This window comes from Pseudomonas sp. KK4, assembly GCF_001984065.1.
Taxonomy (GTDB): domain Bacteria; phylum Pseudomonadota; class Gammaproteobacteria; order Pseudomonadales; family Pseudomonadaceae; genus Aquipseudomonas.
Map to the genome: position 1 here is coordinate 1 of NZ_LYVP01000031.1, position 53332 is coordinate 53332.

A 53332-nucleotide genomic window follows, 5' to 3' on the forward strand; every position below is an offset into this window, starting at 1 on the left:
GTTCGACTGCGTCGAACGGCGCTGCGCGCCAATCCCCGGATAAACGCCTGCGCTCAGCCTTCCGAAAGGGGCGGGTGGATCAAGATCAAGAGCTGCAGGCGAGCTAACGCTCGGCCTGATGAGTGGTGAGGGGCGTGTACGGCGCGCTTTTGTAGGCGCTGGCGAAGGCTGCGATCTTTTGATTTTGCCGTTGCTTTTATCTTGGCCTCATCGCATCCGATGACAGGTCATGTGAGCCACTATTGTGCTGCTACTCTTGATCATCGTGCTGAACCGCTCCCGGTTGCAAGCACGAAACCATGCTCATGTGTTGACCCGCGAAGGGACCGGGCAGGGAGCAGGATCGATCACGGGAATCCACATGCCTTCAGGCTATCTTCCTTCTGAAGAGGTTCCCATGAGACTTCAGTCGCTCACCGTTGCATTGATCTTTGCCGGCATCGCCACCACAGGTGCAGCTATCGCTGGCGAGACACCCTTCCTCCGCCGACAAGGCGTCGACCAGCAAAGCGGTCAAGCAGGAAATCAAGCTCACGCGGGTCACGCCTGAGTACTGGCGGGTGACGTTTCACAACCCGCCTTACAACATCTACGGTCCGGAAACCATGCCGCAGTTGAACGAGGTCATCACGGCCATCGAATCCGATCCGAAGTTGGTGGTCGTGGTGTTCGACAGTGATGTGCCGGATTTCTTTTTGACCCACTACGACTTCGTGCCGGCGCTGAGCGACACCACCAGCCTGCCCAATGGCCCGACCGGCCTGCCGCCGCTGCCCGATATGCTGGTGCGGTTGAGCAAGGCGCCGGTGGTGTCGATCGTGTCGATTCGCGGCCGCGCCACGGGTGTGGGCAGCGAACTGTCGCTGGCCAGTGACATGCGTTTTGCCAGTCGTGAAAAAGCCATTCTGTCGCAATGGGAAATCGGTGCCGCCCTGGTGCCTGGCGGCGGACCAATGGCGCGTCTGCCACGCCTGATGGGGCGCGGCCGGGCGCTGGAAGTGCTGCTGACGGGCAACGATATCAACGGTGAACTGGCCGAGCGTTATGGCTACGTCAACCGCGCGCTACCCGACGCCGAACTCGACAAGTTCGTCGACACCATGGCCTGGCGCATCGCGCGCTTCGACAAACAGTCGATTGCCGACATCAAGAAACTGGTGGACGCCGCCAGCCTGCCGCCCAACGAAGCCATCGCCAGCGAATGGGAGGGGTTCATCGGCTCGGTGCAACGGCCGGCGGCCCAGGCGCGGATCAAGCAGTTGATGGAGCTTGGCTTGCAGAAGAAAGCGGACGTCGAGAAACGCCTGGCGCACTACACCGGCATGCTGGGTGAGCCATCGAAGTGAATTAGCCCCCTGTAGGAGCGAGCCCGCTCGCGATGGACTCAAGAACACTGCGGGGCACCTGACTCCCCACGCTATCGTTGACCACCATCGCGAGCATGCTCGCTCCCGTACAAATCAATTCCCCCGTCCATCGAGGTACGCATCATGATCGAATGCTGGGATGAAGGGGTTCAGTGTCAGTAAGATCGCGCCCTTGGCAGGGAGGCGGGGAGGCATGTTTTGCTGAATCGCAGGCACAAAAAAAGACGTCCGAAGACGTCTTTTTCAATTGGTGGAGCCGGGGGGATTTGAACCCCCGTCCGCCAGTACTCCGCTGTCGGTACTACATGCGTAGCCGTGTCTATTAAGTTAACCCTCAGCGACCCGACGGGCAGGGTGCTTTGGGCGAGTTGTGTAAGTTTTAGCCGCTTCGTCCACAACGTACTGCACGGCGATTCTGTTCTATATGACAATCACTTTGGGTTTACAGACATCCCCTGGTGATTGCTGGACCCGAAGGTACCAGAAGCTCAGGATCTAAGGCTGCTTACGCAGCGATAGCGAATTCCTGGCCGTAGGTTTCGTCATTGGCAACTATAAGAAGTTGCAACAGTGGATTTACGAGTTCTGTTACCAACTCGGCATGCACCTAAAGTTTCGCGACCGGCGTCGAATCCTAAACGGCCCCGTGCTCATTGCTCGGTGAATCGATGAGCAACAAGCCTGTGTAGTCTACGGCAAAGTGGCCCGGAAGGCCAACCCGAAGGTTGGCCTTCCCTGGCATCAGTTTCGAGCGGGATCCCGGATTTGCATTTTTGTGATCAGACCGCTGGTGATTTCGACGCAATCCTTGTCGTTGCCCGCTGCCTGGGACTTTTTGGCTTTCTCTTGCGCTGCCTTTATGTTGTCCAGGGAGTTTTCAGGCAGGGAGGGCGCGCTCGCCGCGAAGTCGTCGATTTTTTGAAGATTGGCGGCACAAAGATCCTTGTCCGCCGCAAACGCGGGCGATGCCAGCAGTGCAGCAGTGATGAACAATCCAGCAATTGCAGAGTGCTTCATGGGTATCTCCTTGCGCATGAGGGCTCGGTGCTGCCGGTGACGACTGGGGCTGCTGGCCGAGGCAGTTATAAGCCTTTGTGAAGGGCTTAGCTAAATGACTATAGCTGCGCGCAGGAATTCGGTATTTCTTTGCGATTGAAAGATTTCGACACAATCCTGCTGTAGGAGCGAGTTCGCGATGGACGACAGGGCGCTGCGGGGTGTCAGGCTGCCCGCGTTATCGTTCACGTCCATCGCGAGCGAGCTCGCTCCTACAGGGGTTAGTGGCGGGGTTGGGTTACGCGGTCTACCAGGTAGACGAGTCCGTGGTAGTCGATTCCACTGTGCTGGCTGAGGCCGATTTCGCAGGTGCGGCTGGTGGAGATGCCTTCCTCGCAATACTGCACGGCATCTTTCAAGGTGCGCAGGGAGTGGGCGTTGAGTTCCGGTGTGGTGAAGCCTTTGTCGCCGGCGAACCCGCAGCAGTGGATGCCTTCGGGGATGACCACTTGGGTGCTGCACTTGCGTACCAGGTCGATCAGCGCCTGGCTCTCGCCCAGGTGCTGGGTGCTGCAGGTGACGTGCACCGCGATCGGTGTGTCCTGGGGCGTGAAGTCCAGCCGATCCATCAGATGGGTGCGGATGAATCGCACCGGGTCATAAAGGTCCAGGCGCACGTCGCCCAGGTCCTGGGCCAGACGCAGCGTGCAAGGGCTGGTGTCGCAGTAGATCGGGTCGAGCCCGCCGCGGCTGGCGTGGAGCAGGGCGCCGATCAGTTCCTGGCGTTTGTGCTCGGCCTGTTCGGCATAGCCCTTGGACGCGAAAGGCTGGCCGCAGCAGAGGTTGTCCAGGTTCTCCGGAAACACAACTTGGTAGCCGGCTTTTTCCAGCAGGCCACGGGTCTTGTCGTACAGCGACATTTGTTCTTTGTCGCCGGCCGCCGGCCCCATGGCACGGGAAACGCACGCCGCCAGGTACACCACGCGCGGGCGCTCGTCCGACACTGTCGGGCTGAAGCGAATCGCCCGTTCGGGCTGCGGCATGGCGTTGGTCCACTGCGGGATCTGCCCCTTGGACAGGCGCGTCACCGTCGCCGAAAGCCTGGCCAGTCGCGGTGCCCCCAACAACATTCGCGCACCGTTGGCCACGTGCAGGGTGAGGCGCGCACCCTGCAATGCCGTGGCGAAATTTCCTTCCAGCCAATTAGCCGTTTTCGTATGGGTGGCGTGTAGGCCGCGAAGCTTTTTCACCAGGTCGCCGGTATTGATGCCTACCGGGCAACGCTGAGCGCACAGGCCGGTCGCTGCGCAGGTGTCGATGCCCTGGTATTCATACGCGGCTTCGAGTTCGGAGGTGTCGACGCCTGCGCGCTTCTTCGCCTGGATGTCACGCCAGATCACGATGCGTTGACGCGGGCTCAAGGTCAGGCCTTTCGAGGGGCAAACCGGTTCGCAGAAGCCGCACTCGATGCACTTGTCCACGATCTCGTCGGCGGCCGGCAGAGGCTTGAGGTTTTTGAGGTGAATCTGCGGGTCTTCGCTGAGCACTACGTCCGGGTTAAGAATCCCGTTGGGATCGAGCAGGCGCTTGAGCTGCCACATCAACTGGTAGGCGTCGCTGCCCCATTCCAGTTCGACAAAGGGCGCCATGTTGCGCCCGGTGCCGTGTTCGGCCTTGAGCGAACCGCCGAACTCCACCGCGACCAGTTGCGCCACGTCGTCCATGAACGCCTGGTAGCGTGCGATTTCTTCCGGGTTGTTGAAGCCTTGGGTGAAGACGAAGTGCAGATTGCCTTCCAGCGCGTGTCCGAAAAGGATCGCTTCGTCGTAGTGATGTTTGTCGAACAGCTCGATCAGGCGGTTCACGCCGATGGCCAGTTGTTCCACCGGAAAGGTCACGTCCTCGATGATCACCGTGGTGCCGGTTTTGCGCACCGCGCCGACGGCGGGGAAGGTGTCTTTGCGGATCGCCCAGAGGCGGGCGTTTTCCAGCGGGTCTTGGGTGAAGTCGACTTGCTTCTCCACCGGGAACGACGCCAGCGACGCCATGATCTGCGCCAGTTGTTCCTGCAACAATGTGGATGAGGCGGCGCGGGATTCGATCAGCAGCGCACAGGCATTGTTCGACAGGTGCTGTACGAAAGCCGGCATGCCGGGTTTGTTCTGCACCGAACGCAGGCTGCGCCGGTCGAGCAGTTCCACAGCCGATACCGGTTGGCTTTTGAGCACGGTCACCGCGTTGCAGCAGGTTTCCACGTTCGGGAAGACGATCAGCGCCGAGGCTTTGTTCGGGTGATCGATCACTGTGTCGTAGGTCACGGCGCTGATGAAGCCCAGGGTGCCTTCGGAGCCCACCAGCAAGTGGCTCAAGATATCCACAGGCTCGTCGTAATCCACCAGGGCGTTGAGTGACAGGCCAGTGGTATTTTTCAGACGGTATTTGTGGCGAATTCTGGCGGCCAGTTCAGGGTTGGCGCGGGTCTCGCGACCCAGGGTTGCCAGGCGCTCGAGTAACGGACCGTGGCTTGCACGAAACGCCGCGACACTCGCCGCATCTTCGGTATCGAGACGGCTGCCATCGGCCAGCACCAGACGAATGCCGGCCAGGGTGTGATAGGTATTTTGCGCAGTACCGCAGCACATGCCGCTGGCGTTGTTGGCGACGATGCCGCCGATTTTGCAGGCGTTGATCGACGCCGGGTCCGGGCCGATCTTGCGCCCGTACGGCGCCAGCCAGGCATTGGCCTGGGCGCCGATCACTCCAGGTTGCAAACGGATCTGCGTGCCCTGGCCACGGATCTCGCGGCCGTTCCAGTTATCCCCCAACACGATCAAGACCGAGTCGCTGATGGCCTGGCCGGACAGGCTGGTGCCGGCGGCGCGGAAGGTCACCGGGACCTGGTCGCGCTGCGCCAGTTTCAGCAGCGCCACCACTTCATCTTCGGATTCGACGCGGATCACCAGTTGCGGAATCAGCCGATAGAAACTGGCGTCGGTGCCGAATGCCAGGGTCGACAACGGATCGTCGAAGCGACGCTCCAGGGGGATCAGTTGCTGCGCATCACGCAGGAAAGCGGCCGGTAGACTCATTGGTCCTCCAGAATCAACACCACCAGATCTTTCGGACCGTGGGCGCCATAGGCCAGCACCTGTTCGATGTCGGCGGTCTTCGACGGGCCGGAGACCAGCAACGCGTTGGTCGGCATGCCCTGGGCCCATTCGAACTCTTGCTGCACCTGATAGAAGTTGTCACGGATTTCACTGGCCTTGAGCAGGGCGAAATGCACCGGTGGCGCCAGGCTCATCAAGCGCGGCTCTTCCCGGGTCGGCCACAGAATCAGGCTGCCGGTGGCGGCAATGGCGCCGAGGGTGCCGGTCAGGCTTGCCGGCGTGTCGTTGAACAGTTCGGCTTTCCATTCCTCCACCGGGCGGTTGTAGGCCTTGAGTGTAGGCAGGTGCGGATTATTCGCCCAATGTTGTGAGATACGTTGCCCGTGGGGCGTAGTCGGCGCGATCAACAGGCTGGGCAACTGGCGATCCAGCAGCAGTTTGCCCAGCAAGGCTGGCCAGTCTTCACCCGACGTCAGGTGGATTTCCGTGTGCACCGCTTCCATCAGTTTGCGCAGTTGCGGGATGCGTTGCTCCGCAGTGTAAGTGTAAGGCGCGGTCACCAGTTCGACGTCGAAGTTGTCAGGCACCGGTGTGGTGCCTGTCAGACTTTTGCGCAATTTGCCGAGGATATTTTGCTTGGCACTCATCAACGATCTCCCTGGTTGGCCAGATGCTCGCGAGCCATGTCGTGCAGTGTACGAGCGGCGGGTTTCGGCGCACTGTGGTTCTGCGTCCACGGGCCGACATTGCTTGGCGTGAGGGCGCGCAGGCGCGTGGCGAAGAAGCCGAACAGGCGATACAGCGTCGGCGAACTGTTGAGCCGCGCCCAGGCATTCCAGATCAAGCGTTCCTTGCGCGAGTACTTGCGACCCTGGTCACGCATCACGCGGTTCGGGCTGTCGGGCGCCTTGACGTTCTCTTCACGCAGGCGACGCAGTAGCGACGGGATTGGAATCTTCACCGGGCACACTTCACCACAGGCACCGCACAATGAGGATGCACTCGGGTGGTCCGGGACTTTCGCCAGGCCGACCATGTGCGGGGTGATGATTTTGCCGATCGGGCCGGGATACACCTCGCCGTAGGCATGGCCGCCGATCCGGGTGTAGACCGGGCAATGATTCATGCACGCGCCGCAGCGGATGCAGTTCAGGGTCTGGCGCAATTCGCTGTCGGCAAAGGCCTGGCTGCGACCGTTGTCCAGCAGCACCAGATGCACCTCCTGCGGGCCGTCGAGCTCATGCGCCTTGCGCGGACCGGAGATCATGTTGACGTAGGTGGTGATCGGGATGCCCAGGGCCGAGCGGGTCAGCAGCGACAGCAGCGGCACCACGTCGCGCAGGTTTTCCACCACTTTCTCGATGCCAGTGACGGCGATGTGCACCGGCGGGACCGTGGTGGTCATGCGGCCGTTGCCTTCGTTTTCCACCAGTAGCAGGGTGCCGGTTTCGGCCACGGCGAAGTTGACGCCGGAGACGCCGATGTCCGCTTCGAAGAATTTCTGCCGCAGGACCCTGCGACCGATCTGAATGAGTTGGTCAACGTCCTTGGTGTATTCAACGCCAAGTTTGTCGTGGAACAAGGACGCGACCTGACCGGCATTCTTGTGGATCGCCGGCATAATAATGTGTGAAGGCTTCTCGTGGTCGAGCTGGACGATGTACTCGCCCATGTCCGATTCCAGGCATTCAATGCCCTGTTCAGCGAGGACATGGTTCATCTCCATCTCTTCGCTGACCATCGATTTGCCCTTGATCACTTGCCGCCCCTCGTGAGCGCGGATGATCGACAGGACGATGCCATTGGCCTCGTCCACCGTTTCCGCCCAGTGCACTGTCACACCGTTGCGGGTCAGGTTTCGTTCAAGTTGCTCGAGCAGGTCGGGCAACTTCGATAAAGCGCGGGCGCGGACGGCATTGCCCAGCGCTCGCAGGTGTTCTCTTTCATGGGCATCGCTGAAAGCGGCTGCCCGTTTGGCCATCAGTGAATCCATCGCCGTGCGAAAGTTGCTTCGCAGTTGCTTGTCACCCAAGGCTCCATGAGCCCGTGTGCGGAAATCTTCTTCCACGGCGACCGTAGGAATAATCGCGGAAGCGTTCATTGCGCGCCTCCGGTGCGTTGCCACAGGAAACTGGCCAGGTGTTGGCCGCGCAACGCTTGCTGCTGTTTCTCCAGGGAGCCGTTGATGTTCATCAGGCAACCGCAATCGGCACTCAGTACCTGGTGCGCGCCGGATTCCTTCAGCGACCGGGTCTTGTCGGCCACCATGGCCCCGGAAATGTCCGGCATACGGACGCTGAAAGTCCCACCGAAGCCACAGCATTCGCTTTCGTGGTCGTGATCGACCCGCTCCACGTTGCTCAACTGTGACAACAACTCGCGCCCGTGCAGGTGGGTGTTCATTTCCCGGCGTGCCGAGCACGAGGTGTGCAGCGCCACTTTGACCGGTTCGCCGCTGTCCTTGAGCTGCACCTTGCAGACGAACAACAGGAATTCGGCCAATTCGTAGGTTCGGGCGGCCAGCGCCTGAACCTGCTTCAAGGTGTCCGGCTCGTCCTTGAACAGGTCGGCATAGTGCTCGCGCAACATGCCGGCGCAGGAACCTGACGGCACCACTACCGGATAATCCCCGGCGAACAGCGCCAACTGCGAGCGCGCCACGGTGCGGGCCTGCTCGGTGTAACCGGAGGTGTAGGCCGGTTGTCCGCAGCAGCTTTGCCCTTGCGGGTACTCGACTCGGATGCCTTCGCGTTCCAGCAGGTGGATCGCGTCCATTCCGGCTTGCGGGTAGAACAGATCCACCACGCAGGTTCCGAACAGGTACACCCGTTGCGGTTTCTCGCTGGGGTATTGCCGAGGCTCGGGCAGGGGCGGGGCGACGCGGGTCGCATTCGGCACAGCGTTGTAAAAAAGCTCGCTCATCAGGCGTGTCTCCGGGTCGTCCCGGTTATCCGTCCGTTGCGGCCGCTGAATATAGAGAGGGATTCTTTCAGCAGCCTTACAGACCGGGTGGTGAATAGCTGACGCCGGAATCGTGGTCCGGCGTCGGTTTTTTCATGTTGGCTGTAGGACTCAGTGCACCAGCATGCCGGTGAACCAGTAGGCCTGGGCCAGGGTGATCAGGCCGACGATTGTGGCGAAGAACAGACTGTGCTTGAGGGTGAAGCGGAACAGATCCGATTCCTTGCCCACCAGGCCGGTCGCGGCGCAGGCCACGGCGATTGATTGGGGCGAGATCATCTTGCCGGTCACGCCGCCGCTGGTGTTGGCCGCCACCAGCAAGGTGTCGTTGACACCGATCTGGTGTGCAGTGGTGGCTTGAAGCGAGCTGAACAGGGCGTTGGACGAGGTATCGGAACCGGTCAGGAACACGCCCAGCCAACCGAGGAACGGCGAGAAGAACGGGAAGGCAGCGCCGGTGCCCGCCAATACCAGGGCCATGGTCGAAGACATGCCCGAGTAGTTGGTGACGAAAGCGAAGGCCAGCACCATGCCGATCGACAGAATCGGCCAGCGCAGTTCGTAGAAGGTTTCGCGCAAAGTGGTCAGACCAGTTTTGACGTTGATCTTAAGGATCAGCATCGAAATCAGTGCCGAGAAGAAAATCGCGGTGCCGGTCGCGGAAATCGGGTCGAGCTTGAACACGGCCGGAATCGCGGTCGGCGCGGCCACGATCGGTGCGGTCTTGATCACCAGTTGATCCAGGTGCGGGATCGCGAAGTTGAACACCCAGCTGTACATCGAGCCGCCGGCGGCAAACATCGCCTTGAACGGTTTGAGGGTCCAGATGGTGACGAGCACGGTGAGGATCAGGAACGGCGACCAGGCCTTGAAGATTTCACCCAGGCTGTAAGGCGAAGCGACGGTGGTGCGCTTCTGGCCGAACCCACCGGCGCTGGCGGTGACCACGGAAGCCGAGACGGCGCCGGCGATGTGTTGACCGGCGGCGCGTTTCGGCTGCCAGACTTTCAGGAACAGGGTCAGGCAAATCAGGCTGGCCAGGGCCGAGGTGATATCCGGCAGTTCCGGGCCGATGAAGTTCGAGGTGAAGTACTGGGTGACGGCGAAGCTCAAGCCGGCCACCAGTGCTGCCGGCCAGGTTTCCCGTACACCGCGCAGGCCATCCATCATGAACACCAGCCAGAACGGTACGAACATCGACAGCAGCGGCAGTTGACGGCCGGTCATGGCGCCGATCTTGAAGGCGTCGATCCCGGTCACTTGCCCGGCAACGATGATCGGGATGCCCAGCGCGCCGAACGCCACGGGGGCGGTGTTGGCGATCAGGCACAGGCCGGCGGCGTACAGCGGGTTGAAGCCCAGTCCTACCAGCAGCGCCGCGGTAATCGCTACCGGCGCGCCGAAACCGGCGGCACCTTCGAGGAAGGCGCCGAAGCAAAAGCCGATCAGCAGCACTTGCAGGCGCTGGTCGTCGGTGATCGACAGTACCGAGCTGCGGATCACCTCAAACTGACCGCTCTTGACCGTCAGTTTGTAGAGGAAAACCGCTGCGACGATGATCCAGGCAATCGGCCACAGACCATAGGCGAAACCGTAGCCGGCGGCAGCCAATGCCATGTCGACCGGCATGTGGAAGGCTAAGATCGCCACCAGAATAGACAACGCCAAGGTGATGCTGCCCGCCACGTGCCCTTTGAGTCGGAACACGGCCAGGGCCAGGAAGAAAAATACGATGGGAATCACGGCGGCGAGCGCGGATAGGCCGAGGCTGCCGAGAGGGCTGTAGAGCTGTTGCCAGGTTTGCATATGGGGTGGCCCCTAATTGTTGTTGGTCAGGCACTGATGAGCGTACTTGGCTAATTGGTAATACCAATTTACAATCGCTGTTGGCTAGGGTAAAAGGCTCGTAGGCAGTGTGTCAATTTGCCGCCCTAAAACTTTTGTCGAATGCGCTCATCCGATACGCCGGAGAACGCGCTGACTTGCAGGTGCCGACACCGCACGGATAGGCCAGAATAGAGGCCCGGCGAGTCGTCGGATCGTGGAGAAATCGAGTTATGGGGTTTGATCAGATTCGTCAGCGCCGTTTGTCTGACGATATTGTCGAGCAGCTGGAAGGGATGATTCTCGAAGGCACGCTCAAGGCCGGTGAGCGGCTGCCTGCGGAGCGTGCGTTGGCCGAGCAGTTCGGCGTGTCGCGGCCCTCGTTGCGCGAAGCCATTCAAAAGCTGGTCGCCAAGGGCTTGCTGGTCAGTCGTCAGGGCGGCGGTAATTACGTGGTGGAGTCCCTGGGCACGACCTTCAGTGATCCGTTGCTGCTACTGCTGGAAAGCAATCCCGAGGCTCAGCGCGATCTGTTGGAGTTTCGTCATACGCTGGAAGCCTCTTGCGCGTATTACGCCGCCTTGCGCGCCACCGATGTCGATCGTGAGCGGCTGACAGCGGCGTTCAATGAATTGCAGGATTGCTATTCGCGGCACGATGAAGTCAGTCGGGCCGAGGAGGGCGCGGCGGATGCGAGGTTTCATCTGGCGATTGCCGAGGCCAGTCACAACGCGGTGTTGCTGCACACCATTCGTGGCTTGTTCGATCTGCTCAAGCGCAACGTGGTGACCAACATTGGCGGCATGTACAAGCAGCGTACAGAAACCCGCGACATGCTGATTACACAGCACCGGGAATTGTATCTGGCGATTCTGGAAGGCAGGGCTGAGCAGGCGCGGGAAGTGTCCAGCCGACACATTCTGTATGTGCAGGAAGTGCTGGAAGAGGTGCGTCAGGAAGTGCAGCGCATGGCGCGGGCGGAGCGGCGCAAGGGGATGTGATCAGTTCCTTGTGATGAGGGGCAAGCTCCCTCACCACGAAGGCGCGATCAGGCCGGAAGATTAATCTTCCTTGCCCTTGTTCCGCACGGCACGCTGCAGCTCACGCCCGGCGTCGCGTTCGCGCTCGGTATCGCGCTTGTCGTATTCCTTCTTGCCCTTGCCCAGCGCGATTTCGCACTTGACCATGTGCTTGCTCCAATACCAGGAGAGGCACACGCAGGCGTAACCCTTTTGCTGCACGGAGGCGGCCAGCTTGTCCAGCTCGCGCCGGTTGAGCAGCAGCTTGCGCGTGCGGGTCGGGTCAGCAATGACGTGGGTGCTGGCGGTCGTCAGGGGCGTGATATGACTGCCGAGCAGCCATGCCTCCCCATCCTTGAGCAGCACATAACTGTCAACCAGTTGCAGCTTGCTCGCCCGCAAACTCTTTACTTCCCAGCCGGCCAGGACCAGACCAGCCTCGAACCGATGTTCGATGAAGTAATCGTGTCGCGCCTTTTTATTTTGCGCGATGGTCCCTGTGGGGTGTTTCTTCTGTTTAGCCATAGGGCCGGCATTATAGGGAGTTGCACGCGAGTCGGCTACGGTGATGCAGCGTGCTTGAGCAGGTTGATTGAATCCCGGACAATGCGCGCTCTTCTCACGGATCATGTTGCCACTCGGTGGTTTGTGTTTCGTGGTGTTTGCAGGCTGGGTAATGGGTCGGGAAGTGGTGCGCGACGAACTGTCGATACACCGCCCGGCATTGTTCGCCCCGTCTTTGTTCTTGATGCGCTATGTGGCGCCCCTCGGCATTCTCGTAGTGTTTGCCGCCCAGCTGTGGAAGTGACGCTGACATGACGACACACATTGCACGTTCGGCCTTGCTGCCGTATCCAGCACAGGCTCTTTATGACCTGGTCAACGACGTGGCGCGGTACCCGGAGTTCCTGCCCTGGTGTTCCTCCGCTGAAGTCCTGGAAAGCTCACCTGAGCATATGCGCGCCAGCGTCGGTGTGGCCAAGGGTGGGCTCAGCCAGCATTTCGTGACGCGCAACACACTGGTTCCCGGCCAATCGATCGAGATGAACCTTGAAGAAGGGCCGTTTACGCAGCTGCATGGCATCTGGGTGTTCAAGGCGTTGACCGACAAGGCTTGCAAGATCAGCCTGGATCTTTCCTTCGATTACGCCGGGCCTATCGTTCGCGCGACCTTGGGGCCTTTGTTCAATCAGGCGGCCAATACGCTGGTGGATGCGTTTTGCCAGCGGGCTAAACAAATCCATGGGTGAGGCGACGGTTGAGGTCGAGGTGGTGTATGCCGCCATCGATCGACAGGCGCTTAGATCGGTAACGGTTGCCCCCGGGACGACCATTCGCGCGGCGTTGCTGGCTTCGGGTATCGGTCAGGTGTTTCCGGAGGTGGATTTGGCCGAGTGTCCCGTGGGGATTTTCGGCAAGGTCATCGCCGATCCCGACACTCGCCCGGTTCAGCCCGGAGATCGCATCGAGATTTACCGGCCGTTGCTGGCCGATCCGAAAGAAGTTCGCCGGTTGCGTGCGGCCAAGGCAGCCGAGGCCAAAGCCCGGAAACAGTGAAGCGCCAAACGCCAGACAATAAAAAACCCGGAAATTCCGGGTTTTTTATTGCGTCGCAAATTATTGCGGCGAGGTGTCCAGCGGTTCTGGCGTCGGAACGGGAACAGTTTCTACACCGTCCACTTCCTTCTGGATCTGGTCCAGCAACGAGCCTGGCTTGGCCGGCTTTTCCGGTTTTGGCTTCTCGACGTTTTCCGCAGGGGCGGTCACTGTCGTGGCGCTGTCCTTGCCGAGAATGGCCTCGTCGCGACTTACGCCTGGCATGAAGTCACCAGACAGGCTGACAAGTTGATCATTTGGGTTGAAGATAACGCTAATGCGTTCCTGTTGGCGTTCACCGCCCCCTGGCTGCAGGCTGTACAGATAATCCCAGCGATCGGCATGGAACGTGTCGGTCAACAGAGGGTTGCCCATGATAAACCTTACTTGCTTACGGGTCATTCCCGGGCGTAACTGGTCTATCATGTCCTGCGTGACGACATTGCCCTGCTGGATGTCGATTTTGTAAACCCCGGGGAATGAACAACCGGCGAGTGCGAGCAGTCCCACAAGGGTGAAACTGGTTAGCAAGAGCTTGGTGTTTTGCATCGGTGGGCGACTTCCACTATCTTGGCTGGGACAACGTAAACGCCGATCATACCCGCATTAAGAGAAGCTGCGAAGCAGCATCGCGAGAAAGCTGACCATGGTTGAAAATAGCGAACTACGCAAAGCCGGCCTCAAAGTGACCCTGCCACGGGTCAAGATTCTGCAAATGCTCGATTCCGCCGAGCAGCGCCACATGAGTGCCGAGGATGTCTACAAGGCACTGATGGAGGCTGGCGAGGACGTCGGTCTGGCCACGGTATATCGTGTCCTGACTCAGTTCGAGGCAGCTGGCCTTGTGGTGCGACACAACTTTGACGGAGGCCATGCGGTCTTCGAGCTGGACGACGGCAAGCATCACGACCACATGGTCAACGTCGAGACCAGCGAAGTGATCGAGTTCTTCGACGAAGAAATCGAGCGCCTGCAGAAAGCAATCGTCGACAAGTATGGCTTCGAGATGGTTGATCACAACTTGGTGCTGTACGTGCGCAAGAAAAAGTAAGCAGTCGCGCGAGCGCAAGGTTCGCGAAACGAACGAAGGCGGCCTCAGGGTCGCCTTCGTGCTTTCTGCCTGCCTCAAGCTTTTGCGGTGACGACCATTTTCTTGGCGTGAGCCAGGGATTCCTTGGTGAGATCAATGCCGCCCAGCATTCGCGCCACTTCTTCGATGCGGTCGTTCTTGCTCAGCTTGGAGACGGCAGTTCGGGTGGCGTCTTCGCCTCGAACTTTATGCACGAACAAGTGCTGATGCCCTTGGGCAGCCACTTGGGGCAGGTGGGTCACGGTCAGAACCTGGCCCCGCTCGCCGAGCCGGCGCAGCAACTGGCCGACAATCTCCGCCGTCGGGCCGCCAATGCCTACGTCCACTTCGTCGAATACCAGGGTCGGCACGCGGGAAGTCTGTGCAGTGATCACCTGGATGGCCAGGCTGATCCGTGACAGTTCGCCGCCCGATGCCACTTTCGCAAGGGCTTTTAAAGGTTGCCCCGGGTTGGCGCTGACCAGCAGTTCTACCTGTTCAAGCCCATTGGGCAACAATTCGTCGCTGCTGTTGGGGCGCAGTTCGATGGTGAAGCGACCGCCTGGCATGCCCAGGCGTTGGATTTCCTGCTCCACGGCGCTGGCCAGGCTGCCAGATGCCTGATGGCGCAAATCGCTCAGCTCTCGAGCCTTTTCCTGATAATGACGGGCGTAGGACGACAGTTCGTCGCTCAGTCGCTCGATGGATTCGTCATTGGCATTGAGGGTTTCGATTTCATCCAGCAGCTTTTGCTGCATCTCGGCCACTTCGGTGGGCTGGATGCGGTGTTTGCGCGCCAGTGTGTAGATTGCATCCAGACGTTCTTCCAGATACTGCAGTCGGGAGGGATCGGCATCGAAATTGTCGAGAAAGCGGTTCAGCTCGCCGACGGCTTCTTCGACCTGGATCTGGGCACTGGTCAGCAGGCTGCTGGCTTCGCCCAGGGCGCCGATCGAGCTATTGACACTCGACAGGCGGTTGAGGCTGGCCGTGAGTGCATTAAGGACGTTCCCGGAATCACTTTCGCTGCATTGCTCGACGACTTGCCGGCAGATGCCCAGCAGGGTTTCAGCGTTGGTCAGGTTCTTGTGTTCCTGCTCCAGTTGCTCCAGTTCGTTGTCGCCCAGGCCAAGATTCTCCAGTTCTTCCAGTTGATAGCTGAGCAACTGATGGCGTGCGCGCTGCTCGTCGCCCGAGTTGGAGAGGCGCTCCAGTTCCTGGCGAGTCTGGCGCCAACGCTGCGCGGCCAACTGAACCTGGCGGGCAAGGTCCGTCGCGCCGGCGTACTCGTCCAGCAGGCGACGATGGGTGTCGGTCTTGAGCAGGGATTGGTGTTCGTGCTGGCTGTGAATGTCGATCAGCAGTTCGCCCAGTGCCTTCAGGTCGCCCAGAGGGCAGGGCGTGCCGTTGATGTAGCCGCGCGAACGCCCTTCGGCGGTGATCACCCGGCGCAAAATGCACGGGCCGTCATTTTCCAGGTCGCGTTCGGACAGCCATGCACCGGCTTCCGGGATGTCGGCCAGGTCGAAGGTTGCCAGGATGTCGGCCTTGTCTGCGCCGGGGCGGACCACGCCGCTGTCGGCGCGATCGCCGAGGGTCAGGCCGAGGGCATCGAGCATGATCGACTTGCCGGCGCCGGTTTCCCCCGTGATCACGCTCATTCCGCGATCGAGTTCGAGATCGAGATGTTCGACGATGGCGTAGTTGTGTACGGACAGGTGCACCAGCATAAAGGCCGCTCCCAGGCTTTAGGTCTGGTTATTTATACAGTGTTTTGTTTCGAGCTGACAATGCCCCTCTTTAGCACGATTGGCTTGATCCGACGAAATTCTTAGCGCGACGGGGAATGACAATGCAGAGCTTTTTGTAGGGTTAATACGATCGGGCCCCTTGAAGCGCCATTTTGCGACCCCATATAGCTGGACAGAAGCGCGAGTAAGGCTCGCAGACGATATTGAAAGGAGAATTCTATGGCTGACGAACAGACAGTGGATACGCAAAACCCAGACGCCAACCAGGCGCCCGAGGCTTCGGGTGAAGACCTGGCGGCTCGTGTACAAGTGCTCGAAGAGCAACTGGCAGGCGCACAGGATCAGGCTTTGCGTGTAGCCGCCGATCTGCAGAACGTCCGCCGCCGCGCCGAGCAGGATGTCGAAAAGGCGCACAAGTTCGCGCTGGAGAAATTCGCCGGTGACCTGCTGCCGATCATCGACAGCCTCGAGCGGGGTCTGGAGTTGTCCAATCCGGATGACGAAAGCATTCGTCCGATGCGCGAAGGTATCGAACTGACCCTGAAAATGTTCCAGGACACCCTCAAGCGTTATCAGCTCGAAGCGATCGACCCACATGGCGAACCGTTCAATGCCGTTCTTCATCAGGCAATGGCCATGCAGGAAAGCGCCGACCTTGAGCCCAATAGCGTGCTGAAGGTATTCCAGAAGGGCTACCAGCTCAACGGTCGCCTGTTGCGCCCGGCCATGGTCGTGGTCAGCAAGGCTCCGGCGCCAGTTTCGCCTTCTATTGACGAGCAGGCTTGAAATTAGCCGCAAGGCCCCCATTTAGAAGTCAAGCGTTTAAGTGCTACCGCAGTTAGCCACCACTGCTGCGGCAACCAAATCCAAAGTTTCGGGAGAGTGAACATGGGCAAAATTATCGGTATCGACCTGGGGACTACCAACTCCTGCGTCTCCGTGCTTGAAAACGGCGTAGCCAAAGTAATCGAAAACGCCGAAGGCGCGCGCACCACGCCGTCGATCATTGCATACGCCAACGATGGCGAAATCCTGGTCGGCCAGTCCGCCAAGCGTCAGGCAGTGACCAACCCGCACAACACCCTGTACGCGGTGAAGCGTCTGATCGGTCGCAAGTTCGACGAAGAAGTCGTTCAGAAAGACATCAAGATGGTCCCGTACAAGATCGCCAAGGCTGACAACGGCGACGCCTGGGTTGAAGTGAACGGCCAGAAGATGGCGCCGCCACAGATCTCGGCTGAAATCCTGAAGAAAATGAAGAAGACCGCCGAAGATTACCTCGGCGAGCCTGTGACCGAAGCGGTGATCACCGTTCCGGCCTACTTCAACGACAGCCAGCGTCAGGCGACCAAAGACGCCGGCCGCATCGCCGGCCTGGACGTAAAACGTATCATCAACGAACCGACCGCGGCTGCTCTGGCCTACGGTATGGACAAGGCCAAGGGCGACCACACTGTCATCGTTTATGACCTGGGTGGCGGTACCTTCGACGTGTCCGTGATCGAAATCGCTGAAGTGGACGGCGAGCACCAGTTCGAAGTGTTGGCCACCAACGGCGACACCTTCCTGGGTGGTGAAGACTTCGACATTCGTCTGATCGACTACCTCGTTGACGAATTCAAGAAAGAAAGCGGCATGAACCTCAAGGGTGACCCGCTGGCCATGCAGCGCCTGAAAGAAGCCGCTGAAAAAGCCAAGATCGAGCTGTCGTCCGCTCAGTCGACCGACGTGAACCTGCCGTACATCACTGCAGACGCTACCGGTCCGAAGCACCTGAACGTGAAGATCTCCCGCGCCAAGCTGGAAGCGCTGGTGGAAGACCTGGTTCAACGCACCATTGAGCCTTGCCGTATCGCTCTGAAAGACTCCGGTATCGACGTTGGCGCAATCAACGACGTGATCCTGGTGGGCGGTCAGACCCGTATGCCACTGGTTCAGAAGCTGGTGACCGAATTCTTCGGTAAAGAAGCACGTAAAGACGTGAACCCGGACGAAGCCGTTGCCATGGGTGCTGCGATTCAGGGCGCCGTTCTGGCCGGTGACGTGAAAGACGTGCTGCTGCTGGACGTCAGCCCGCTGACCCTGGGTATCGAAACCATGGGTGGCGTGATGACCGCGCTGATCGAGAAAAACACCACGATTCCTACCAAGAAGTCGCAAGTGTTCTCGACTGCCGATGACAACCAGGGCGCCGTGACCATTCACGTGCTGCAAGGTGAGCGTAAGCAGGCTGCGCAGAACAAGTCCCTGGGCAAGTTCGACCTGGCCGAGATTCCACCTGCTCCACGTGGCGTGCCACAAATCGAAGTGACCTTCGACATCGACGCCAACGGCATTCTGCACGTAGGCGCCAAGGACAAGGCCACCGGCAAGACTCAGTCGATCGTGATCAAGGCCAACTCCGGTCTGTCCGACGAAGAGATCGAGCGCATGGTGCGTGATGCCGAGGCGAACGCCGAGGAAGACCGCAAGTTCGAAGAGCTGGCCGCTGCCCGCAACCAGGGCGATGCACTGGTTCACTCCACGCGCAAAATGGTCGCTGACGCTGGCGATAAAGTGAGCGCCGAAGAGAAGACTGCAATCGAAGCTGCCGTGGTTGCTCTGGAAGCCGCTGTCAAAGGCGACGACAAGGCTGCGATCGAAGCCAAGGTTGAAGAGCTGTCGAAGGTCTCCGCGCCGGTTGCTCAGAAAATGTACGCCGAGCAGGCTCAGCCCGCCGAAGGTGCTGCACCGCAAGGCGAGTCGGCTGAGAAGGCGGATGACGTCGTCGATGCCGAGTTCGAAGAAGTCAAAGACCACAAGTAAGTTGTTGGTCGCCCGGTTGACTGCCTTCAGGCGGTGACTGGTAGGATGTCGCCGCGCGGGAGCTTGCTCCCGCGTTGGCGTGTCTGGAGTAAGCGAATTTTTACAGTGTGCGACAACGGTCGCGGGCTGATGGCATGGTCGGGAATGCTCCTGCTTCCCGAGCTGCAAGTGCCAGATCGAAACAAAGACCAGGATCGTTGAATTGACGTGAGTTGGGTCCGGGCCTGTATTGGGGCTCAACGAGTTTGGCGAGGCTCAGGAGAGGTTTGCCGAACGTCCTCAAGAGTGCAGAAGACTTATGGCAAAGCGTGACTATTACGAAGTATTGGGTGTTGAGCGCGGCACAAGCGAGGCGGACCTGAAAAAGGCTTACCGTCGCCTGGCGATGAAGCATCACCCGGACCGTAATCCCGATGACAAAGCGTCGGAAGAGAAATTCAAAGAGGCCAACGAGGCCTACGAAGTGCTGTCCGATTCCAGCAAGCGTGCGGCGTACGACCAGTACGGCCATGCCGGCGTCGACCCGAGCATGGGTGGCGGCGGCGCCGGTTTCGGCGGTCAGAACTTCTCCGACATCTTTGGTGATGTCTTCAGTGACTTCTTCGGTGGCGGTCGCGGTGGTTCCCGTGGTGGCGCTCAGCGCGGCAGCGACCTGCGTTACACCCTGGAGCTGGACCTGGAAGAAGCGGTGCGCGGTACGACCGTGAATATCCGCGTTCCGACGCTGGTCAATTGCAAGCCGTGCGACGGCTCGGGTGCCAAGAAAGGCTCCTCGCCGGTGACTTGCCCGACTTGCGGCGGTATCGGTCAGGTGCGCATGCAGCAGGGTTTCTTCTCGGTGCAGCAGACCTGCCCGCGCTGCCATGGCCAGGGCAAGATCATTTCCGATCCGTGCGATTCCTGCCATGGCGAAGGTCGTGTCGAAGAGTACAAGACCCTGTCGGTGAAAGTGCCGGCCGGGGTCGATACCGGTGATCGCATTCGTCTGTCCGGCGAAGGCGAGGCGGGCGCTCAAGGTGGCCCGACCGGTGACCTGTACGTGGTGATCAATGTGCGCGAGCACTCGATCTTCCAGCGTGACGGCAAGCATCTGTTCTGCGAAGTGCCGATCAGTTTCGTCGATGCGGCGCTGGGTGGCGAGTTGGAGATCCCGACTCTGGATGGTCGGGTCAAACTGAAGATCCCTGAAGGGACTCAGACCGGCAAGCAGTTCCGCGTGCGTGGCAAGGGCGTTGCTCCTGTGCGTGGCGGCGGTGCGGGTGACTTGATGTGCCGTGTGGCAGTCGAGACGCCGGTCAATCTGAGTCGTCGTCAGCGCGAAATGCTGGAAGAGTTCCGCAATTCCCTGGCGGACGACAACAGCCATTCGCCGAAAACCACGGGCTGGTTCGAAGGCGTGAAGCGCTTCTTCGGCGATTTGTAAGGAGGCAGGCATGCGACGTATAGCTGTGATGGGCGCCGCCGGGCGTATGGGTAAAACCCTGATCGAAGCCGTGCATCAAGCGCCGGGCGCGGGTCTGACCGCGGCGGTTGATCGTCCCGACAGCACTCTGGTCGGTGCCGATGCCGGTGAGCTGGCTGCGCTGGGTCGTATCGGCGTACCGCTGTCCGGTGATCTGGATCGCGTGGTTGACGAGTTCGACGTGCTGATCGACTTCACGCACCCGACGGTGACCCTGAAGAACCTGGCCTTCTGCCGCAAGCATGGCAAGGCGATGATCATCGGTACCACCGGTTTCAGCGTTGAAGAGAAGCAGTTGCTGGCGGAGGCGGGCAAGGATATCCCGATCGTCTTCGCGGCCAATTTCAGCGTGGGTGTAAACCTTTGCCTGAAATTGCTGGACACCGCTGCTCGGGTGTTGGGTGATGATGTCGATATCGAAATCACCGAAGCGCATCACCGGCATAAGGTCGATGCGCCGTCGGGTACCGCAGTGCGCATGGGCGAAGTGATTGCCGATGCCTTGGGACGTGATCTGAAAAAAGTGGCGGTTTATGGTCGTGAGGGTCAGACCGGCGCCCGTGATCGCGAAACGATCGGTTTCGCCACTGTGCGCGCCGGTGACATCGTCGGTGATCATACGGTGCTGTTCGCTGCCGATGGTGAGCGTGTAGAGATCACTCACAAGGCGTCCAGTCGCATGACCTTCGCCAAGGGTGCGGTGCGTGCCGCGTTGTGGCTCGATGGTCGCGAACCTGGTCTGTACGATATGCAGGACGTGCTCGACCTGCGTTAAGATGTGCCCGAAATCGGGTTCGAACCATGGGTTTGAGCCCGGTTTTACCCCGCCAAGCGACGACCTGTCGCATTCTCCAGCCTTTCGGGCTCATTGGCGGTAGACCAAAAAGGCCTTTTTCTGTAAGCTACAGCTTTAGTGTGTCCACTAAAAGCGCGCAGAATAATTCAGTGAAGAAGCGGGGTGACGTGTCCATACGTCACTCCGCTTTTTTACAACCTGCGATCGCCCTTTCAGGCTTTATTTACGGGAGGTCTTCTTGACTAAGCCAGCCATACTCGCCCTTGCTGATGGCAGCATTTTTCGCGGCGAAGCCATTGGAGCCGACGGTCAGACCGTTGGTGAGGTGGTGTTCAACACCGCAATGACCGGCTATCAGGAAATCCTTACCGATCCTTCCTACGCCCAACAGATCGTTACCCTGACTTACCCGCACATCGGCAACACCGGCACCACGCCGCAAGACGCCGAGTCGAACCGCGTCTGGTCCGCTGGCCTGGTCATCCGTGACCTGCCACTGGTAGCGAGCAACTGGCGTAACACGATGTCCCTGTCCGATTACCTGAAGGCCAACAACGTTGTGGCCATTGCCGGTATCGACACCCGCCGCCTCACGCGCATCCTGCGTGAAAAGGGCGCGCAGAACGGCTGCATCATGGCCGGTGACAACATTTCCGAAGAAGCCGCCATCGCCGCCGCCCAGGGTTTCCCTGGCCTAAAGGGCATGGACCTGGCAAAAGTCGTCAGCACTAAAGAGCAGTACGAATGGCGTTCGACTGTCTGGGACCTGAAAACCGACAGTCACGCGACCATTGAAGCCTCCGAGCTGCCGTACCACGTGGTTGCCTACGATTACGGCGTCAAGGTCAACATCCTGCGCATGCTGGTCGAGCGCGGCTGCCGCGTGACCGTGGTTCCTGCGCAAACCCCGGCCGCCGATGTGCTGGCCCTGAATCCGGACGGCGTGTTCCTGTCCAACGGCCCTGGCGATCCGGAGCCTTGTGACTACGCGATCCAGGCGATCAAGGACGTGCTGGAAACCGAGATCCCGGTATTTGGCATCTGCCTCGGTCACCAACTGCTGGCCCTGGCGTCCGGCGCCAAGACCGTGAAGATGGGCCATGGCCACCACGGTGCCAACCACCCGGTGCAGGATCTGGATACCGGCGTGGTGATGATCACCAGCCAGAACCACGGTTTTGCGGTAGACGAAGCGACCCTGCCAGCCAACGTCCGCGCGATCCACAAGTCGCTGTTCGACGGCACCCTGCAAGGGATCGAGCGTACCGACAAGAGCGCCTTCAGCTTCCAGGGTCACCCTGAAGCCAGCCCTGGCCCGAACGACGTAGCGCCATTGTTCGATCGCTTCATCAACGAGATGGCCAAGCGACGCTGATCGCTCGCCCTGATGCAGCAAAGCTTGAGGGTGGTCCCGACACCGGCGGCCCCCTCAAGTCTTCATCGATTGAACAAGACGGCTTGCCGACTGACCTGCGGATTTGAGTGACAAACCCATGCCAAAACGTACAGACATTAAAAGCATCCTGATTCTCGGCGCTGGCCCGATCGTGATCGGCCAGGCCTGCGAATTCGACTACTCCGGCGCCCAGGCCTGCAAGGCCCTGCGCGAAGAGGGTTACCGCGTCATCCTGGTGAACTCCAACCCGGCCACCATCATGACCGACCCGGCCATGGCCGACGCCACCTACATCGAGCCGATCAAGTGGCAGACCGTTGCCAAGATCATCGAGAAAGAGCGTCCGGACGCACTGCTGCCGACCATGGGCGGCCAGACCGCTCTGAACTGCGCCCTGGATCTGGAGCGCGAAGGCGTTCTGGAGAAGTTCGGCGTAGAGATGATCGGTGCCAACGCCGACACCATCGACAAGGCCGAAGACCGTTCGCGCTTCGACAAGGCCATGAAGTCCATCGGTCTGGCATGCCCGCGTTCCGGTATCGCTCACAGCATGGAAGAGGCCAACGCGGTCCTCGAAAAGCTGGGCTTCCCGTGCATCATCCGTCCGTCCTTCACCATGGGCGGCACTGGTGGCGGTATTGCTTACAACCGTGAAGAGTTCGAAGAAATCTGCGCCCGCGGTCTGGACCTGTCGCCGACCAAAGAGCTGCTGATCGATGAATCGCTGATCGGTTGGAAAGAGTACGAAATGGAGGTTGTCCGCGATAAGAAGGACAACTGCATCATCGTCTGCTCCATCGAAAACTTCGACCCGATGGGCGTGCACACCGGTGACTCGATCACCGTGGCTCCCGCACAGACCCTGACCGACAAGGAATACCAGATCCTGCGTAACGCCTCCCTGGCGGTATTGCGCGAGATCGGCGTGGAAACCGGCGGTTCCAACGTACAGTTCGGTATCTGCCCGAACACTGGCCGCATGGTCGTGATCGAAATGAACCCGCGGGTATCCCGTTCGTCGGCCCTGGCTTCGAAAGCCACCGGTTTCCCGATCGCCAAGGTCGCTGCCAAACTGGCCGTGGGTTACACCCTGGACGAACTCTCCAATGACATCACCGGTGGCAAGACCCCGGCGTCTTTCGAGCCGTCCATCGACTACGTAGTAACCAAGCTGCCACGTTTCGCGTTCGAGAAATTCTCCAAGGCTGACGCGCGCCTGACCACTCAGATGAAGTCGGTCGGCGAAGTCATGGCCATCGGCCGGACCTTCCAGGAATCCCTGCAGAAAGCCCTGCGCGGCCTGGAAGTCGGTGTGTGCGGCCTGGACGAGAAGGTCGATCTGCGCAACCCGGAAAGCATGAGCATCCTCAAGCGCGAGCTGACCGTGCCGGGCGCCGAGCGTATCTGGTACGTGGCGGACGCAATGCGCGCCGGCATGAGCGTCGAAGATATCTTTGGCATGACCATGATCGATCCTTGGTTCCTGGTGCAGATGGAAGACCTGATCAAGGACGAAGAGAAGGTCAAGACCCTTGGCCTGACCAGCATCGACCGTGATCTGATGTTCCGCCTCAAGCGCAAGGGCTTCTCCGACATGCGCCTGGCCAAGCTGCTGGGTGTGACCGAAAAGGCCCTGCGCGCCCATCGCCACAAGCTGGAAATCTTCCCGGTCTACAAGCGCGTCGACACCTGCGCCGCCGAGTTCGCCACCGACACCGCTTACCTGTACTCCACGTACGAAGAAGAGTGCGAAGCCGCGCCATCGGGTCGCGACAAGATCATGATCCTGGGTGGCGGTCCTAACCGTATCGGCCAGGGCATCGAGTTCGACTACTGCTGCGTTCACGCGGCACTGGCCCTGCGCGATGACGGGTACGAGACCATCATGGTCAACTGCAACCCGGAAACCGTTTCCACCGACTACGACACCTCCGACCGCCTGTACTTCGAACCAGTAACCCTGGAAGACGTGCTGGAAATCGTCCGGGTCGAGAAGCCAAAAGGTGTGATCGTCCAGTACGGCGGCCAGACCCCGCTGAAACTGGCCCGCGCCCTGGAAGCCGCTGGCGTGCCCATCATTGGTACCAGCCCTGACGCCATCGACCGTGCCGAAGACCGTGAACGCTTCCAGCAAATGGTCCAGCGCCTGAACCTGCGTCAGCCGCCAAACGCTACCGTGCGCAGCGAAGACGAAGCGATTCGCGCCGCTGCCAAGATCGGCTACCCGCTGGTGGTGCGTCCGTCCTATGTACTGGGCGGTCGTGCGATGGAAATCGTGTACGAAGAAGAAGAACTCAAGCGCTACCTGCGCGAAGCGGTCCAGGTGTCCAATGACAGCCCGGTCTTGCTGGATCACTTCCTCAACTGCGCCATCGAGATGGACGTGGACGCGGTCTGCGACGGCAAGGATGTGGTGATCGGCGCGATCATGCAGCACATCGAGCAGGCCGGTGTTCACTCCGGTGACTCCGCGTGCTCGCTGCCACCGTACTCGCTGCCTGCGCACATCCAGGACGAGATGCGCGAACAGGTCAAGAAAATGGCCCTGGAGCTGGGCGTGGTCGGCCTGATGAACGTTCAGTTGGCGCTGCAAGGCGAAGACATCTACGTCATCGAAGTCAACCCGCGTGCTTCGCGTACCGTGCCGTTCGTGTCCAAGTGCATCGGTGTTTCCCTGGCAATGATCGCTGCGCGGGTGATGGCCGGTAAGACCCTCCAAGAGCTGGGTTTCACCAAGGAAATCATTCCGAACTTCTACAGCGTGAAAGAGGCGGTGTTCCCGTTCGCCAAATTCCCTGGTGTTGACCCGATCCTCGGCCCAGAGATGAAGTCCACCGGTGAAGTGATGGGCGTGGGCGATACCTTCGGTGAGGCCTTCGCCAAAGCCCAGATGGGTGCCAGCGAAGTGCTGCCGACCGGCGGTACCGCATTCATCAGCGTGCGTGACGACGACAAGCCTCTGGTTGCCGGCGTGGCCCGTGATCTGATCAACTTGGGCTTCGAAGTGGTTGCCACTGCCGGTACTGCCAAGCTGATCGAAGCCGCAGGCCTGAAAGTGCGCCGCGTGAACAAGGTGACCGAGGGTCGTCCGCACGTGGTCGACATGATCAAGAACGACGAAGTCACCCTGATCATCAACACCACCGAGGGTCGTCAGTCGATCGCTGACTCCTATTCCATTCGTCGCAATGCCTTGCAGCACAAGATCTACTGCACCACCACCATTGCTGCTGGCGAAGCTATCTGCGAAGCGCTGAAGTTCGGTCCCGAGAAGACCGTACGCCGCTTGCAGGATCTACACGCAGGATTGAAGGCATGAGCATAACCAAGTACCCAATGACCGTTCAGGGCGCTCGCGCCCTGGAAGAAGAGCATGCTCACCTGACCAAGGTCGTTCGTCCGAAGCTCAGCCAGGACATCGGTACGGCCCGCGAGTTGGGTGACTTGAAGGAAAACGCCGAATACCACGCTGCTCGCGAGCAGCAGGGTATGGTCGAGGCGCGGATCCGTGACATCGAAGGCCGCATGCAGAACGCTGTGGTGATCGACGTCACGACCATTGCTCACACCGGCAAGGTGATCTTCGGCACCACCGTTGAAATCGCCAACGTCGAGACGGATGAAAGCGTCACCTACCAGATCGTTGGTGAGGATGAGGCAGACATCAAGCTGGGCAAGATTTCCGTCGGTTCGCCTATTGCCCGCGCCTTGATTGCCAAGGAGGAGGGTGACGTGGTGGCGGTCAAGACGCCCAGTGGCGTGATCGAGTACGAGATCGTCGAAGTCCGCCACATCTGAAGGCAGGCGCGCGCTTCTTGCGGGCGCCATGCTTTGGCAGGCCGCAGGCCCGGATGTTGCGTGTCGGCGGCTTGTGACGTTTGCAAGTCGGGCTGCTACCGGTGCTGCTCTTGCAGTCAGTGCCGGGATGGGGTGGCAGGGTGCGCGAAGCACACCCTTGACCCCCTGCGATCACTTGAAGCGATGAACGTTCGACAGTTGCTTGTTGACGCTGAAGTTCTTACGGTAAATCAGTGCCATCTTGCCGATAACCTGAACCAGATCCGCTTTGCCGACCTTGCACAGTTCTGCAATGGACGCCAGGCGCGATTCGCGATCGAGGATGTTGAGCTTGATCTTGATCAGCTCGTGATCCGCCAGGGCGCGTTCAAGTTCGGCTAACACACCTTCAGTCAAACCGTTGTCAGCCACAATCAATACTGGTTTCAGATGGTGGCCAATGGATTTGTACTGTTTCTTCTGCTCTTGAGTGAGCGGCATAATCTGACCCTTTCGTCTGGATTCTGTAAAATGGCGGCCATTTTACCCGAGGGTTCGTGGATCCGCCCAACTAATCACGACCCTTATCATCGAGGTGCCCAATGGCGCGTTCCAAGACAAGCCTTGGTTGGCTGAAACGACATGTCAATGATCCCTATGTGAAGCAGGCGCAGAAGGATGGCTACCGCTCACGGGCGAGTTACAAGCTTCTGGAGGTCCAGGAGAAATACAAGCTGATCCGCCCGGGAATGAGCGTTGTCGATCTGGGGGCGGCGCCCGGTGGCTGGTCGCAGGTCACCAGCCGGCTGATCGGCGGTCAGGGGCGTCTGATCGCCTCGGACATCCTGGAAATGGACAGCATTCCGGACGTGACTTTCATCCAGGGTGACTTCACCCAGGATGAAGTGCTCGCCCGGATCCTTGAAGCCGTGGGTAATTCGCAGGTGGACCTTGTGATTTCCGATATGGCCCCCAATATGAGTGGTACGCCTGCGGTAGATATGCCAAAAGCCATGTTTCTTTGCGAGTTGGCGCTTGATCTGGCGGCTCGGATACTCAAGCCGGGCGGCAATTTCGTGATCAAGGTTTTTCAGGGCGAAGGATTCGATGCTTACGTGAAGGACGCTCGTCAGAAATTCGACAAGGTCCAGATGATCAAGCCGGACTCTTCCCGTGGCAGTTCTCGCGAGCAATACATGCTGGCTTGGGGTTACCGCGGTCACAGTGAATGAAACGAGGTTTTTTCGGTGGGGCGATAGGTTTTTCGTATTTCGCCCTGCGTGCATAAGCGAATATTGTGTAGAAAGTGTTTCACAAAGGGTTACAGACGGCGCCTGCCAGAGTCGTAGGTAATGTAGTAAGTTAGGCCGGTGAATATCATGCGAAGCGCGCGCCAACAGCGGCGCTTGCTTCAGAGGGTAGTTAATTGAACGATATGGCAAAGAATCTGATCCTGTGGTTGATCATCGCGGCTGTCCTGGTGACAGTGATGAACAACTTCTCCAGTCCTAACGAGCCGCAGACCCTCAACTATTCCGACTTCATCCAGCAGGTCAAGGATGGCAAAGTCGAGCGCGTGGCGGTTGATGGCTACGTGATCACCGGCAAGCGCAACGATGGCGACAGCTTCAAGACCATTCGTCCAGCCATCCAGGACAACGGCCTGATCGGCGACCTGGTGGACAATCATGTCGTGGTCGAAGGCAAGCAACCTGAACAGCAAAGCATCTGGACTCAACTCCTGGTGGCAAGCTTCCCGATCCTGGTGATCATCGCCGTGTTCATGTTCTTCATGCGGCAGATGCAGGGTGGTGCTGGCGGTAAGGGCGGGCCGATGAGTTTCGGCAAGAGCAAGGCGCGTCTGCTTTCCGAAGATCAGGTAAAGACTACCTTGGCTGACGTTGCCGGTTGCGACGAAGCCAAGGAAGAGGTTGGCGAACTGGTCGAGTTCCTGCGTGATCCGGGCAAGTTCCAGCGTCTGGGGGGTCGTATTCCTCGCGGCGTGTTAATGGTGGGTCCTCCAGGTACTGGTAAGACCTTGCTGGCCAAGGCGATTGCCGGCGAAGCCAAAGTGCCGTTCTTCACTATTTCCGGTTCTGACTTCGTCGAGATGTTCGTCGGCGTGGGTGCCAGTCGTGTTCGCGACATGTTCGAGCAGGCCAAGAAGCACGCGCCATGCATCATCTTCATCGATGAAATCGACGCCGTCGGTCGCCACCGTGGCGCTGGCATGGGCGGCGGTCACGATGAGCGTGAGCAGACTCTCAACCAGTTGCTGGTGGAGATGGATGGCTTTGAAATGAACGACGGCATCATCGTGATTGCTGCCACCAACCGTCCTGACGTGCTTGACCCAGCGCTGCTGCGTCCAGGTCGTTTTGACCGTCAGGTTGTGGTGGGGTTGCCGGACATTCGCGGTCGCGAACAGATTCTCAAGGTGCACATGCGCAAAGTGCCGATGGGTGACGATGTTGCCCCGGCCGTGATCGCGCGTGGTACGCCTGGCTTCTCCGGTGCCGACTTGGCCAACCTGGTGAACGAGGCCTCGCTGTTTGCCGCTCGTGCCGGTAAGCGCATTGTTGAAATGAAAGAGTTTGAGCTGGCCAAAGACAAGATCATGATGGGTGCCGAGCGCAAATCCATGGTCATGTCCGAGAAAGAAAAGCAAAACACCGCTTATCACGAAGCCGGTCATGCCATCGTTGGTCGCGTCGTGCCTGAGCATGATCCGGTGTACAAGGTTTCGATCATCCCGCGCGGTCGCGCGCTGGGTGTCACCATGTTCCTGCCGGAAGAAGATCGTTACAGCCTGTCCAAGCGCGCATTGATCAGTCAGATCTGCTCGCTCTACGGCGGTCGTATCGCCGAAGAAATGACCTTGGGCTTCGATGGTGTCACCACCGGTGCCTCCAACGACATCATGCGTGCCAGCCAGATTGCGCGGAACATGGTGACCAAGTGGGGGTTGTCGGAGAAGCTCGGTCCGCTGATGTACGCCGAAGAAGAGGGCGAAGTGTTCCTCGGTCGCGGCGGCGGTGGTCAGAATGCAAGCTTCTCGGGTGAGACCGCGAAACTGATCGACTCCGAAGTTCGCAGCATCATTGATCAGTGCTACGGCACGGCAAAGCAGATCCTCACGGACAACCGTGACAAGCTCGACGCCATGGCCGATGCCTTGATGAAGTATGAGACGATTGATGCCGAGCAAATCGATGACATCATGGCGGGTCGCACCCCTCGCGAACCTCGTGATTGGTCGGGTGGTACCGGAACATCCGGAACGCCACCAGCGGTGCAGGACGAGCGTCCGCAAACTCCTATCGGCGGTCCGGCTGCTGACGTTTAAGGTTTGAAATGACTTCTGTTCAGTCCTCGACCCGGTTGCCTTGCGGCAACCGGGTTCTTGATTTGGCCCATACGCATGTCATGGGCATTCTCAATGTCACTCCCGATTCTTTCTCTGATGGCGGCCAGTACAGCCAGCTGGATGCAGCCTTGCGTCACGCCGAGGCCATGGTCGCGGCCGGCGCTACGCTGATCGATGTTGGTGGCGAATCGACACGGCCGGGCGCCAGGGCGGTATCGCCGCTGGAGGAGCTCGAGCGCGTTGCGCCGGTCGTCGAGCGTATCAGTCGCGAGTTGGATGTCATTATCTCGGTCGACACCTCTACGCCAGCCGTCATGCGTGAAACAGCGCGGCTCGGGGCCGGGTTGATCAATGATGTGCGCTCGCTGCGCCGCGATGGCGCGCTGGATGCTGCGGCGGCAACCGGTTTGCCGGTCTGCCTGATGCATATGCTCGGTGAGCCTGGAGATATGCAGGATAATCCGCATTATCGGGACGTCACCAAAGAGGTGGGTGAGTTCCTTGCCGAGCGCATGGCTCAATGTGCTTTGGCGGGTATTGCTGCCGAACGGATCATTCTGGACCCCGGTTTTGGCTTCGCAAAAAACTTGCAGCACAATCTAAGCTTGTTCAAACATATGGATGCTTTGCATGCCTTGGGCAGACCCCTGTTGGTCGGTGTTTCCCGCAAAAGCATGATAGGGCAGGCGTTGAATCGCCCGGTGGGAGAGCGCCTTTATGGTGGGCTCGCCCTCGCGGCGCTGGCTTCCCACAAAGGTGCGCGTATATTGCGCGTCCATGATGTAGCCGAAACAGTCGATGTGGTGAAGATGATCACCGCAGTGGAATCAGCCGAATAAGAGTGAAGGAGCGTTTATGGCTAGGAAATATTTTGGTACTGATGGCATTCGCGGCCGAGTGGGCGAATACCCGATTACCCCTGATTTCATGCTCAAGCTCGGCTGGGCCGCCGGTATGGCGTTCCGCAAGATGGGCGCCTGCAAGGTGCTGGTGGGCAAGGACACTCGAATTTCCGGATACATGTTTGAATCGGCACTTGAAGCCGGACTCACTTCCGCCGGTGCTGACGTCATGCTTCTCGGACCTATGCCAACCCCGGCCATCGCCTATCTGACGCGTACTTTTCATGCTGAAGCCGGTATCGTAATCAGTGCTTCGCACAATCCGCATGATGATAATGGCATCAAGTTCTTTTCCGGCAAGGGCACCAAGCTCCCGGATGAAGTCGAGCAGATGATCGAAGAGTTGCTGGACACGCCGATGACGGTGGTTGAGTCGAGCAAGATCGGCAAGGTGTCGCGAATCAACGACGCCTCCGGCCGTTATATCGAATTCTGTAAAAGCAGTGTGCCGACCGGTACCAGCTTCTCGGGCCTCAAAGTCGTGCTCGACTGTGCCCATGGTGCGACTTACAAGGTCGCGCCTAGCGTATTCCGTGAACTGGGTGCCGATGTCGTGGTTCTGTCCGCGCAGCCCAATGGCTTGAACATCAACGATAATTGCGGTTCGACCCATATGGGGCAACTGCAGGCAGCCGTTCTGGCTGAGCATGCCGATCTGGGTATTGCATTCGACGGTGACGGCGACCGGGTTCTGATGGTTGATCACACCGGCGCAATCGTCGATGGCGACGAGTTGCTGTACATCATCGCGCGCGATCTGCATGAGCGTAACAAGCTGCAAGGTGGTGTGGTCGGTACGCTGATGAGCAACCTGGGGCTGGAATTGGCCCTGGCAGACCTGGCAATTCCATTCGTGCGCGCCAATGTTGGCGACCGTTATGTGATTGCTGACCTGCTTGAGCGCAACTGGCTGGTGGGTGGGGAAAACTCCGGTCATATTGTTTGCTTCAATCACACCACGACGGGCGATGCGATCATTGCTGCATTGCAGGTGTTGATGGCGCTCAAAACCCGCTCCGAAGGCCTGGCTCAGGCTCGACAGGCGTTGCGCAAATGCCCTCAAGTGCTGATCAACGTGCGTTTCGGTGGCGGTGCAAGCCCCCTCGATCACCCGTCGGTCAAGGAGGCCAGTGAGCGCGTAACCAAAGCCATGGCGGGTCGCGGGCGTGTGTTGTTGCGCAAGTCTGGAACAGAGCCGCTGGTGCGTGTGATGGTCGAAGGTGAAGACGAAACACAGGTTCGCGGCTACGCCGAAGAACTGGCAAAGCTGGTTACTGAAGTTTCTGCCTGATTTCGGCTTGCCAGCCATGATTGTGTTGGGTAACATCTGCGCCCACTTTGACCGACGAGGTACAGCATGCGTCGCCCTATGGTAGCTGGTAACTGGAAGATGCACGGTACCCGCGCCAGCGTCGCTGAGCTGATCAACGGCCTTCGTGACTTGGCCTTGCCGAGCGGTGTCGATGTAGCGGTATTCCCGCCTTGCTTGCATATCAATCAAGTGATTGATGGCCTGGAAGGCAAGCTGATTTCGGTCGGCGCGCAAAACTCTGCGGTGGAATCCATGCAAGGCGCATTGACAGGCGAAGTTGCGCCGAGTCAGTTGGTGGATGCAGGTTGTTCCCTGGTACTTGTCGGGCATTCCGAACGTCGCCAGATCATGGGTGAGCAGGACGGTATGCTTGTTCGCAAGTTTGCGGCGGCACAGGCAAGTGGCTTGATTCCGGTGCTGTGCGTGGGGGAAACCCTGGAGCAGCGCGAAGCCGGCCAAACGCTTGAGGTTGTCTCGCGTCAGTTGGGCAGCGTCATCGACGAGTTGGGTGTCGACGTGTTTGCAAGGGCAGTAATCGCTTACGAGCCGGTCTGGGCCATTGGAACCGGGCTGACTGCTTCACCGCAACAGGCGCAGGATGTGCATGCAGCCATCCGTGCTCAGTTGGCGGAAAAAAATTCTGAAGTCGCGCAAGGTGTGCGGCTTCTATACGGCGGCAGCGTGAAGGCGGCCAATGCGGTCGAACTGTTCGGCATGCCGGATATCGATGGGGGCCTCATTGGTGGGGCTTCCCTGAATGCAGATGAGTTCGGTGCGATCTGTCGCGCCGCGGGAAACTGAAAAAATGCTGGAAACAGTCGTAGTCGTTTTTCATCTGCTGGGTGCATTGGGCGTAGTTGCCTTGGTATTGCTGCAGCAGGGTAAAGGTGCGGATGCTGGCGCGTCTTTCGGAGCAGGTGCTTCAAATACTGTGTTCGGAAGCCAAGGTTCCTCTACCTTTCTTAGTAAGTTTACTGCTATACTTGCCGCAGGTTTCTTCATAACCAGCTTGGGGTTAGGTTACTTTGCTAAAGAGAAAGCTCACCAGCTGACTCAAGTAGGTTTGCCAAATCCAGCGGTGTTGGAAGTTCCAAAGCAACAACCGGCTTCTGACGATGTCCCGGTGCTTCAAGAGCAAAAGTCGGCTACTCCAGCGACTGACGTACCTCCAGCTCAAGGGCAGAAGTAAGAAGGGTTTCAAACGTAGTATTGCCGAGGTGGTGGAATTGGTAGACACGCAACCTTGAGGTGGTTGTGCCCATAGGGTGTAGGGGTTCGAGTCCCCTTCTCGGTACCAATTAGTCAGGAGAGCCCGCTGTTGCGGGCTTTCTTGCAGGTGGAAGGTTACATTGACCCTGTAGGGGATCGGTCGTATACTTCCGCCCCAGCTTTGTCGCGGGGTGGAGCAGTCTGGTAGCTCGTCGGGCTCATAACCCGAAGGTCGTCGGTTCAAATCCGGCCCCCGCAACCAGTTTAAGGAGCCCCTTTTAAGGGGCTTTTTGTTAGCTGGACACTTTCAACGCCGCTGTTCGACGGCGTTTCAAGGATGGGCGTTTCGCCCATTTTTTTATTTTGCATAGCATGCACATACATGCACTAGGGGGTTCAGGTGTCGAGCAAGCTAGAAGAGTTGCAGGCCTTGCTGGCCCCGGTGGTCGTGGCCCTAGGCTATGAATGCTGGGGTATTGAGTTTTCGGCTCAAGGTCGCCACTCAATGTTGCGCGTTTATATCGATAAAGAGGGCGGTGTGCTGGTGGACGATTGCGCCATCGTAAGCCGTCAGATCAGCGGTGTCCTGGATGTTGAAGATCCAATCTCCGTTGAATACACCCTTGAAGTTTCCTCGCCTGGCATGGAACGCCCGCTGTTCACTCTTGAGCAGTTTGCAAAATTTGCCGGTGAACAAGTGAAGATCAAGCTGCGCTCGCCTTTTGAAGGACGACGCAACTTTCAGGGCCTTCTGCGCGGTGTAGAAGAGCAGGACGTCGTGGTGCAGGTAGAAGACCATGAGTTCCTGTTGCCGATCGATATGATCGACAAGGCCAACATTATTCCCAGTTTTGACTGAGACGCGGATCCCGCGGATCCAATGGCTTGCGAAAGGCGAGGCGTACGATGAGCAAAGAAGTACTGCTGGTTGTTGAGTCGGTATCCAATGAAAAGGGCGTACCGGCAAACGTGATTTTTGAAGCGCTGGAGCTGGCTCTGGCCACTGCCACCAAAAAGCGTTTTGAAGACGAAGTTGATCTGCGTGTGGAAATCAATCGCCACACCGGTTCCTACGAGACATTCCGTCGCTGGACGGTCGTAGAAGAAGATGATCTGGACGATCCGGCCATCGAAACCTGGCCGAGCAAGGTTGCTGAAACGCACCCTGGCGCCAAGGTTGGCGACGTAGTCGAAGAAAAGATCGAGTCCATCGAATTTGGTCGCATCGCTGCACAGACTGCCAAGCAAGTCATCGTGCAGAAAGTTCGCGAAGCCGAGCGCGCCCAGGTGGTTGACGCTTACCGCGAACGCCTGGGTGAAATCATCTCTGGCACCGTGAAGAAAGTGACCCGCGACAACGTGATCGTCGATCTGGGCAACAACGCCGAAGCGTTGCTGGCCCGTGAAGACATCATTTCTCGCGAAACCTTCCGTGTTGGCGTGCGCCTGCGTGCGCTGCTCAAGGAAATCCGCACCGAGAACCGCGGCCCACAGCTGATCCTGTCGCGTACCGCGCCGGAAATGCTGATCGAGCTGTTCCGCATCGAAGTGCCGGAGATTGCCGAGGGCCTGATCGAAGTGATGGCTGCGTCCCGTGACCCGGGATCCCGTGCCAAGATCGCCGTTCGATCCAAGGACAAACGCATCGACCCGCAAGGCGCTTGCATTGGTATGCGCGGTTCGCGTGTACAGGCAGTGTCGGGCGAGCTGGGCGGTGAGCGTGTTGATATCGTTCTGTGGGACGACAACCCGGCTCAGTTCGTGATCAATGCCATGTCCCCGGCAGAGGTTGCGGCAATTATCGTTGACGAAGATGCCCATGCCATGGACATCGCCGTTGGCGCAGACAATCTGGCTCAGGCCATCGGTCGCGGTGGTCAGAACGTGCGTCTGGCCAGCCAATTGACTGGCTGGACTCTGAACGTGATGACCGAATCGGACATCCAGGCTAAGCAGCAAGCAGAAACCGGCGACATCCTGCGCAACTTCATCGACGAGCTGGAAGTCGACGAAGAACTGGCACAGGTGCTGGTAGATGAAGGCTTTACCAGCCTGGAAGAGATTGCCTACGTACCGTTGGAAGAAATGCTCAACATCGACGGCTTTGACGAAGACATCGTCAACGAGCTTCGCGCTCGTGCCAAGGATCGTTTGTTGACCAAAGCCATCGCTACTGAGGAAAAGCTGGCAGACGCCCATCCGGCCGAAGACCTGCTCTCGCTTGAGGGTATGGACAAGGATTTGGCGATGGAACTGGCGGTGCGCGGCGTAATTACCCGCGAAGACCTGGCCGAGCAGTCTATTGACGATCTGCTCGACATCGACGGCATTGACGATGATCGTGCCGGCAAGTTGATCATGGCCGCCCGAGCCCACTGGTTCGAGTAATTAGGCGCGGCCTGAGGAGAGAAGTGCATGACGCAAGTCACGGTGAAACAACTGGCCGATGAGGTCAAAACACCGGTAGAGCGCCTGTTGCAGCAGATGCGTGAGGCAGGTCTGCCGCACACCGCCGCCGAAGAACATGTGACTGACAGTGAGAAGCAATCCTTGCTGACTCACTTGAAGAGCAGCCACAAGGCGAAAGTGGAAGAACCACGCAAGATTACGCTGCAGCGTAAAACCACCAGCACCCTGCGTGTTGCTGGCAGCAAAAGCATCAGCGTTGAAGTACGCAAGAAGAAAGTCTTCGTACAGCGCAGCCCGGAAGAAATCGAAGCCGAGCGCAAGCGTGAACTGGATGAACGTCGCGCAGTAGAAAATGCTGCCCGTCAGAAGGCTGAAGAAGAAGCCAAGCGTCGCGCCGAAGAAGAAGCGCGTCGTCAGCCTGCTGCTGCGCCGACCGCTCCAGCCGAACCTGTTGCAGCGCCTGCTGCAGTGGCCGAACCTGTTCGCGAAAGCGCGCCGGTTGTGGCAGCTGCTCCGGCACCTGCGGCGGACGCTCGCAAGCGTGACGAACCACGCCGTCCGGACAAGCCACGTGCCGACGACAACAATCGTCGCGGTGGCGGCGATGGCGAGCGCAAGAACGCTCCGCATCGTGCTTCGGTCAAGGAAAAGGCGCCTGCTCCACGGGTTGCCCCACGTACTACCGACGAAGAGAGCGATGGCTTCCGTCGTGGTGGTCGCGGCAAGGCCAAGCTGAAGAAACGCAACGCGCACGGTTTCCAGAGCCCAACCGGCCCTGTCGTGCGTGAAGTGAAGATCGGCGAGACCATCACTGTGGGCGATCTGGCCCAGCAGATGTCGGTCAAGGCTGCTGAAATCATCAAGTTCATGTTCAAACTGGGTACTCCAGCGACCATCAACCAGGTGCTCGATCAGGAAACTGCTCAACTGGTAGCCGAAGAACTGGGCCACAAAGTGACCCTGGTCAGCGACACCGCTTTGGAAGATTCCCTGGCCGAGTCCCTGAAGTTCGAAGGCGAGGCAGTTGCCCGTGCGCCGGTCGTGACCGTGATGGGCCACGTTGACCACGGTAAGACTTCCCTGCTCGACTACATCCGTCGTGCCAAGGTGGCTGCTGGCGAAGCCGGTGGTATTACCCAGCACATCGGTGCCTACCACGTTGAAACCGACCGTGGCATGGTGACGTTCCTCGACACCCCAGGTCACGCCGCGTTCACCGCGATGCGTGCCCGTGGTGCCAAGGCGACCGACATCGTGATCCTGGTGGTTGCAGCGGACGACGGCGTAATGCCGCAAACCATCGAAGCTGTTCAGCATGCTCAGGCTGCTGGTGTTCCGCTGGTTGTCGCTGTGAACAAGATCGACAAGCCAGGTGCTGACCTCGATCGCATTCGTAGCGAGCTGTCGGTACATGGCGTGACGTCGGAAGAGTGGGGTGGCGACACTCCTTTCGTACCGGTTTCGGCCAAGATGGGTACCGGTGTCGATGAACTGCTCGAAGCCGTTCTGCTGCAAGCCGAAGTTCTGGAGTTGACCGCAACGCCGTCGGCTCCTGGTCGTGGCGTCGTGGTTGAATCGCGTCTGGACAAGGGCCGTGGTCCGGTGGCTACCGTTCTGGTTCAGGACGGTACCCTGCGTCAGGGCGACATGGTTCTGGTCGGTTCGAACTATGGCCGCGTTCGCGCCATGCTCGACGAGAACGGCAAGCCAATCAAGGAAGCCGGTCCTGCCATCCCTGTCGAGATCCTCGGCCTGGACGGTACCCCGGACGCTGGCGACGAGATGAGCGTGGTTGCCGACGAGAAGAAAGCCCGTGAAGTGGCTCTGTTCCGTCAAGGCAAGTTCCGCGAAGTCAAACTGGCTCGTGCTCACGCAGGCAAGCTGGAAAACATCTTCGAAAGCATGGGTCAGGAAGAGAAGAAGACGCTCAACATCGTCCTCAAATCCGATGTCCGTGGTTCGCTGGAAGCGTTGAACGGTGCCTTGAACGGCCTGGGTAACGACGAAGTGCAAGTGCGCGTGGTCGGTGGCGGTGTCGGTGGTATCACCGAGTCCGACGCCAACCTGGCACTGGCCTCCAACGCTGTTCTGTTCGGCTTCAACGTGCGTGCCGATGCCGGCGCTCGCAAGATCGTCGAGCAGGAAGGTCTGGATATGCGTTACTACAACGTGATCTACGACATCATCGAAGACGTCAAGAAAGCCCTGACCGGCATGCTCGGCAGCGATGTTCGCGAGAACATCCTGGGTGTGGCCGAAGTGCGTGACGTGTTCCGTTCGCCGAAGTTTGGCGCGATCGCAGGTTGCATGGTTATCGAAGGTGTTGTTCACCGTAACCGTCCAATCCGTGTACTGCGTGAAGACATCGTTATCTTCGAAGGCGAGCTGGAATCCCTGCGCCGCTTCAAGGATGACGCTTCCGAAGTACGTGCCGGCATGGAATGCGGTATCGGCGTGAAGAGCTACAACGACGTCAAAGTCGGTGACAAGATCGAAGTCTTCGAGAAGGTTCAGGTTGCTCGCAGTCTCTAACTCGCGCACTTCAAGGGCCACGCCAAGCCGCCGCATGCAGATGCGCGGCAACGCGTCAGGACTCTAAACGCAACGCCCGGTCTGGCTTTTGTCAGGCCGGGCGTTTGCCGCTTTCAGACCCTTCGGGTTTCACCGTGGGGCAGTAACAGGTAACAAGACATGGCAAAAGAATACAGCCGTACCCAACGTATCGGCGATCAGATGCAGCGCGAGCTGGCACAGCTGATCCGTCGTGAAGTCAAAGATCCGCGCGTCGGCCTGGTCACCATTACCGCTGTTGAAGTCAGCCGTGACGTCGGTCACGCCAAGATCTTCATCACGGTGATGGGGCAGGACAGCAGCGAAGAAATTGCACAAAGCATCAAGGTGCTCAACTCTGCCGCTGGCTTCCTGCGCATGCAGCTGGCTCGCGAGATGAAGCTGCGCAGCGTTCCACAGTTGCACTTCCACTACGACGAAAGCGTCGTACGCGGTGCGCATCTGTCGGCCCTGATCGAGCGCGCGGTGGCTGAAGACAACCAGCATCCGGTTGCGGCAGAAGCCGAAGACACCAAGGAGTAACCGGTGGCTCAGGTCAAACGTATCCGTCGTAACGTCAGCGGCATCATCCTTCTGGATAAACCGCTGGGGTTCACCTCCAACGCGGCACTGCAGAAGGTCCGCTGGCTGCTCAACGCCGAGAAGGCTGGGCACACTGGCAGTCTCGATCCGCTGGCCACTGGCGTATTGCCTTTGTGTTTTGGCGAGGCCACCAAGTTCTCGCAATACCTGCTCGATTCGGACAAGGGTTACGAAACACTGGCGCAACTGGGTAAGACCACCACCACGGCGGACGCCGAGGGTGAGGTTTTGCAGGAGCGCCCGGTGACCGTTTGTCGCTCCGATATCGAAGCTGCGTTACCCAGATTTCGTGGGCAAATCAGTCAGATACCACCGATGTACTCGGCTCTCAAGCGTGATGGTCAACCGCTGTACAAGCTGGCCCGTGCTGGCGAAGTAGTGGAGCGCGAACCGCGTTCTGTTACTATTGCGCGCTTGGAATTGCTGGCCTTTGAGGGTGATACTGCGCGGCTTGCGGTGGATTGCAGCAAAGGCACCTATATCCGCACCCTGGTCGAGGATATTGGTGAACAGCTCGGTTGTGGCGCTTACGTTGCAGAACTGCGACGCACCCAGGCCGGGCCTTTCACGCTGGCGCAGACTGTCACGCTCGAAGAGCTGGAAGCAGTACATGCCGAGGGCGGCAATGAAGCGGTCGACCGTTTCCTGATGCCATCGGACAGCGGCCTGCTGGATTGGCCACTGCTGCAGTTCTCGGAAGCGAGCGCGTTCTACTGGCTCAACGGCCAGCCGGTACGTGCACCGGATGCTCCGAAGTTCGGCATGGTACGGGTACAGGATCACAATGGTCGCTTCATCGGTATCGGTGAAGTGAGCGAAGACGGGCGTATCGCGCCGCGTCGACTGATTCGGTCAGAATGACCGGACGAGGGTGGCTGTCAACAGGCACGGTCACTACTCATTTTTAGATACAGGGATTTGTCCCTGGCCTGTTGAAACTGTTTCCTTGAAACAGTTTCCTGATAAAAGGATTGCCTCATGGCTCTCGACGTTCAAGAAAAAGCTCAAATCGTTGCTGACTACCAGCAAGCTGTTGGTGACACTGGTTCGCCAGAAGTGCAGGTTGCACTGCTGACCCACAACATCAACAAACTGCAAGGTCACTTCAAGGCCAACGGTAAAGATCACCACTCCCGTCGTGGTCTGATCCGCATGGTAAACCAGCGTCGCAAGCTGCTGGACTACCTGAAAGGTAAGGACGTGAGCCGTTACAGCGCTCTGATCGCTCGCCTGGGTCTGCGTCGCTAATAAGCGATTGCGCTAGAGGTTGGTTGTCTGTCGTGCGTCAGCGGGTTTCCGCCGGCGCATGGCAGGCTCCCAGCCTCAAGTTTTATCTGGATATCGATTTACCCAAGCGTCACCCGGTAGCACCAGGACAATCCGCTCGGGCCGATTCCCGACGTTGCCCAAGAATTTCGCAAGAAACCCGTTTCCCCAAGAGCCACAAAAGAAGGTAGGACACCGTGAACCCGGTAATCAAAAAATTCCAGTTCGGTCAGTCGACCGTCACCCTCGAGACTGGCCGTATCGCCCGTCAGGCCTCCGGCGCAGTATTGGTCACCGTTGACGACGACGTCAGCGTATTGGTGACCGTAGTCGGCGCCAAGCAAGCCGATCCAGGCAAGGGCTTTTTCCCTCTGTCTGTTCACTACCAGGAAAAGACTTACGCTGCCGGTAAGATCCCTGGCGGTTTCTTCAAGCGCGAAGGCCGTCCTTCCGAGAAAGAAACCCTGACTTCCCGACTGATCGACCGTCCGATCCGTCCACTGTTCCCTGAAGGCTTCATGAACGAAGTGCAGGTTGTCTGCACCGTCGTTTCCACCAGCAAGAAGACCGATCCGGACATCGCTGCGATGATCGGTACCTCGGCTGCGCTGGCCATCTCCGGCATTCCTTTCGATGGTCCGATCGGCGCTGCCCGCGTCGCTTTCCACGAAAGCACCGGCTACCTGCTGAACCCGACCTACGAGCAACTGGCTGCCTCGAGCCTGGACATGGTCGTTGCCGGTACCTCCGAAGCCGTTCTGATGGTTGAATCGGAAGCCAAAGAGCTGACCGAAGACCAGATGCTGGGCGCCGTGCTGTTCGCCCACGACGAGTTCCAGGCTGTGATCCAGGCCGTCAAAGAGCTGGCCGCAGAAGCTGCCAAGCCAACCTGGACCTGGGCTCCGCAAGCCGAAGCCACCGAGCTGCTGGGTGCCATCCGCGCCGAGTTCGGCGAAGCGATCTCCCAGGCTTACACCATCACCGTCAAGGCCGATCGTTACGCTCGCCTGGGCGAGTTGAAGGATCAAGTGGTTGCCAAACTGTCCGGCGAAGAAGGCCAGCCATCCGCTGCCGACGTCAAAGCCGCTTTCGGTGAAATCGAATACCGCACCGTTCGCGAAAACATCGTTAACGGCAAGCCACGCATCGACGGCCGCGACACTCGCACCGTACGTCCGCTGAACATCGAAGTTGGTGTTCTGCCCAAGACTCACGGTTCGGCGCTGTTCACCCGTGGTGAAACCCAGGCTCTGGTAGTCGCGACCCTGGGCACCGCCCGTGACGCACAACTGCTGGACACCCTGGAAGGCGAGAAAAAAGACCCGTTCATGCTGCACTACAACTTCCCTCCGTTCTCGGTGGGCGAGTGTGGCCGCATGGGTGGCGCCGGTCGTCGCGAAATCGGTCACGGCCGTCTGGCTCGTCGTTCGGTTCAGGCCATGCTGCCTGCTGCTGACGTGTTCCCGTACACCATCCGTGTTGTGTCGGAAATCACCGAATCCAACGGTTCCAGCTCCATGGCTTCCGTTTGCGGTGCTTCCCTGGCATTGATGGACGCTGGTGTGCCGATGAAGGCGCCGGTCGCCGGTATCGCCATGGGTCTGGTTAAAGAGGGCGAGAAGTTCGCTGTCCTGACCGACATCCTGGGCGACGAAGACCACCTGGGCGACATGGACTTCAAGGTAGCCGGTACCGCCAAAGGTGTGACCGCGCTGCAGATGGACATCAAGATCAAGGGCATCACCGAAGAGATCATGGAAATCGCCCTGGGCCAAGCCCTGGAAGCGCGCCTGAACATCCTCGGTCAGATGAACCAGATCATCGGCCAGTCGCGTACCGAACTGTCGGCCAACGCCCCGACCATGATCGCGATGAAGATCGATACCGACAAAATCCGTGATGTCATCGGTAAAGGCGGCGCGACCATCCGTGCGATCTGTGAAGAAACCAAGGCTTCGATCGACATCGAAGACGACGGTTCGATCAAGATCTTCGGCGAAACCAAGGAAGCGGCTGAAGCGGCACGTCAGCGCGTTCTGGGCATCACCGCAGAAGCCGAGATCGGCAAGATCTACGTCGGCAAGGTTGAGCGCATCGTCGACTTCGGCGCATTCGTCAACATCCTGCCTGGCAAGGACGGTCTGGTGCACATCTCCATGTTGAGCGACGCTCGCGTTGAGAAAGTGACCGACATCCTGAAAGAAGGCCAGGAAGTGGAAGTGCTGGTACTGGACGTGGACAACCGCGGCCGTATCAAGCTGTCCATCAAAGACGTAGCAGCAGCCAAGGCTTCGGGCGTTTAATCAACCCCAAGCCTGACCGCTCCAACGTTATGAAAAAGGCCCCGTCGTGAAAACGACGGGGCCTTTTTTTGTTTGAGTAAAACCTGGACGCTGTCAAAGTTGCCGGTATCGCTTCGCGATGCTAGGTTTAGCCCATCGCCCGTGTAGCTCAGTCGGTAGAGCAGCGCACTCGTAACGCGAAGGTCGCAGGTTCGATTCCTGTCTCGGGCACCATCCCCCCTATTACTTCACCTTTCTGCTCAACTCTTCAACGGTGCGCTTGAGCTGGTCCATTTCGCGATCCTGATCACTGAGCTCGCGCTTGAGGTTCGAAATCTCGCTGTTGCTGGAGCTCGAACTGGAGCCGTTGTTTCGCTTCAACTCTTCAATCTGTTTGCCGAGACTTGCCAGGTCGCGCTCCTGCTCCTGAACGGTACGCTTGAGCTGGTCGATTTCCTTGCTGCTGGAACTGGAGCTTGAGCCACTGCTGCGCTTGAGTTCTTCGATCTCCCGCGCTTGATTGTTCAGGGTGGTTTGCATCGCCTTCAGGTCGCTGACTTCGACATCGGTCTTGACCAGGACATCTTTGCCGTATTCATTCTGAACGGCAGTCACTTTGCCGCTGGCAGACGAGTAGCTGCTGCTCAGTTCAATACCGGCCAGTGCCGTTCCCGGTAGCGCCAGAATACCCAGCAGTGCAGTGATTGCGGTGGCCGGCAGTGCAGACGAAAGCTTCGAAAAACTACGCATCGCTAGTGATCCGTGTGAAGTGCCATATGGCACATCGCTATGACTTGGTCATTTGACTTATGTTCCCGACCGACCCGGCCGGTCGCGGCGATTTTTGTGGGAATGATGTAAAGAGTCGTGTAAATCGTCCGACAAACATCCTATATTCGGAGCCTGCCTGAGCGTCGCCCAGCAGTTTTCAGATGATCCACGAATGGTTCTGAAGGCCAGACAAACCGCACTGCAAACGGTTTTTTGCGTCAGAGAGATCCTTGATGATCCACATCCATCTTCCATTCCCACGATCAGCGAGAACACCATGACCGTAAAAGAATTGAGTCAGCAAGCCCGACACGAGCAAGCGCTCGCAAAATATGTACTGGATGCCCCCGAGTTGCTGGAAGAGATCAAGGACCTGAGTCCGGATGATCAGAAAGACCAGATCCAGTGGGCGTTCGAGGACGAAGCGGAGGCCCAGGGCCTGCAGCCATGGGAATTGACGCTCAAGTACACCACCACCCCGGAAGAGTTCGAGGTAGAGCGTCTTAAGTTGCACAAAGAGGCCGCCGAGGTGTTGGGTGTTGAATGGGAAGAATACTGCGAGATGAACAATCTGGTGGTTTGAATCACTTGTAGTAGCCAGGCTTGCCGGCGATAGCGACCCTGAGATCGCCATCGCCGGCAAGTCCGTCTCCTACAAGCGGATCACAGGCTCAGCCGCATCGACAGGTCCACCGCCTTCACATCCTTGGTCATCGCACCGATCGAGATGTAATCCACACCGGTTTCGGCGATCGGCAGCAATGTGTTCTCGTTGATCCCGCCGCTGGCTTCCAGCTTGGCCTTGCCAGCGTTCAGGCGCACCGCCTCGCGCATGTCATCCAGGCTCAGTTCGTCAAGCATGATGATATCGGCACCGGCCGCCAGGGCCTCTTTCAACTCCTCCAGACTTTCCACTTCGATCTCCACCGGTTTGCCCGGCGCAATCCTGTGTGCGGCGGCAACGGCCTGGGAAATGCCTCCGCACGCGGCGATATGGTTTTCCTTGATCAGGAAAGCGTCGTACAGGCCGATGCGATGGTTATGGCAACCGCCACAGGTCACGGCGTACTTTTGTGCCAGACGCAGCCCCGGCAAGGTCTTGCGGGTGTCGAGCAGCTTGACCTGAGTCGTGGCCACGAAGTCGGCCAGATGCTGCGCGCGAGTGGCCACGCCGGACAACAGTTGCAGGAAGTTCAGCGCACTGCGCTCGCCGGTCAGCAGCGACCGGGCCGGGCCTTCGAGGTGGAACAGCGCCTGATCGGGCTTGACCCGCTCGCCATCGGCGACCTGCCAATGCACCGCAACCCGCGGGTCCAGTTGCCGAAACACGTTGTCCACCCATGCCGTACCGCAAATGACGGCCGCGTCGCGGGTGATGATAGTGGCTTTGGCCAGGCGTTCGGCCGGGATCAGTTGCGCGGTGATGTCGCCGCTGCCGATATCTTCAAGCAACGCGCGGCGCACGTTGGCTTCGATTTCGGCGGTCAAATCGGCGAGACGTAGATTCGGCATAACGAGCTCCACAAACAAAGTGGCCCGATTATAGGGGCAGGGCGCCGGGCAACCCAAGGCATCCGAAGGGTTCCCATGGCTCTGGATCCCGCCTTTGGTCGATTCCCGGTGCATATGCGAGGTCTTGCGAGCAGCCATTGCAGAGTCTTCTGGCGCAGAGGTGGTCTTTTACAAGATAATTCGACCATGGATTGACGTCATAGCTTTGACGAGTTTGGAATCACCGTTACGGGAGGCTGGATGCACAACGACGGGACTCTGGTGCCTTGGCGCAAGGTCACTGCCAATCAAGCGTTTCACTCGCCGCTCGCCCGCCTGCCCGTGATTCTGCTTCAGGTTCGCGACAAGGCCGCGCAACAGCTGCGTCAAGGGTTGCAGGCGCTGTTCGACAACGCTGACGACGCCCTCTTCGAAATGGCCGACGGCACCTGTGATGACGTCGAGCACAATACGGTCTTCCAGGCCATGCGCGACCTGCGCTTGAAGCGCAAAAGCATCGAGCGATACTTCTTCGAACAATTTTTCGACGCATTCATCCGCCTCACCCAGTACCGCGCCATTCACACGATGCTGCCCCAGGTCGCCTGTGCGCCGTTGGCCGATAACGATCGAGAGCGCAGGGTGGCGGTGGAGGACATGGTCAACAAGGTGCTGAACCGCGATGGTTTCGCCCTCGACCAGCTCACCGCCCGCTTCAGTACGTTGCTGAGCAGGTCACTGATGGAGCGGCATAACCCCATGGGACCGACGATGCTCTGCGGGTATTTCCTGCAGGCCGGGCGCAACCTGGGGGTAGAGATCAAGGTGAAGCTGATCCTGCTTAAGCTGTTCGAACGCTATGTGCTCAGTGGTACCGGTCAACTCTACGCTGAAGCCAACCAACTGCTGATCGCCACTGGCGTGCTGCCCGACCTCAAGCCACTGCCAGCCCCCCGGATCGTCGATAATGTGCCCGCCGCCGGGCCTGCGATGCCTGACCATACGTTTGAGCAATGGCTGGAGCATCGCACCCTCGATGCCGAAGAAGATCGCGCGCAAATCGCCCTGGCCTGCCGCCGTGTCCATGACGAGGTGGACCAGGCACTGGTCGGCAAGCGCTTGCCGAGAACCGTGACGGATTTCGTGCTCCAGACCTGGAGCAAGGTACTGCTGCTGACCTTCCTCAAGCATGGCGATCAATCGGCGCAGTGGCACGACGCGGTGCAGACCCTTGCGCAGTTGATCTGGAGCGTTCAGCGCCATGCAGAGCCTGAGGCCCCTGCGCGTCTGTTGGCGTTGGTGCCGAATCTGCTCAAGTCCCTGCGCGAGGGATTGAATGGCTCGGCCTTCGATCCGTTTGCCACCAGTAAATTTTTCTCCGAGCTGGAGGCTTTGCACGTTCAGTTGTTTGAGCCGGAGCCGGACAGCGCCCAGCCAGACCCACCCGAAGTGCTCGAGACGGTCGATTTGCCGAGTACCGACGACTGGCTGTTGCACCTCGATCGCGGCAATTGATCGCGTCCCGGGGCCCTGTCACGGCATACTGGGCACCAACACAGTCGTCGTTGAAGGAATTGGTATGCAGTTGGACCCCGCGAGCGGTTGGTGTCAGGACGTGCGTTTGTGCCCCTCGCCCAACTTCAATGCGCGCCCTACGGGCGAAATTTCCCTGCTGGTGATCCACAACATCAGCCTGCCGCCGGCGCAATTCGCCACCGGCAAGGTGCAGGAATTTTTCCAGAATCGCCTGGATGTCACGGAGCACCCTTACTTTGAGGGGATTGCCGACCTGCGTGTCTCCGCGCACTTTCTGATCGAGCGTGACGGGGCCGTTACCCAGTTTGTTTCTTGCCTGGAGCGCGCCTGGCACGCCGGGGTGTCGAGTTTCGAGGGGCGGGAAACCTGTAACGATTTTTCCGTGGGCATCGAGTTGGAGGGCACGGATGATCTGCCGTTCACCGATGCCCAGTACCACGCCTTGACTGCCCTGACGCGGCAGTTGCAAAGCGTTTTCACGGCCATCACCCCCCAGCGGATCTGCGGGCATAGCGACATTGCCCCGGGACGCAAGACCGATCCGGGGCCGGCATTCGATTGGGCGCGCTACCGTGCGGCCCTGAGCGAAGCCGCTTCGGAAAAAGAGGAACAACAATGAGTTTTCTGGTGTTGCTGCTGGCGGTGTGGATCGAGAAGTTCTCGGCCCTGCGCCACCAGGTTCAGCGAGATGGCGGTTGGGTTCGCGAGTTGCACAAACTGGAATCCAGCCCGCGCATGGCGCAAAGCCCATGGCTGGTACTGATCGTGCTGGTGTTGCTGCCGGTCGCGCTGCTGGCGCTGCTGTTGTGGGTGCTGGATCCGGTGGCTTACGGTCTGTTGGCATTGCCGGTGCACCTGCTGGTGGTGATCTACAGCCTGGGGCGTGGTGATCTGTTGGGCGGGCTCGGCCCGTTCCGCGATGCCTGGCGTCGGGAAGACCTGCAGGCGGCGGCCCATGTCGCCAAGCGTGATCTCGACATCTGCGCCGACAGTGGTGAGCAGTTGCTGGAGCGGGTCGAAGCGCACTTGTTGTGGGAAGCCTACCAGAGCTTTTTTGCAGTGATTTTCTGGTACTTCCTGCTGGGGCCGGTCGCGGCGTTGAGCTATCGACTGCTGGCCCTGGCTGAAGAGCACGGGCAGAACCCGGCGGTGGTCGAACGCGCCGGTCAGCTGCGGCACGCCTTTGACTGGATTCCGGTGCGCTTGCTGGCGGCCAGTTTTGCCTTGGTTGGCAACTTCGTCGCGGTCAGCCGAGTGATGTTGCACGAGTTGCTTAACTGGAACATCAGCGCCGCGCAATTGATCGAAAACGTCGGCCGCGTAGCCGCCGAAATCCCGACCCCGGTGGTCGGCCCCGACGGCATCAACAACCTTGACCGGATCTGGGAGCTGCTGCTGCGGTCCGCGGTGCTCTGGTACGCGGGTTTTGCGTTGTGGACGGTCCTTGCGTAGTCAACAGCAATCGCTGTCGAGCTCTCTGTGGCGAGGGAGCTTGCTTGCGTCGGGCGGCGCAGCCGCCCCATTGCGTTAACCTTAAGTTACAAAACCCCTCCCCAATTTACGCTATACAGAGATAGCGCCCGATAGTGGCTATCTGCTGCCTGGTCGCGCCTGCCAATAAAAATAAGAAATCAAAGGGAGACTTCCAGTGAAGAGCTTGCTCTATCCCGCCATTGCATTGATGAACCGCCTGAGCTTCGGCATGAAGTTCAGCCTGATCAGTGTCCTGTTCCTGATTCCGATGCTGGTGACCAACTTCTATCTGGTGCGTGATTCCTATCGCGAATTTCAAGGCACCCGGGTCGAACTGCAAAGCCTCGACCTTCTGGGCAGCAGCCTGACGCTTCGTCGTGACCTGGAAACCCTGAACAATCTTGTGCAGATCAACGTCGCCCTCGGTCAGTCGGGCAAGGCCGGCAATATCGAGTCGCAGATCAATACGCTGGAACAAAGCGTGCTGGCGCGGCTGCAAGGACTGACGGCGATGAGCAGCGATCCGGAGCAGATCGCCCTGTTCGATACCAAGCGCGATGAAATGATCGCAGCGTTCAAGGCGCAGCAAGCGGAAAAGTCGCTGCAAAGCAAAAGCGCCCTGATCGGCAAACTGGTCGGCAGCGCGCAGATTTTCAGCCAGATCATCGCCAGCCAGGCCGGCTTGAGCCGCGACAATCAAAGCGACATGCGCCAGCTCAGTGAACTGGCCACCACCGTGACACCGCGTATTACGCAGGTTCTGGGGGAGGGCCGGGCGATGGGTTCGGCTTCGCTGGGGCAGGGCTTTCTCAACTCGGCATCGAGCAGCCGATTCGATGAGTTGCTGGCTCAAATTGAAAAGCTCCAGGGCGAATACGCTCTGAAACTGCAGGACGCCCTGGCCTCCAGCACCGCCGCTCGGGATGCCCTGTCTGTGCAGGCCGACAGCAGCAAGGCGTCATTGAAGAAGGCCAGTGAGTTGTTCGAAGAAAACGTGGTGATGGCCGACACCCTGGACACGCCATGGCAGTCCTTCTACGACCAGGCCACCGGCCTGATCGACCAGACCCATCAGCTCAACGAATCGACCCTGAAGTTTCTCGGCACTCAGTTGCAGCAGCGCCTGGAGCAGAACCGCACCCACATGATCCTGCAAGCCGTGGCGCTGTCGGTGGTGTTTATTCTGATTTTCTATCTGTACGGCGGTTTTTACGCCTCGACCCGCACCACGCTCAAACGCCTTGGCGGCGTGATGGATAAAGTCGCGGCCGGCGACATGACCGTGACTTTCAGTGCCCACAGTCGCGATGAGCTGGGCGAACTGGGCGAAGTGTTCAACGGCACCGTGAAGAAAATCCATGACCTGATCGAGCGGGTGGGGCAGACCGTCAGTGAGGTCGAGCGTCAGGCCGGGCAAGTGGAAAATGTTTCCGCGCAAAGCAATCTGGCCGTGGCCGGGCAACGCACGCAGATCGAGCAGGTGGCCACGGCGATGAATCAGATGTCCGCCACGTCCCTGGAGGTCGCGCGCAGTGCCGCGGCAGCGGTCAGCAGCGCCCACAGCGTCAACGACGAAACCATCAGCGGCCGTGGCCTGGTGGCGTCGCAGCAGGGCAGCATCGCCGCACTGGCTGGCGAGATCGATGAGTCGGTGCGGGTGATCAATCAGCTGGCCAGCGACAGCCAGTCCATCAGCCGGGTACTGGAAGTGATCAAGAGCATTGCCGAACAGACCAACCTGCTGGCGCTCAATGCCGCTATCGAAGCGGCGCGGGCCGGTGAGCAGGGGCGTGGCTTTGCGGTGGTGGCGGACGAGGTGCGCACGCTGGCCAAGCGTACCCAGCAATCAACCGAAGAAATCGAACAGATGATCACCAGGCTCCACGGCGGTGTGGGCGCTGCGGTGAAGGCGATGGGTGTCAGCCATGAGATGGCCAACGGTACCGTGGGACAATCGGAGAAGGTTCAGCAGGCGTTGGAGAATATCCTCGGCGCGGTGGGCATGATCGTCGACCAGAACCAACAGATCGCTGCAGCGGTGGAGCAGCAAACCGCCGTGGCCCATGACATCGACCAGAACATCGTCGAGATCAACCGCGCCGGCGAGCGCACCGCCGAAGGCGCGCACCAGACCGAAGATGCCAGCCGAGCGTTGTCGATGCAGGTGGTGGAGCTCAAGCAATTGATCAGCGCGTTCCGGGTATAACAGCCACCGCCGCAAAGTGTGGGAGCGGGCTTGCTCGCGAAAGCGGTACATCCGTCGACATCATCGTTGACTGACACAGCGCTTTCGCGAGCAAGCCCGCTCCCAAAATGGATGGGTGGGATCAGTAATTACCAGTTGAACAGCTCACAAGCGTTGGCTGTGCTCACGGCCGCCAACTGTTGCGGCGCTACCCCCATGATCCCCGCCAACGCCTCACAAATCGCCGGCAGGTGCGCCGGGCTGTTGCGTTGGCCAGCAAACATGGCGGGTGCCATGTCCGGTGCGTCGGTTTCCAGCACCACCGCTTCCAACGGCAACTCGGCCAGCACGCGATGCATGCGCAGGGCCTGGGGCCAGGTGGCGGCGCCGCCCAGACCGAGCTTGAAACCCAGCTTGATATATTCCCGGGCTTCTTCGCGGCTGCCGGCGAAGGCGTGGATGATGCCGGCCCGTTTCAATTTGAAGCGTTTGAGCGTTGCAATCACCGCCGCATGGCTGCGCCGCACATGGATCAGCGCTGGCAGGTTGAAGTCCACCGCCATCTGCAATTGCGCGTCAAACAGCGCCTGCTGGCGTTCGCGGTCGAGGGTTTCGATGAAGTAGTCCAGGCCGATTTCGCCCACCGCACACAGTTGCCGATGACCGCTCAGCCGCGTCAGCCAGTCACCCAGTTCGATCAGGTGTTCGGGCCTGTGATCCTCCAGGTACACCGGGTGCAAGCCGAGGGCGACATGCAGGTCGGGATCGTTTTGCACCAGCGCCCAGACCCGCTGCCAATTCCCTTGATAAACCCCCAGCACCACCATTCGACGCACCCCGAGGGCGCGGCTTTCGCTCATCAGCGCCTGACGATCGGCGTCGAAGTCGGGGAAGTCCAGGTGGGTGTGGGTGTCGATCAATTCCACGGTTCAATCCTGGCGGATACGCTGCTTGAAGGTGCGGGCGATGGCCTGCACGCCGGGTTGGTAATCGGACTGCTCGATGGCCGCCAGGGCCAGGGCCAGGGCCTTGTCGGCGATCAATTGGTGCTGCTGGGCCATGGCATTGACCGGCAAGGGCAGGAAGTCCAGCAACTGTGTATCGCCGAAGGTGCCGAGGCGCAGCGGGCGGTTTTTCAGCGGGAAGTCATGCAAGGCATCGAACACGCCTTGAAGCAGCACGTAGGACGTGGTCACCAGCGCCTCGGGTAAATGCCCTACGCGCTGCAGTAGTTCTTCCATCAATTGCTTGCCGCATTCGCGACTGAAGGATTCGCCATGCTCGATCAGCACTTCGCCCTTGTAGCCGGCCAGAGCTTCCCTGAACCCAGCGGCCCGTTCCTGGCTGATGCTCAGCTCGGGGCGGGCACCGATCAGGGCAATCTGTTTGGGCAGCGGGTCGAGCAGGCTGCGGGTCAACTGCAGGCTGGCTTCGCGGTCATCGCTGATCACCGAACAGAAATGCTCCGGCTCCATGACCCGGTCGATGGCGATGATCGGAATGCCTTTGGCCTGCAACTGGCGATAGTTGTCGTCGCCGGCGGGCAGGCAACTGGCGACGATCAGCGCGTCACAGCGCCGGGCGCGGAACAGTTGCAGCAATTGCCGCTCGCTGTCTGGCGCATCGTCGGAACTGGCGATCAGCAACTGATAGCCGCGAGCCCGCGCACCCTGTTCCAGCAATTTGGCGATTCGCGCGTAACTGGGGTTTTCCAGGTCCGGCAAAATGAATCCCAGGGTCCGGGTATGACGACTGCGCAGTCCGGCGGCCTGTGGATTTGGCGTAAAGCCATGCTGCTCCACCACTGCGCGTACGCGCTCGACGGTTGCGCTGCTGATGCGTTGCTGTTCGGCCTTGCCATTGATGACATAGCTGGCGGTGGTCACGGACACACCGGCCAACTGGGCAATATCACTGAGTTTCAACCCGTTGTTTCCTTGTTTTGTTCGAGCAGCCAGACAGTTTGGTCAATCCTAACCGATTCCGGCAGTCGACCCGTGACGCGGCGCATCCGACAATTGGACTTCAAGAGTTCGAGATTATCGAGTAACGTGCCAATCCTGCTAGATTAAACGTTTCAGCAGGCGTATTTTCTACATTATGGGTGCCTTTGGTCAGTTCTGCCGCGAAACTGCCAAACGCTGTCGAAAGAACATTGCCTAAGCTGAATCTTCCAAAACAATACCTGGTGCCCAAGGGCGCCAAAAAGGAGAAAGCATGCTCGAGCTCACCGTAGAGCAGATATCCATTGGCCAGTCGGCTGTGGATAAGTCCGAGGCGTTGCAGATGCTGGCCCGGCACCTGGTTGCCGATGGTCTGGTCGCCGAGGGGTATCTCGCTGGCCTGCAGGCACGCGAAGCCCAGGGCTCGACCTTTCTCGGTCAGGGTATTGCCATTCCCCACGGTACGCCGCAAACCCGCGATCAGGTGTTCACCACCGGCGTGCGCCTGATGCAGTTCCCCGAGGGTGTGGACTGGGGCGACGGGCAGATCGTGTACCTGGCGATTGGCATCGCCGCCAAATCCGATGAGCACCTGCGCTTGCTGCAATTGCTCACCCGCGCCCTGGGTGAAACCGACCTGGGTCAGGCCTTGCGCCGCGCCAGTTCCGCCCAAGCGCTGCTCAAACTGCTGCAAGGCGCGCCACAGGAGTTGGCGCTGGATGCACAGATGATCGGCCTGGGTGTCGCTGCCGAAGATTTCGAAGAACTGGTGTGGCGCGGCGCGCGTTTGCTGCGCCAGGCCGACTGCGTCAGCAGCGGATTTTCCGCGGTGTTGCAGCAGGTCGAGGCACTGCCCCTGGGCGATGGCCTGTGGTGGCTGCACAGCGAGCAAACCGTCAAGCGCCCGGGACTGGCCTTCGTCACCCCGGACAAACCGCTGCGTTACCTCGGTCAACCGTTGAGCGGGCTGTTTTGCCTGGCCAGTCTGGGCGAGGCCCATCAAGCCTTGCTCGAACGCCTGTGCGCCTTGCTGATCGAGGGCCGTGGACATGAACTGGGCCGCGCCACCAGTTGCCGCGCAGTGCTTGAAGTGCTCGGCGGGGAACTGCCGGCGGACTGGCCGAGCGCCCGGATCACCCTGGCCAACGCCCACGGCTTGCATGCTCGGCCGGCAAAAATCCTCGCGCAACTGGCGAAAAGTTTTGAAGGCGAGATTCGCATCCGTCTCGTCGATGGTCAGGACAGCGCTGTGTCGGTCAAGAGCTTGAGCAAGCTGCTCAGCCTCGGTGCCCGTCGCGGTCAGGTGCTGGAAATCATCGCCGAACCGAGCATCGCCGCCGATGCGTTGCCAGCCTTGTTGGCGGCCATCGAAGAAGGTCTCGGCGAAGAAGTCGAGCCGTTGCCCGTGTTCAGCCAGCCAAGTGAAATCGTCGCCGACATCGCCCAAGTGTTGCTCGCCCCGGCGTCCGGCAGTGTGGTGCAGGCCATCGCCGCCGCCCCCGGCATCGCTATCGGCCCGGCACATATTCAGGTGCAGCAAGCCATCGATTACCCGCTGCGCGGTGAGTCCGCCGCCATTGAGCGTGAACGTCTAAGACAAGCGCTGGCGCAGGTGCGCAGCGACATTCAGGGATTGATCGAGCGCGGCAAGGCCAAGGCGATTCGGGAGATTTTCGTCACCCACCAGGAAATGCTCGACGACCCGGAATTGACCGACGAAGTCGACACTCGCCTCAAACAGGGCGAAAGCGCCGAAGCAGCATGGATGTCGGTGATCGAAGCAGCTGCCCGGCAACAGGAATCCTTGCAGGATGCTTTGCTCGCCGAGCGCGCCGCCGATTTGCGCGATATCGGTCGCCGGGTATTGGCGCAGCTCTGTGGCATTGAAACGCCGAACGAACCGGAGCAACCCTACATCCTGGTGATGGACGAAGTCGGCCCCTCGGACGTGGCGCGTCTTGACCCAGCCCGGGTCGCCGGCATTCTCACCGCCCGTGGCGGCGCCACGGCCCACAGCGCCATCGTCGCCCGGGCTCTCGGCATTCCGGCATTGGTCGGTGCCGGTGCGGCCGTGTTGCTGCTGGCACCGGGCACGCCCTTGCTC

The 53332-nt window shown here is 59.4% G+C and carries 44 protein-coding genes, 3 tRNA genes, 1 other RNA gene and 2 pseudogenes; 35 read left to right on the forward strand and 15 right to left on the reverse strand.

What is annotated here, in order from left to right; all coding sequences use genetic code 11:
• The first annotated feature begins 452 nt into the window (after positions 1-452).
• The gene (locus B0W55_RS13000) at positions 453-1346 is read left to right on the forward strand and encodes an enoyl-CoA hydratase/isomerase family protein (RefSeq protein ID WP_256576285.1); all 894 of its coding nucleotides are present in this window, start codon (positions 453-455) and stop codon (positions 1344-1346) included.
• Between the two features lie 269 nt (positions 1347-1615).
• Here B0W55_RS13000 and ssrA read toward each other — a convergent pair.
• From ssrA to B0W55_RS13035, 7 genes are all read right to left on the reverse strand, one after another.
• Positions 1616-2013, reverse strand: a transfer-messenger RNA (tmRNA) gene (ssrA, locus tag B0W55_RS13005).
• 95 nt (positions 2014-2108) lie between these two features.
• Positions 2109-2384: a hypothetical protein gene (locus tag B0W55_RS13010; protein ID WP_077046399.1), complete on the reverse strand. Its 276-nt coding sequence runs from the start codon at positions 2382-2384 to the stop codon at positions 2109-2111.
• Between the two features lie 260 nt (positions 2385-2644).
• Entirely contained in the window at positions 2645-5452 is a 2808-nt protein-coding gene (locus tag B0W55_RS13015) for an FAD-binding and (Fe-S)-binding domain-containing protein (RefSeq protein WP_077046400.1), read from the reverse strand.
• On the reverse strand, positions 5449-6120 hold the full coding sequence (locus B0W55_RS13020; protein WP_077046401.1) for a lactate utilization protein: 672 nt from the start codon (positions 6118-6120) through the stop codon (positions 5449-5451). The genes B0W55_RS13015 and B0W55_RS13020 overlap by 4 nt, the downstream gene beginning before the upstream one ends.
• Complete coding sequence (locus B0W55_RS13025) at positions 6120-7574, reverse strand: LutB/LldF family L-lactate oxidation iron-sulfur protein (RefSeq protein WP_077046402.1); 1455 nt, start codon at positions 7572-7574, stop codon at positions 6120-6122. The genes B0W55_RS13020 and B0W55_RS13025 overlap by 1 nt, the downstream gene beginning before the upstream one ends.
• Positions 7571-8395 carry a (Fe-S)-binding protein gene (locus B0W55_RS13030; protein ID WP_077046403.1) on the reverse strand — a complete coding sequence of 275 codons (825 nt, stop codon included), beginning with the start codon at positions 8393-8395 and terminating at the stop codon, positions 7571-7573. The genes B0W55_RS13025 and B0W55_RS13030 overlap by 4 nt, the downstream gene beginning before the upstream one ends.
• A gap of 150 nt (positions 8396-8545) precedes the next feature.
• On the reverse strand, positions 8546-10240 hold the full coding sequence (locus B0W55_RS13035; RefSeq protein WP_077046404.1) for a lactate permease LctP family transporter: 1695 nt from the start codon (positions 10238-10240) through the stop codon (positions 8546-8548).
• 251 nt (positions 10241-10491) lie between these two features.
• Here B0W55_RS13035 and B0W55_RS13040 point away from each other — a divergent pair, with 251 nt between their 5' ends.
• Positions 10492-11259, forward strand: coding sequence for a GntR family transcriptional regulator (locus B0W55_RS13040; protein WP_077046405.1), 768 nt, complete (start codon positions 10492-10494; stop codon positions 11257-11259).
• A gap of 60 nt (positions 11260-11319) precedes the next feature.
• Here B0W55_RS13040 and smpB read toward each other — a convergent pair whose 3' ends face one another.
• Positions 11320-11802, reverse strand: coding sequence for an SsrA-binding protein SmpB (gene smpB / locus B0W55_RS13045; RefSeq protein ID WP_077046406.1), 483 nt, complete (start codon positions 11800-11802; stop codon positions 11320-11322).
• A 94-nt stretch (positions 11803-11896) separates the two neighbouring features.
• On the opposite strand from smpB, the pseudogene B0W55_RS13050 reads away from it, so the two are divergent.
• The 3 genes and pseudogenes from B0W55_RS13050 to B0W55_RS13060 all read left to right on the forward strand — a co-directional run.
• A pseudogene (locus B0W55_RS13050) lies at positions 11897-12085 on the forward strand (sodium-dependent transporter); the annotation flags it as partial.
• Between the two features lie 7 nt (positions 12086-12092).
• On the forward strand, positions 12093-12527 hold the full coding sequence (locus tag B0W55_RS13055) for a type II toxin-antitoxin system RatA family toxin (protein ID WP_077046407.1): 435 nt from the start codon (positions 12093-12095) through the stop codon (positions 12525-12527).
• The gene (locus tag B0W55_RS13060; RefSeq protein WP_077046408.1) at positions 12520-12834 is read left to right on the forward strand and encodes an RnfH family protein; all 315 of its coding nucleotides are present in this window, start codon (positions 12520-12522) and stop codon (positions 12832-12834) included. Before B0W55_RS13055 ends, B0W55_RS13060 begins: the two co-directional genes overlap by 8 nt.
• 60 nt (positions 12835-12894) lie before the next feature.
• On the opposite strand, the gene B0W55_RS13065 is transcribed toward B0W55_RS13060, so the two are convergent.
• Positions 12895-13422 carry an outer membrane protein assembly factor BamE gene (locus tag B0W55_RS13065; RefSeq protein WP_077046409.1) on the reverse strand — a complete coding sequence of 176 codons (528 nt, stop codon included), beginning with the start codon at positions 13420-13422 and terminating at the stop codon, positions 12895-12897.
• Positions 13423-13519: 97 nt separating this feature from the next.
• On the opposite strand from B0W55_RS13065, the gene fur reads away from it, so the two are divergent.
• The gene (fur, locus tag B0W55_RS13070) at positions 13520-13924 is read left to right on the forward strand and encodes a ferric iron uptake transcriptional regulator (RefSeq protein WP_003197684.1); all 405 of its coding nucleotides are present in this window, start codon (positions 13520-13522) and stop codon (positions 13922-13924) included.
• Positions 13925-13998: 74 nt separating this feature from the next.
• Here the strand turns inward: fur and recN are convergent, their stop codons facing one another.
• The gene (gene recN, locus B0W55_RS13075; protein ID WP_077046410.1) at positions 13999-15672 is read right to left on the reverse strand and encodes a DNA repair protein RecN; all 1674 of its coding nucleotides are present in this window, start codon (positions 15670-15672) and stop codon (positions 13999-14001) included.
• 240 nt (positions 15673-15912) lie between these two features.
• Here recN and grpE point away from each other — a divergent pair, with 240 nt between their 5' ends.
• The 7 genes from grpE (at position 15913) to greA (ending at position 25950) form a co-directional block, all read left to right on the forward strand.
• Positions 15913-16479 (forward strand): nucleotide exchange factor GrpE, encoded by a 567-nt coding sequence (gene grpE, locus B0W55_RS13080; protein WP_077046411.1) that lies wholly within the window; start codon positions 15913-15915, stop codon positions 16477-16479.
• Positions 16480-16581: 102 nt separating this feature from the next.
• A complete protein-coding gene (gene dnaK / locus B0W55_RS13085) occupies positions 16582-18498 on the forward strand; it encodes a molecular chaperone DnaK (RefSeq protein WP_056854958.1) in 1917 nt (638 codons plus the stop codon).
• A 298-nt stretch (positions 18499-18796) separates the two neighbouring features.
• Positions 18797-19921, forward strand: coding sequence for a molecular chaperone DnaJ (gene dnaJ / locus B0W55_RS13090; protein ID WP_077046412.1), 1125 nt, complete (start codon positions 18797-18799; stop codon positions 19919-19921).
• 10 nt (positions 19922-19931) lie between these two features.
• Complete coding sequence (gene dapB / locus B0W55_RS13095; protein ID WP_077046413.1) at positions 19932-20735, forward strand: 4-hydroxy-tetrahydrodipicolinate reductase; 804 nt, start codon at positions 19932-19934, stop codon at positions 20733-20735.
• Between the two features lie 259 nt (positions 20736-20994).
• A complete protein-coding gene (gene carA / locus B0W55_RS13100; RefSeq protein WP_077046414.1) occupies positions 20995-22131 on the forward strand; it encodes a glutamine-hydrolyzing carbamoyl-phosphate synthase small subunit in 1137 nt (378 codons plus the stop codon).
• Positions 22132-22249: 118 nt separating this feature from the next.
• Positions 22250-25471 carry a carbamoyl-phosphate synthase large subunit gene (carB, locus tag B0W55_RS13105; RefSeq protein WP_056854961.1) on the forward strand — a complete coding sequence of 1074 codons (3222 nt, stop codon included), beginning with the start codon at positions 22250-22252 and terminating at the stop codon, positions 25469-25471.
• Between the two features lie 2 nt (positions 25472-25473).
• The gene (gene greA, locus B0W55_RS13110) at positions 25474-25950 is read left to right on the forward strand and encodes a transcription elongation factor GreA (protein WP_047539307.1); all 477 of its coding nucleotides are present in this window, start codon (positions 25474-25476) and stop codon (positions 25948-25950) included.
• Positions 25951-26121: 171 nt separating this feature from the next.
• On the opposite strand, the gene B0W55_RS13115 is transcribed toward greA, so the two are convergent.
• Positions 26122-26430: a YhbY family RNA-binding protein gene (locus B0W55_RS13115; RefSeq protein WP_007942889.1), complete on the reverse strand. Its 309-nt coding sequence runs from the start codon at positions 26428-26430 to the stop codon at positions 26122-26124.
• A 101-nt stretch (positions 26431-26531) separates the two neighbouring features.
• Between B0W55_RS13115 and rlmE the strand changes: the two genes are divergently transcribed.
• The 16 genes from rlmE to B0W55_RS13195 all read left to right on the forward strand — a co-directional run bounded on the left by rlmE (position 26532) and on the right by B0W55_RS13195 (position 42063).
• On the forward strand, positions 26532-27161 hold the full coding sequence (gene rlmE / locus B0W55_RS13120) for a 23S rRNA (uridine(2552)-2'-O)-methyltransferase RlmE (protein ID WP_077046415.1): 630 nt from the start codon (positions 26532-26534) through the stop codon (positions 27159-27161).
• Between the two features lie 203 nt (positions 27162-27364).
• Positions 27365-29275, forward strand: coding sequence for an ATP-dependent zinc metalloprotease FtsH (gene ftsH / locus B0W55_RS13125; protein WP_077046416.1), 1911 nt, complete (start codon positions 27365-27367; stop codon positions 29273-29275).
• 8 nt (positions 29276-29283) lie between these two features.
• Positions 29284-30135, forward strand: coding sequence for a dihydropteroate synthase (gene folP, locus B0W55_RS13130; protein ID WP_077046417.1), 852 nt, complete (start codon positions 29284-29286; stop codon positions 30133-30135).
• Between the two features lie 16 nt (positions 30136-30151).
• Positions 30152-31489 (forward strand): phosphoglucosamine mutase, encoded by a 1338-nt coding sequence (glmM, locus tag B0W55_RS13135; RefSeq protein WP_077046418.1) that lies wholly within the window; start codon positions 30152-30154, stop codon positions 31487-31489.
• Between the two features lie 66 nt (positions 31490-31555).
• A complete protein-coding gene (tpiA, locus tag B0W55_RS13140; protein WP_077046419.1) occupies positions 31556-32311 on the forward strand; it encodes a triose-phosphate isomerase in 756 nt (251 codons plus the stop codon).
• Positions 32312-32315: 4 nt separating this feature from the next.
• Positions 32316-32699 carry a preprotein translocase subunit SecG gene (secG, locus tag B0W55_RS13145; protein WP_077046420.1) on the forward strand — a complete coding sequence of 128 codons (384 nt, stop codon included), beginning with the start codon at positions 32316-32318 and terminating at the stop codon, positions 32697-32699.
• Positions 32700-32721: 22 nt separating this feature from the next.
• Positions 32722-32807: transfer RNA gene (locus B0W55_RS13150), tRNA-Leu, on the forward strand.
• Positions 32808-32904: 97 nt separating this feature from the next.
• A tRNA-Met gene (locus B0W55_RS13155) sits at positions 32905-32981 on the forward strand.
• Positions 32982-33119: 138 nt separating this feature from the next.
• Positions 33120-33578 carry a ribosome maturation factor RimP gene (rimP, locus tag B0W55_RS13160; protein ID WP_007973115.1) on the forward strand — a complete coding sequence of 153 codons (459 nt, stop codon included), beginning with the start codon at positions 33120-33122 and terminating at the stop codon, positions 33576-33578.
• Positions 33579-33625: 47 nt separating this feature from the next.
• Entirely contained in the window at positions 33626-35107 is a 1482-nt protein-coding gene (gene nusA, locus B0W55_RS13165) for a transcription termination factor NusA (RefSeq protein WP_077046421.1), read from the forward strand.
• Between the two features lie 27 nt (positions 35108-35134).
• Positions 35135-37660 (forward strand): translation initiation factor IF-2, encoded by a 2526-nt coding sequence (gene infB, locus B0W55_RS13170; RefSeq protein ID WP_077046422.1) that lies wholly within the window; start codon positions 35135-35137, stop codon positions 37658-37660.
• 159 nt (positions 37661-37819) lie between these two features.
• The gene (gene rbfA / locus B0W55_RS13175) at positions 37820-38221 is read left to right on the forward strand and encodes a 30S ribosome-binding factor RbfA (protein ID WP_060541203.1); all 402 of its coding nucleotides are present in this window, start codon (positions 37820-37822) and stop codon (positions 38219-38221) included.
• Between the two features lie 3 nt (positions 38222-38224).
• On the forward strand, positions 38225-39142 hold the full coding sequence (gene truB / locus B0W55_RS13180) for a tRNA pseudouridine(55) synthase TruB (protein ID WP_077046423.1): 918 nt from the start codon (positions 38225-38227) through the stop codon (positions 39140-39142).
• A 117-nt stretch (positions 39143-39259) separates the two neighbouring features.
• Complete coding sequence (gene rpsO / locus B0W55_RS13185) at positions 39260-39529, forward strand: 30S ribosomal protein S15 (RefSeq protein ID WP_003197723.1); 270 nt, start codon at positions 39260-39262, stop codon at positions 39527-39529.
• Positions 39530-39744: 215 nt separating this feature from the next.
• On the forward strand, positions 39745-41850 hold the full coding sequence (gene pnp / locus B0W55_RS13190; protein WP_008018779.1) for a polyribonucleotide nucleotidyltransferase: 2106 nt from the start codon (positions 39745-39747) through the stop codon (positions 41848-41850).
• Positions 41851-41987: 137 nt separating this feature from the next.
• Positions 41988-42063, forward strand: a tRNA-Thr gene (locus tag B0W55_RS13195).
• A 9-nt stretch (positions 42064-42072) separates the two neighbouring features.
• On the opposite strand, the gene B0W55_RS13200 is transcribed toward B0W55_RS13195, so the two are convergent.
• Positions 42073-42579 carry a hypothetical protein gene (locus B0W55_RS13200; RefSeq protein ID WP_077046424.1) on the reverse strand — a complete coding sequence of 169 codons (507 nt, stop codon included), beginning with the start codon at positions 42577-42579 and terminating at the stop codon, positions 42073-42075.
• Positions 42580-42877: 298 nt separating this feature from the next.
• Here B0W55_RS13200 and B0W55_RS13205 point away from each other — a divergent pair, with 298 nt between their 5' ends.
• On the forward strand, positions 42878-43183 hold the full coding sequence (locus tag B0W55_RS13205; RefSeq protein ID WP_077046433.1) for a DUF6388 family protein: 306 nt from the start codon (positions 42878-42880) through the stop codon (positions 43181-43183).
• 80 nt (positions 43184-43263) lie between these two features.
• Here the strand turns inward: B0W55_RS13205 and nadC are convergent, their stop codons facing one another.
• The gene (gene nadC, locus B0W55_RS13210; protein ID WP_077046425.1) at positions 43264-44112 is read right to left on the reverse strand and encodes a carboxylating nicotinate-nucleotide diphosphorylase; all 849 of its coding nucleotides are present in this window, start codon (positions 44110-44112) and stop codon (positions 43264-43266) included.
• A 240-nt stretch (positions 44113-44352) separates the two neighbouring features.
• Between nadC and B0W55_RS13215 the strand changes: the two are divergent.
• From B0W55_RS13215 to B0W55_RS31555, 4 genes and pseudogenes are all read left to right on the forward strand, one after another.
• Positions 44353-45516 (forward strand): annotated as a pseudogene (locus B0W55_RS13215) (DUF1631 family protein); the annotation flags it as partial.
• Between the two features lie 154 nt (positions 45517-45670).
• Entirely contained in the window at positions 45671-46246 is a 576-nt protein-coding gene (ampD, locus tag B0W55_RS13220) for a 1,6-anhydro-N-acetylmuramyl-L-alanine amidase AmpD (RefSeq protein WP_077046427.1), read from the forward strand.
• Complete coding sequence (gene ampE / locus B0W55_RS13225) at positions 46243-47079, forward strand: regulatory signaling modulator protein AmpE (RefSeq protein ID WP_077046428.1); 837 nt, start codon at positions 46243-46245, stop codon at positions 47077-47079. Before ampD ends, ampE begins: the two co-directional genes overlap by 4 nt.
• 1522 nt (positions 47080-48601) lie before the next feature.
• Positions 48602-49306, forward strand: a complete 705-nt coding sequence (locus tag B0W55_RS31555; RefSeq protein WP_371807267.1) for a methyl-accepting chemotaxis protein — start codon at positions 48602-48604, stop codon at positions 49304-49306.
• A 128-nt stretch (positions 49307-49434) separates the two neighbouring features.
• On the opposite strand, the gene B0W55_RS13235 is transcribed toward B0W55_RS31555, so the two are convergent.
• Both B0W55_RS13235 and cra read right to left on the reverse strand, forming a co-directional pair.
• Positions 49435-50211 carry a TatD family hydrolase gene (locus B0W55_RS13235; protein ID WP_077046430.1) on the reverse strand — a complete coding sequence of 259 codons (777 nt, stop codon included), beginning with the start codon at positions 50209-50211 and terminating at the stop codon, positions 49435-49437.
• Positions 50212-50214: 3 nt separating this feature from the next.
• On the reverse strand, positions 50215-51210 hold the full coding sequence (cra, locus tag B0W55_RS13240) for a catabolite repressor/activator (protein WP_077046431.1): 996 nt from the start codon (positions 51208-51210) through the stop codon (positions 50215-50217).
• 292 nt (positions 51211-51502) lie between these two features.
• On the opposite strand from cra, the gene fruB reads away from it, so the two are divergent.
• Positions 51503-53332: fused PTS fructose transporter subunit IIA/HPr protein (gene fruB, locus B0W55_RS13245; RefSeq protein ID WP_139340910.1), on the forward strand; the 1830-nt coding region annotated here is incomplete at its 3' end.

Coding starts and splice junctions, on each gene's coding strand:
- B0W55_RS13010 (WP_077046399.1), bottom strand. CDS start 2,384: ATGAAGCACTCTGCAATTGCTGGATTGTTCATCACTGCTGCACTGCTG.
- B0W55_RS13015 (WP_077046400.1), bottom strand. CDS start 5,452: ATGAGTCTACCGGCCGCTTTCCTGCGTGATGCGCAGCAACTGATCCCC.
- B0W55_RS13020 (WP_077046401.1), bottom strand. CDS start 6,120: ATGAGTGCCAAGCAAAATATCCTCGGCAAATTGCGCAAAAGTCTGACA.
- B0W55_RS13025 (WP_077046402.1), bottom strand. CDS start 7,574: ATGAACGCTTCCGCGATTATTCCTACGGTCGCCGTGGAAGAAGATTTC.
- B0W55_RS13030 (WP_077046403.1), bottom strand. CDS start 8,395: ATGAGCGAGCTTTTTTACAACGCTGTGCCGAATGCGACCCGCGTCGCC.
- B0W55_RS13035 (WP_077046404.1), bottom strand. CDS start 10,240: ATGCAAACCTGGCAACAGCTCTACAGCCCTCTCGGCAGCCTCGGCCTA.
- B0W55_RS13040 (WP_077046405.1), top strand. CDS start 10,492: ATGGGGTTTGATCAGATTCGTCAGCGCCGTTTGTCTGACGATATTGTC.
- smpB (WP_077046406.1), bottom strand. CDS start 11,802: ATGGCTAAACAGAAGAAACACCCCACAGGGACCATCGCGCAAAATAAA.
- B0W55_RS13055 (WP_077046407.1), top strand. CDS start 12,093: ATGACGACACACATTGCACGTTCGGCCTTGCTGCCGTATCCAGCACAG.
- B0W55_RS13060 (WP_077046408.1), top strand. CDS start 12,520: ATGGGTGAGGCGACGGTTGAGGTCGAGGTGGTGTATGCCGCCATCGAT.
- B0W55_RS13065 (WP_077046409.1), bottom strand. CDS start 13,422: ATGCAAAACACCAAGCTCTTGCTAACCAGTTTCACCCTTGTGGGACTG.
- fur (WP_003197684.1), top strand. CDS start 13,520: ATGGTTGAAAATAGCGAACTACGCAAAGCCGGCCTCAAAGTGACCCTG.
- recN (WP_077046410.1), bottom strand. CDS start 15,672: ATGCTGGTGCACCTGTCCGTACACAACTACGCCATCGTCGAACATCTC.
- grpE (WP_077046411.1), top strand. CDS start 15,913: ATGGCTGACGAACAGACAGTGGATACGCAAAACCCAGACGCCAACCAG.
- dnaK (WP_056854958.1), top strand. CDS start 16,582: ATGGGCAAAATTATCGGTATCGACCTGGGGACTACCAACTCCTGCGTC.
- dnaJ (WP_077046412.1), top strand. CDS start 18,797: ATGGCAAAGCGTGACTATTACGAAGTATTGGGTGTTGAGCGCGGCACA.
- dapB (WP_077046413.1), top strand. CDS start 19,932: ATGCGACGTATAGCTGTGATGGGCGCCGCCGGGCGTATGGGTAAAACC.
- carB (WP_056854961.1), top strand. CDS start 22,250: ATGCCAAAACGTACAGACATTAAAAGCATCCTGATTCTCGGCGCTGGC.
- B0W55_RS13115 (WP_007942889.1), bottom strand. CDS start 26,430: ATGCCGCTCACTCAAGAGCAGAAGAAACAGTACAAATCCATTGGCCAC.
- rlmE (WP_077046415.1), top strand. CDS start 26,532: ATGGCGCGTTCCAAGACAAGCCTTGGTTGGCTGAAACGACATGTCAAT.
- ftsH (WP_077046416.1), top strand. CDS start 27,365: ATGGCAAAGAATCTGATCCTGTGGTTGATCATCGCGGCTGTCCTGGTG.
- folP (WP_077046417.1), top strand. CDS start 29,284: ATGACTTCTGTTCAGTCCTCGACCCGGTTGCCTTGCGGCAACCGGGTT.
- glmM (WP_077046418.1), top strand. CDS start 30,152: ATGGCTAGGAAATATTTTGGTACTGATGGCATTCGCGGCCGAGTGGGC.
- tpiA (WP_077046419.1), top strand. CDS start 31,556: ATGCGTCGCCCTATGGTAGCTGGTAACTGGAAGATGCACGGTACCCGC.
- secG (WP_077046420.1), top strand. CDS start 32,316: ATGCTGGAAACAGTCGTAGTCGTTTTTCATCTGCTGGGTGCATTGGGC.
- nusA (WP_077046421.1), top strand. CDS start 33,626: ATGAGCAAAGAAGTACTGCTGGTTGTTGAGTCGGTATCCAATGAAAAG.
- infB (WP_077046422.1), top strand. CDS start 35,135: ATGACGCAAGTCACGGTGAAACAACTGGCCGATGAGGTCAAAACACCG.
- rbfA (WP_060541203.1), top strand. CDS start 37,820: ATGGCAAAAGAATACAGCCGTACCCAACGTATCGGCGATCAGATGCAG.
- rpsO (WP_003197723.1), top strand. CDS start 39,260: ATGGCTCTCGACGTTCAAGAAAAAGCTCAAATCGTTGCTGACTACCAG.
- B0W55_RS13200 (WP_077046424.1), bottom strand. CDS start 42,579: ATGCGTAGTTTTTCGAAGCTTTCGTCTGCACTGCCGGCCACCGCAATC.
- B0W55_RS13205 (WP_077046433.1), top strand. CDS start 42,878: ATGACCGTAAAAGAATTGAGTCAGCAAGCCCGACACGAGCAAGCGCTC.
- nadC (WP_077046425.1), bottom strand. CDS start 44,112: ATGCCGAATCTACGTCTCGCCGATTTGACCGCCGAAATCGAAGCCAAC.
- ampD (WP_077046427.1), top strand. CDS start 45,671: ATGCAGTTGGACCCCGCGAGCGGTTGGTGTCAGGACGTGCGTTTGTGC.
- ampE (WP_077046428.1), top strand. CDS start 46,243: ATGAGTTTTCTGGTGTTGCTGCTGGCGGTGTGGATCGAGAAGTTCTCG.
- B0W55_RS31555 (WP_371807267.1), top strand. CDS start 48,602: ATGTCCGCCACGTCCCTGGAGGTCGCGCGCAGTGCCGCGGCAGCGGTC.